The organism is Kitasatospora sp. NPDC048286 (assembly GCF_043201735.1).
Lineage (GTDB): Bacteria > Actinomycetota > Actinomycetes > Streptomycetales > Streptomycetaceae > Kitasatospora.
This window is the reverse complement of sequence record NZ_JBICZE010000026.1, coordinates 1-55640: the sequence shown is the minus strand read 5'-3', so window position 1 is coordinate 55640 and position 55640 is coordinate 1. Positions and strand designations below refer to the sequence as shown.

Here is a 55640-nt window from a genome sequence, read left to right as displayed (position 1 = left end):
GCGGCTGTCCATCAGGACGGCGCAGCCGGCGCGCAGCGGCACGGGGATGGTGGTCTCGGGGGTGAAGCCGTGGGCCTGGTCGGCCCGGCCGCGCTCGGCTCCGTTCGCCGGCTCCTTCTGCACCGGGAGGTAGCCGAGCCGGTGGGAGCCCGGCGCGACGCTGAGGCCTCCGTTGGCCGCGGTGGCGTCGGTGATGGCCAGCCATGCGGACACCGACCGATCGGGGTGCAGTTCCAGGCGGGCGTCGATGCCGTCCTGGTGCCAGGGGATTTCGAACTCCCGGCCCGGCCACTTCACGACGAGGAACGTGTTCTCGACTGCGATGTCCGGGCCGAGGACGGCCTGGACGGCGGCGAGCAGGTTCGGGGTGCGGACGGCGAAGGCGGCCCAGTCCTTGGTGAGGTGCGGGTTCCTGACGATCTCCCGGGTGCCGCCGCGGTGCTCGGCGATCAGGAGTGCGGCTCGGCCGCACGCCGCTGCGGGCGTCGACCACTGGATTGGCGAGCTCATGCCGCGCTGGCCGAGGATGCCGTCAATCTGAGTGAGCACGGTCTCCTCCGTGGACGGGGCATGGGCAGATCGGCCAGGTGGCTGACGGGTGGTGGGCGCCGGGGCTTACGTCGTTGGGGTCGAGGGTGACCTGGCCGGTGTCATGGGAGCGGGTGCCGTCAGGGCCGAGGTGGTAGGTGCGGATGGTCAGGCCCCGTCGGCGCTTGGCCGGAGGGACGAAGTCGGCGCTGTTCACCGCGCCGCCCGGCCGCGTAGCTCGCGGAGCAATCGGGCCCGGCGGTAGGCGACGCTGTGGTTGGGGACGTGGACCACCGTCTTGCCGTCGACCGCCACCACCAGGTCGCCGCCGGGGTGTCGGAGATGTGGTCTGCTCGCGGGCATGGCGGTACTCCAGCGCGTTGGGGGGCTTGATTGCCGCCCGGGCGTCCACGGTGCTGAGGGGGATCGGTCAGGTCCTCGCACCGGGCGGCATCAACGACGGTAGGGAGTAACGGAAGGCTCACTCAACGAAGTTGCACGGGATTACACGGATTCATCCGAGCGCGTCGATGGCCGCCGTGATCAGCGCCCGTGCCGGGGCGCCGCGTACCGCCAGGTCGGACAGCTCGGTGAACACCTTTTCGTACATGGCGATCTCGCTGGGCTGGGTGATCGTCAGGTACCCGGAGACCAGCTCCACGTTGACCTGGGCCTGGTCGTAGATCCAGAACCCTTCCACCGGCCAGGCGCTGTCCCGGTCTGGCCGCATGGGCACGACGCCCAGGCTGACGTTGGGCAGTCTCCCGGCGGTGAGCAGGTGGCGCAGCTGCTCCAGCATCACCGGTTGGCCGCCGAGGCCGTTACGCAGGACGCTCTCCTCAATCAGCAGGGCGAAGCGGTGCCGGCCTTCGTAGAGGATGTGCTGGCGGTCCATGCGCTCGTCGACGGCGGCCTCGACGTCGTCGGCCAGGCCACGGCGGTCGCGGATCGCGGTGAGGATCGCGGTGGTGTAGGCGCGGGTCTGCAGGAGGCCGGGCACTACCCATGGAGTGTAGGCGCGGAAGGAGCGGGTTCGCTCGTACAGGGGCCGAACGGACTGCTGGGCCTGACGCAGGCCGGAGCGCTCCATCCGGCGCCACTCCAGGAACATCGCGTCGGCCTGGCGGCTGCGCGCGATGAGGTCGCCGGCCTGGTCGTCGGCGCCGCACGCCGCGCACCGGGCCCGGATGTCCGCGTCGGAGGGCGGGGTCTTGGCGTTGATGATGCGGGAAGTCTTGGCACCGGTCCACCCGCACCGGGCCGCCAGTTGCTTGCCGTTCAGGCCGGCGTCCAGCATGAGCTCGCGCAGGCGCTGAGCGACGGCCTTGCGGGCGGCCTGGGCGCTGGACGACGGGGAGTCGGGCATGGGAACTGGCTGCCTGTGCGGGTGGGGGTGCTCGGGTCAGACCGTGTACCGGTCGTGCGGGACGGCGCGCTCCCACACCGCCTCGAACGCGGCAGAGCAGTGCTTCGCCAGGGCGGGGTCGTGCAGGATCTCCTCACCCTGCTCGGCGAGCTGACCGTCGCCGGTGAAGTGGTGGTAGTGCACCACCTGGTCGTCGAAGACCCAGAAGTCCAGGCCCGGCAGGCACAGGTCCTTCGTGTTCCGCCGCGGCAACCAGCGGACCAGTTCGCCGGCGGCGAGGTTGCCGTAGGTCAGGTCGTGCTCGTAGCGGATGTAGTCGTGCACCGGCTCGGAGACGATCCGCGCACGCCGCACCACCACCCCCCGGCCCACCGCGTCGGCCACCGCGTCGTGCCACCCGTGCCACCACGAACCGCGATCGGCCGCATCCAGGCGCTTGCCCTGCTGGAAGGCGATGAACTCCGGATCGTCCAGCATGTAGGAGTCGCGCATCTCCAGATGCACCGCCGAACGCTGGGAGCGGGCGAGCGCCTTACGAACCGGTGTTGCCACGTGGTGCCTCTCCGTCGGACCGCGGGATGAACTGCAGCATGTTGGCGGGCAGCCGGATGACCGTCTCGTGCTCCGGGATGTCCGTGGTGTGGCCGGGCACCGAGCCGACCTCCTGCGCCTGCCGGATCGTGGCCTCGTCCGCCTTCCAGGACTGAATGATCAGATCCCCGGTCTCCTCTTCCAGCCAGATCGTCGGGGACTGGTCGGATGGGGTGTTCGGCCAGATCCCCAGAAAACGTAGCGCCATGGTGACCTCCCGTACCAAGTCGGTTACACGGACTTGCACGACGCTGCACCCGTAGGTGGCGCACGTCAAGGGCGCACGCAAGCATGGCCGGGCAGCTGGGCGGCTGCCCGCACCGCGAGCCGACCGCACGGCGATGCAAGCCCAGGCAGATTGGTACACCGCTGGTGTACCAGCGGTGTACGATCACGGTATGGCTGATGCGACGATCAAGGTTTCTCCTGATACGCGTGACCGGCTGGCCGCTCTTGCGGCGGCCAGCGGAACAACGATCGGCGCCCAGGTGGCCCGGCTGGTGGAGCAACAGCCCACCGCTGAGCAGATCGCCGAGCGCGTGGCCGAGGGCCGTCGAATGCTGCGGGACCACTTCGGGATGACCCTCACCGACACGGAGCTGGACGAGGGCCCGGACCTGCTGCAGCGGGTCTACGGCATCGCCGCGGCGGACGCGCGCGCCAAGGTCGCCCCGAGGCGCAGCGCGTGATCATTCTGGATTCCAGCGCTCTGACCGCGTTGGCCGCCGGTCACCCGCGTCTGCACCGGATCGTGGATTCCGCGTTGCAGAGTCCGTTCCAGCATCTGCTGGTGCCGGTGCTGTGCCTGGTCGAGGCCGAGATCAAGGACGAGGGCACGGCGCACGCGGTCCTGGCGCTGCCATCCTTGGAGTTCGAGCCACTGGACGCGAGTACCGCCGTGGTGGTGGCGACGATGGTCCGCGACGGGTACGGCGGCCAGGACCTGGCCCATGCCATCGCCGCGAGTCTGCCCACCCCGGTGCGGCCGCAGCAGCACCTGATCCTGACGGCCAACCCGGAGCTGTATCCGCCGGGGATCGTCACCGTGGACATCGACGACCCCCGTCTGGAGCCGTAGGTGCCGCTGCCGGAGTTAGCCGACGAACTCCCCGCGGGCGAGAGTGCGCGCGTCCTCGCCGAGGAGGTCCTGCCCGCCGTCCTGCGCGGGGCGGTGGCGCAGGAGTGGCCGGTGGTGGTGTTCGTGGCCGGGCAGGCCGGCAGCGGCAAGACGCTGGTCGTGGACCTGGTACACGCCGCGCTCGCGCGGCGCGGTGGTGCGGTGCGGGTGGACCGCGACGCCTACAAGGCCGTCCACCCCCTCTACCGGCGGTTCCTCGCCGAGGACGTGCGCACGGCCGGGGTGCGGGTGCGCACGGACACCTACGGGTGGCAGGCCCAGCTGGAGGCCCGGCTGCGGCAGGAGCGGTACGACGCGGTGGTGGAAGCGGCGCTGGGCCGCCCCGAGGAGTTCCTCGCCGACATCGCGGCGTACCGGCGGGCGGGCTACCGCGTCGAGATCGTGGCCCTGGCCGTACCGGAGGCGCTCAGCCAGCTCGGCGCCCTGGACCGCTACCTGCACCTGGCCGCCGAGGGCCAGCCCCGCTACGTCGGCTGGGACAACCACGACGCCTGCGCCGCCGCGCTGCCCGCCGCGCTCGCCGCGGTGGAGGCCGGGCACCTGGCCGAGCGGGTCCTGGTGGTGCGGCGCGGCACCGAAACGGTGCTGGAGAGCGTGTACGCCAACGAGCTCGACACGAGCGGGCGCTGGGTCCGCCCGGCGCGCGCGGCCCAGGCCGTCCTCGCCGAGCGGACCCGCCCGTGGGGCGCGGCTGAGACGGGCCGGTTCCGCCGGCACCTGGCCGCCTGCGAGCGGCGCGTGCACGATCCCCGGATCCCCGCCGACTGGGCGCTGGCCGTCGGCCGCGACGCCGAGCGGGCCGCGGCGCTGGCCGAACCGGTGCGCCGCACCGCTCAGCCGCTGAAGCAGGCGCCCGGGGTGGACTACCACCGGCTCTCGGCGGACGAGCACGACTTCGTCTTCGACGCGGTGATCGTGCCGGCCATGCTGAGCGCGGTCGTCTCCCAGGACCAGCCCCTCGTGGTCTACATCGCCGGGCAGCCCGGCGCGGGCAAGACCCGGGCCGCTCAGCTGGTCCACAGAACCTTGCGCAGCCCGGTCCGCCTGTCCGGCGACGACTTCAAGGTCTTGCACCCGGACTACCTGCAGTTGCTGCGCACCGATCCGCGCCGGGCCTCGGAGAGGATCCGCGCCGACTACCGGGCCTGGCAGGCGAGGGCCGAGGCCTACGTGCGTGAGCGGCGCGGGAACCTCGTCATCGAGACCACCCCGGCCGGACCTCCGAAGTTCGCCGCCGAGGCACGGAAGTTCCGGCGGGCCGGGTACCGGGTGGAGCTGCTGGTGCTGGCCGTGCGCGCGGCCGACTCCCGCCAGGGCACCGCCCATCGCTACGCCCGGGTCAGCGGGCGAGGCCTGCCCGCCCGGTTCACCACCGCCGCCGGCCACGACGCCCACTTCCAGGTGCTGCCCGACGTCGTCGCGGCTGCTGAGGAGTTGGCGGCGGTCGACCAGGTCACCGTGATGAGGCGCGACGCCACGGCTCTGTACCGCAGCCAGCCGACCCGCACACGGCCTCGGCACCCGGCGGCCGCGCTGGCCCTCCTCGCGGAACAGGCGCGCCCCTACACCGACCAGGAGGCCGCCGCGTTCTGGGCCGTCCAGCGCGACCTGCACGCCACTATGCCGCAGTACCGCGACGACCTGGTCGCCATCGGCGCCCAAGCCCTCCCGCTCATGCCCCATGCCCTGCGGCCGCGCCGGCTGGAGGCGCCCTCGGCAGCGGCCGCTCTGCCCGTCCCCAACCGGCCGGAGCTCTCGTGCGGCCCGGTCAGCGGCTGCTGACCGGTGCCGGCCTACTCGTTCCCGGCGGCCTGGAGGAACTTCAGGCGCTCGGCATACAGCTCGGTGATGCGGCCGATCTCCCCAGGCCCGGCGTCGGCAAGCCGTTTCCGGTCCTCGCCGCACACCTGCAGTTGCGCGGCCAGGTCCTGCTGGCGCTGCCGGTCGCCCAAGCGCCTGGCGGCCATCAGCTCCCGGCTGCACCAGGCGATGACGGCACCGATCGCCTCCTTCGCGTCCTCGTAGGAGGTGCCGTCGCCGTCCGGGGACGGAGACGATGCGGGCGGGGGAGTGTGCACGGCGAACCACCTCAAGGGCCTCGAACGGTCTCGGCCGGGACGGCGCCGCCGGCCGCCCGGACGGGGCGGCCAGTGGCCCGTTCCCGGCCCCTTTTCCGCTTGATCCTGCCCCTTGACCTGGCCCATCACCTAAATTGGCCTCAGATCATCCTGTCCTGGGGGGACTCACGTGGCCGACCTTCGCGCGCTGTTCAGCTCCAACGACCCGGCCGACAGCGCCGAGGCGTTCACCAACCGGCAGCAGCAGTGGTCCCTGGTCGCCACCGCTCTCGAGGAACACCTGCGCACCATCGCCGCGCCCGGCTTCGACGTGGAGGACCTGGAGGCGCCCCGCACCAACGTCATCGCTTTCCACGGCGTCGGGGGCATCGGGAAGAGCACACTGCTGCGCAAGCTCGAAGCCTCCCTTGCCGCCGCGGACCAGCGGCCCCAGCAATGGGGCACCGGGATCGGCGCGGGTGAGCGGCTACTGCCGGTACGGATCGACCTGGCCCGCTCCGCGTCGACCGGCTCCGACTTCGAACGGGTCGTCCTGACGATCCGCCTGGCCCTGGCCGGCACGGTCGGCCGGTCGATGCCGAGCTTCGACTTGGCGCTGCGCCGCTACTGGGACGCCCAGCACCCCGGTGAGCCGCTGGAGGAGTACATCCGGCGCACCGGCTTGATGGGCAAGGTCGGACAGTTGCTGCCCGGCCAGCTCGGGGCCGCGGTCAGTCAGGTCGCCGGCTCGCTGGAACTGCCCGGGGTGATCGGGTCGGCGGCCGGGCAGGTCACCACCGCGCTCGTCACGGCGCTGCGCGAGCGCCGCGAGAAGGCCCGGGCGCTGGCCGGAGCCGCCCGCACCGCCGCCCTCCTGGAGGCCGAGCCGGACCTCGAAGCGCTCAGCTACTACCCGCACCTGCTGGCCTGGGAACTGGACCAGCTGCCCGCGAAGAAGGCGGTGGTGCCGGTGATCCTGCTGGACACCTTCGAGGACACCGCCGACCGGCACCGCGACCTTGAGCGGCTGCTGCAGCGCACGGTCTGGCTGCTGCCGAACTGCTTCTTCGTCATCGCCGGCCGCAACCGCCTCGCGTGGGGCGAGGACGCGCTGCAAGGCCAGCTCGACTACACCGGCCCCCAGGCATGGCCGCACCTGGCCCCGCAGGGGCAGCATCCGGCCCGCACAGCGGGCGGCCGGCGCCAGCACCTGCTCGGCGACTTCTCCCCCTCCGACTGCGACAGCTACCTCGCCCGCCGCCTCACCCACGACGGCCGCCCGCTCATCCCCGAGGACGTCCGCGCCGTCATCACCGCCCGCTCCCACGGCCTGCCCCTGCACCTCGACCTGGCCGTCGCCCGCTTCCTGGAGATCCGCCGCACCGGCCGCACCCCCGCCCCGGCCGACTTCGACCACACCTTCCCCGCCCTGATCGCCCGCACCCTGTCCGACCTCACCGAAGACGAACGCCACGTCCTGCGCAGCGCAAGCCTGCTGGACGCCTTCGACCTCGACCTGGCCACCCAGGCCGCCGGCCTCACCCACCAGGCCGCCGCCCGCCGCCTCGCCGAGCGCCCCATGATCAGCGAAGACCCCTACGCGATCTGGCCCTACCACCTGCACGGCGCCATCCGCACCGCGCTGCGAACCGACGACACCACCACGGCGGACCGCTGGACCCCCACCGACTGGCACCAGGCCGCGCAGCGGGCCCTGGCCGCGCTCGGCGGACAGTGGCACGCCCACACCCCCGAAGCCAGCCGGGCCTGGCTCATCGCGTGCCTGCGCCAAGGCCTGCGCCTCGCCCGCGACCACCACCTGGACGACCTCGCCTGGCTCACCGACGCCGCCTTCGCCTACACCGACGACTCCGTGTGGGAGCCCATCGCCCCGCCCGCCCCCGCCCAGGGCGGCGCCCAGGCCGCGGACACGCCCGCCGACGCCCTGGCCGAACTGCTCACCGCCATCAGCCGCCGCCAGCACGAACACCGCGCCCACACCGCCCGCCGCCTGAGCGCCGTCCTGGACAGCGGCCTGCTCTCCGACGAGCTGGCCCAGCTCGCCCGCTACTACCGCGCGAAAGCCGACAAGGACCTCGGCCGCACCGCCGCCTCGCTCGAAGGGATGCGCCGCGTCGCCGCCGCCGGCGGCCGCCTCGCCCCGCAGGCCCAGCGCGGCATCGCCAACCTCGCCCGCATCGCCGGTGACTTCCCCGCCGCGCTCGACGCCGCCTCCACCCTCACCTGGAAGAGCCGCCGCCACCGCGTCCGTGGCGACATCCTGTGGCCGCAGGGCGACTTCACCGCGGCCGCCCAGGCCCTGCGCGACGGGCGGGCCGAGGCCGAGCAGTACGACGCCCCCGGCGAGCGGGCCATCGCCCAGACCCGCCTGGCCCTGGTCACCGCGTTCACCGATCCCCGCCGCGCCGGTGAGGAGATCGACCTCGCCCGCCAGTACCTGGAGCCGCTCGACCAGCGCGCCACCGTCCTGCACCTCCAGGTCGCCGGCCTCGTTCGCGACGCCGGCACCGACGACCGCGGCATCGCGCAACGCGCCGCCGTCCTGCGCACCCAGATCGACGTCGCCGGCCTGCCCTGGCTCATCCCGCTCCTGGAGACCGCCCTCGCCTTCCACCACGCCCTGCGCGGCACCGAGGACGACCTGACCGCCGCCATCGCCCGCCTGCGCGACGCCACCGCGAACGGCGACTTCGCCTACTACGCGGACATCGCGCACTTCATGGCCGGCCGACCGCTGCCCGCGCCGTCCACCACCCAGTGGCTCGACGACGAGGACACCGTCCGCAACCGCTGGCGGACCCTGGTCACCACCCGCCAGTACTCCAGCCGCTGACCCGGTAGCCTGCCGCCGCGCGCCGAGGCCGGCGCCCACCGCCTCCGTCCGGCCCTTGCGTCGGACAACGTCCCAGGAGGGCCGATGACCACACCGGACAGCGACACCAGGCGCGCCAACGCACAGTTCCCGCCGCTGCTGACAGACCGTTCGACTGGGCGGGGCGTCAGCCTCGACCTCCGGCGGATCGGCCACCTCGTGGTCGTCGGAGAGCCGGGAAGCGGGCGGACGTCCGCGCTCTCCCTCGCCGCCGCGAACACCGTGGCCGGAGGCGCCACCGCAGTGGTGTGCTCGGCCGGAGGTGCAGGCCTGGAGCACCTCGCGGGCCTGCACCATCTCTCCCTGCACCAGGGCCTCGGACAGAGCATCGAGGGCATCACCGCTTCCTGGCACGAGATGGGAACCCGCTACGAGCGCGTCTTCGACGAGGACCACCGCCCGGTGCAGACGACCCTCGCAGACCTGCGCGTCGTGGTCGTGGACGACCTGGACCTGGTGCAGGACGCCGCCGACACCGGCGATCCGGCCGCCTCGGCGGCCGTCCGGCACGCCCAGGACATTCTGCGGATGGGCCGGGCCTTGAACATGCACCTCGTCGCATCGGTCCGCCCCACCAGCAACGTGGCGGTCCCACTGTTCTTCGACACCTTCACCCCGGTGGTCCTGGAGCCGATGGCCGTGAACACGCCGAGCATCTGGCTGCCCCGCCCCTCCCGGCGCCGCCCGCGCCTGCCGATCGTCTACACCGGCCCCGGCAACCGGGCCCGCACCTCGCACCAGCCCGGCTGGGCCAAGGTGGTGCTGGACGGCGAGGTCCGCGACGTCCAGGTCCGTTACCTTCCGCCCGACCTGGCCCGGGCCCTGGTCGAAGAGCCCCACCCGGCGACCTGACACAGGGCCCTATGGGATGTCGGGCTTGGGACCGGGGCCGTCAGGGTGGTCAGCCACGCCCCTGGCCTCGGTCACGGGTACCTGAACGCCGGCCTGTTCCAGGAGCAGCTGGGCCGTCTGCAGGAAGATGTCCCGCACCCGGGAGTCCGCTCCGGCAGTGACGCAGGCATCCGCGAAGTCCGTCACGGTTCGATAGTCGTCCGCAGGTGTCCGTTCCGGCGCCGCCCCCAGCAGCTGCTCGAGCTGGCCTTCCGGCCAGCCGAGGTGCGCCACCACGCGAACCAGACCGGCTGGAATCCCGGGGCCGGACACGCGGCCCATCTCGTAGTTGTTCACCGTGCGGCGAGAGATACCTGCCGCTTCGGCCAGCTCCGCCTGCGACATCCGCAGGCTGCGCCGCGAGGCGTGAACGGCGTTGCCGACGGTCCACCATGAAGGGCCGGTAGTCGAGACGGCGGCGGATCCGGATCCAGACAGTGACACGTGCTCCTCAATCGGCTTCGACGGATGCGGCGGCACCGACATCATCGCAGCGCCTCGGAGAAAGGCGCCGAACCGGGCACCGGATCCAGCAGCAGCCGTCCGCGGCGAAGGGGCTCCGGGACACGGCCGGGCGGCGTTGCCGACCGACTCACCGCAGATGAGTTCGCCGACGTCGACCGGGTCCTCGTCTCCACCAGCAGCCGGGCCGGCCCACCGTCGGAGCCCGGTACCGAACTTTCCCGCATCCTGCCCCGGAGCAAGCCATTGTCCGAACACTCCCCGTACCGGCATGATCACAGCATGGGGAGAAGCGCGTGGGACGTTGCCACCGAGCGCGTGGTATGGCTCGACGACGGTGTGGAAGGCCTGGAAGGCGGTCTGGCCGGCAACCGGTACGTGTGCCAGGCGTGCGGGGAACCTCTGATACTCAAGGCACTCGTACCAACCTCGGCGTCCTCTCCGTCGCCGCACTTCGCCCACCAGGGAAGCGCGCCTTGCTCCGCACCCGAGCGCGAGGCACAGATCGACGCCCTCACCGAGGTCGTCATCAAGTTCCGCGACACCATCTGCGCCGTCCCCGGCGTCACCGCGACTCTCGAACTCCCTGACACGAAGACCGGGGCGCCGACCGGTCTGGGACCGGTCATCATCGCCTGCTTCTCCGGCACCACCGTCGCCATTGAGCGTCCGCCCGGCCGGCTCCCGGGTCCGGACGTGCTGCGCCGACGGATCGAGGCCGTCCACGACCGCCACCCCAGCGCCGCGCACGTCTGGTTCCTCAAGAAAGACCGCGCCCAGTTCGGCAAGGTCGGCACCATCGAAGTGTGGCTCGACGGCAAAGCCGACTCCCACGACACCGTGGCCCCGACCGGGCAGCAGGAGACGATCGTGGCCGCCGGCGGCCACGTCTACTGGCTGGACGGCCAGCTGGCCCTCCTCCCCTACGGCGTCCACTACTTCCGCCACCCCGAGAGGCCCGGCCAGGACTGGACAGGCTGGCAGCGCTGGCACAGCGACCCCCGCGAGGACTGGCGGATCAGCCAGCCACAGCCCGCGCCCGACGCCGACTGCTGGGGACTGGTTCCCGTCGCGCTGTCCTCCCTCACCCGCACCCGGGCCGTCTTCCAACCCTCCACCGCCCACCGGATCATGTCCGACCTCTACGCCGCACAGGGCAAGCGGCACGGCTGGCGCAACCGCCAGGCGTACGCGGTCTACCGCACGCGCCACCAGCAACCACTGCCCCCACCTCCCGCGGTGCCCACCACCACCGCGCCTTCCGCCGACACACCCATGCCCCCTGCGGAACCAACTCCGACGGCGCCCACCCAGCCCCCGAACGAGAGGACGTCACCACCGCAACACGGCCGCCTGCCACGTCACCCGGGCGAACCCCGGCCCCTCCCCGGACCGGCCTCTGTGCCGGAAACGGTTCCCGAGCCCGCCCCGGGCCCGCCGGCCCGGCCGGAATCGCACACGGACCGACTTCCCGCCCCATCTCTGTCCCCAGAGCAGTCCGAGCAGACCGGCCCCCTCGGCCCTTCCACCATCGGCACCGGCCAGCCCGCGGCTGTGCCCCCGCAAGCCGCCGAGGGCCCCTACGACCAGCAGCCGGCAGGGGACTCCGTCTACCTCCTCGCCCCACCCGCCCCCGCCACTCCTCCGGTTCGGCCGCCACGGATCCCGCCCCGGCCTGCGTACCCACCCACCATCCACCTGACCGGCCACCAGATGCCCGAGGCGCCGCCGGTCTCCGGCCACCGCAGCTGACGGCCGGCACCCAGCAGTGCCCTGTGCAGCGCCTCTTCCCTGCCGGCACGTGGCCGATGGGCCCTCAGCGTTCGTCCGGCTCGCCCAGGCTCCAGCCGCTGACCGCCGCGAGCGGCCCCCTCCAGGCCGGCAGCCGCCGGACACCGCGGCCGGAGCGGACGGTGACGCCCTTCAGGTGCAGGAAGCGCGGGTCGGCCGCCCGCCGCCGGCGCCCGTCCTCGACGGCCTGGTCCAAGTGCCCGAACACCTCCCGCACGACCTTCCGCATCCCGTAGTGGTCGGCCTCCGCGACCTGCCGGACGTACAGGTCCTCCCACTCCGAAGCCGAGATCGCGGTCCCCGTGACGAGCGCCCCGTCGACCGCCAGCGTCACGACGACGTCCTCAGCGACCTCCCGGTGTTCCACCCCGACGCGCAACAGCTCCAGGTAGGGGTCCGGGTAGGCCTCCCCCTGCAGCATCACTCGCAACGCCGGCTGTACCGCATCTCGCCACGACACCGTGCTGGTCTCCTTCCCCTGGTGGGTTCGGGTTGGACTATGCCCTGGCGGAGAGCTCGGTATCCGGGTAGGTGGCGGACTGGTTGCGCGCTCCGGGGTGGTGCGGCAGCGCTGACGAGGTGACCTAGTAATGTTTGGTCTTATGAGCAGCCCTACGGCCAGTTTGAAACGGGAGAAGCTAATCACTTCTCTCCCTCCGCAGCTGAGACGCCAGCTGAAGATCCGTGCATTTGAGCATGGATTGGATATTCAGGACGCGGCCGAGTACGCGATCCGCGATTGGTACGAGGCTTCGGATCTCCCGACGGTGAACACCGACGGCGCGAAGACGTGGGGGACGTTCCTGCCTGTCGGCGAGGCCGACCGGTTCAAGGGCGCGTGCAATGACCGCGAGATCACCTATGTGCAGGGGCTGGCCCAGGCACTGACGCTGTGGCTGAAGAAGCATCCGTCGCCGTCCGCACCGTTGGTCGCCCAGCCCGTCGTTCGCGTCATAGTGGCGAACCAGAAGGGCGGGGTGGGCAAGACCTTCATCTCGTCCGGTATCGCCCAGGCGCTGGCAGAGGCCGGCCGTCGCGTCCTTCTGGTCGACTACGACCCGCAGGGCCACCTCACCGCCGAGCTGGGCTTCGAGGAGCTCATGTACGAGGACGGCGTCGAGACACTGATGATGCACATGGACGGGACCGCGCGGGGGGACATCCACGACCTGCTGGTGTCCCTCGACGGTGCCCGATTCGGCGAGCGGCTGCATCTGCTACCTGCGGCGGACGACGCGTTCCTGCGCGACATCGCACTGTCGAAGGTCAGCTTCAGCGAGGCCGCGCTGGAGCGCGCCCTGGAGCCGTTGGAAGCGGACTACGACGTCATCATCATCGACGGGCCGCCCAGCCTCGGACTCAACATGGACACCGCGCTCTACTACGTACGGCGCCGCGAAGGCGAGCTCGTCGACCGCTCCGGCGTCATCACGCCGGTCTGGGCAAACAAGGCCTCCCACCGCGCGTTCCGCCTGCTCAAGTCCCAGATGGACGACCTGTGCCGCAAGGGCCGTATCCAGGTCGACTACCTCGGGCTGATCATCAACGCGTACGACAGCCGTCGCGGCAAGCTCGTGAAGGAGAACAAGGACCAGTGGGAGAAGAGCAGCTCGCCCGCTGTTCTGGCCGTCATCGGTGACTTGAAGGAAGGCCGCGAGGCCGCGGACGGCGAGATCCCGCTGCTGGAGTATGCGCCGGACAGCGAACACGCGCAGGTGATGCGCGACTTGGCGAAGGAGCTTGCCGTATGACTGCCCAGCGGGTCACCCGTGGTTTCAGTATCGGCGACGGCGGCCAGGACGATGCTCCGGGGCCTCGTCGCGTCCGGACGCGCCAGCAGATCATGAACGGCGAAGGTCGGCGCCCTCCGGGGGCGGTCGAGCTGGGGCTGCTCGCCCACAATCCCTTCAACCCGCGCGACGAGCTCACCGAGCTTGAGGAGACCGCCGAGTCGCTGCGGCTGAAGGGGCAGCTCCAGCCCGTCGCCGTGGTCCGACGGGCTTCGTTCCTCGCCGCGCACCCGGGGCACGAAAGCAAGCTGGGCGAGGCCGAGTACGTCGTCATCGACGGCAACCGCCGCCTGGCCGCAGCACACCTTGCGGAGCTCGCAGAGCTGCGGATCGACGTCAACGACGACCTCGCGGCAAGCGCGGCAGACCTGCTGGAAAGCGCGCTGATCGCCAATGTGCACCGGGTGGACGTCCCCCCGCTCGACCAGGCGAAGGCCATCCAGGAGCTCGTGACGGTCCACGGCTCACAAGGGCAGGTGGCGAAGCGTCTGGGCAAGACGCCGGCCTGGGTCTCCCAGCGCCTCGCGCTCCTGGAGCTCACGCCTGACCTTCAGGAGAAGGTGGAGACCGGAGAACTGAGGGTGGAGCCGGCACGCCGCATTGGTCGGATGCCCAAGGAGCAGCAGGCGTCGGCCGCGGCGGAGGCTATTAACGCCGTTAAGACCCCTCGGCAGCGGGCTCCCCGCCGAGAACTTGCCAAGCGGGAGCCGGCTGCGACCGTTAACGCCGTTAATACCCCTTCGGCAGGCAACGAGGCGGAACGAACGGAGCCCTCCACCGTTAACGTCGTTAACGGTCCGGCCGAAGCTGTGCCGACGGCGCCGAGTGTCGCGTGGGACAACCCGGCATCGGTCTACAGGCTGCTCAGGGACCACATGCCGGCTGAACAGCGGACCACCCTCGCAGGCCTCCTGATCGATGACTTGGAGCCTGCCCAGGCATGAGCGCCCTCTAGTTCGTAAACGCCAAAAGGCCCGCACCCCAGCGCTGGGGTGCGGGCCTTCGTGCGTTATTGGCGGGTTCAGGCGGCGGTGACGAGAGCGGCCGCGGCGAGGGCGACCAGGGCGGCGATCGTGAAGTCCGACGCCCAGCGGAGCAAGAACATCTTGCGGTGACAGATGGCGGACAGGACGCGCAGCCGGTCCAGGCGGCGGTCGGGAACGAGCTCGGCGCGCAGTTCGGCGGGGTCGCAGGTGGCCCAGTGGGTGTAGGAGCTGTGGTCGCGGTTGGTGATGCGGGGGCGGACGACGAGGACGGCGAGGAGGGTGGCGGTGAGCAGGAGGGCGGCGGCGGGGGTGATGACGGGGAGGCTGGCGCCGTTCGCCTGGGCGAGGATGGCGACGGCGGCCGCGAGGACGCCGTCCAGACCGAGGAGGAGTCCGGCTTTGCTGTCGGTCCGGGCGACCTCCGTGATCACGTGGTCGAGTGCCTCGGTGGTGTTCTGCTCGGTGCGGGCGGCGTACTCGGTGGTCAGGGCGGGCTGGGTGGTGGTCACGGTGCTCTCCTCTGGCGGTGGTCCTGGCCGGGCTGGGCACGCAGCCGGGGTGGGGCGGGTCAGCGGCGGACGAGGTCGAACCGGGCGGCGGCCTGGTGGCGGTGGAGCAGGGCATGTTGGCCGGGGTTGAGACGACAGTGGCCGAGGCGGCCGGCGGCGGTGCCGTGGACGGTGCCGTCGTCGCCGGTGACTGGGGCGGCGTCGGTGGCCCTCTTGGTGTGGGCGCAGTGGTCGCTCTGGACGGCGCCGACGGGCGGCCGCGCCGCGTACCACCGCGCGCCAGCGTCGGGCCTGGTGGGCTCGGCGACGGGGCGCGGTGGTAAGCGGCGCCAGTGCCTGGACGTCAGCAGCGGAGGCGGCTCAGCGGTACGCGGAGGCGGGCTGGACGGCGGCCTGGTGGCGGTGGAGCAGCGCGTGCTGGCCGGGGTCGAGACGCCAGAGGCCGAGGCGGCCGGTGGCGGGGATGGGTTCGGCGAGGGCCTGGACGGCGTCCAGGGTCCAGTGCCACAGGCCGGGCAGGCCCCAGGGTCGGCAGCAGCCGGTGTCGCGGTGGCAGTCGGTGATGGTGGCGGTGGCGACGAGGGCGCCGGTGGTGAGGGCGGGGGTGCCGGGGCGGGCGAGGACGGCGCGGACGAGGGGGTCGGCCTGGCCTTCGCGCGCGACGGCTCGGGCAGCGTGCAGAACGACCTGGCCGCGGTGCTTCGTCGGCCAGGACCGGTTCTCCACCCTTTTGTCTCCGGCCAGGATCGCTGCCAGCCAGGGCTGGCGGATCGTCAACGCGGGAACGTCCGTGCCGGGCCCAGCCACCGGGTCATGGCTCTCTCCGATGCGGCGCAACGCCTCGGGGAGAGTCGCGTCCCAGTCGCCGGTGAAGCAGAGGCCGCGATCGTCGATGTACAGGGCCGCACCCAACTTCTTGTTGGTGACGAGCAGACGGTCGCCGGCCCAGTAGGCACGGTCGGGGTCCTCGTCGACGACGGCGGGGATGCCGTGGCGGACGAACCAGGCCGCCACGGCCGGGTGGTAGCGGCGGTGGCGGGCGGTGACGCAGAAGACGGAGCGGCGCCGCATCAGCTCGCGGAGGGCCTGGAGCGCACCGGGGATCGGAATCCCGTAGATGAGGCCGTCCTGCCAGCCGCGGTCGTGGAGCACGAGGGTCTGGTCGAAGTCGAGTCCGATCGCCTGGCTGGCGGGGGAGTCGGGGCTGAACGGGATGACGGTCAAGGGCTCTCCTTGTCGGGTGGTGGTTCGGGGCCGGGGTGAGCGGGTGCGGGTGTGGGCCGGGTCAACGGAGACTCCGGGGGCAGGCCGGGTTCAGTCCAGGCCGGCGCGCAGCTGGTCGGCGCGCTCCTGGGCGAGACGGGCGGGCCGCAGCACGCGCCGAACCGCCCGTCGGCCGTCGGGGCCGGGGGCGGGTCGGTGCGCACTGTGGCGGTCCGGGGCGGCGGCGAGGCCCTCGGCTGGTCAGACCCGCGCCGCGGGGGCGAGGCCGTCGCGGTGCTCCCGGGTGGGGTCGACGCAGGTCGCGTGCACGGCCGGGTCGACGGTGACGCGGTCGACGCGGATGAAGCCCTCGGCGAGCAGCTGCTCGCGGGTGGGCATCTGGAGTTCCTGGTCGACGAGGACGTGGTCCGGGACGACGCGCTCGCGGCCGGCGTTGAGTTCGCGGCGGCGCTCCAGGGGGACCTCGAAGAGCACTGCGACGCAGGGGCGCTGCCAGTAGCGGGCGCGGGCGAGCAGACCGGCCCTGACGTGAGGCAGGAGTGCGGTCGCGTCGACCACGGTCGTGAGCGAGCGGGAGAGGCGGGCGTCGAGCAGCAGCGTCTGGACCTGGTCGGCGACCGGGGTCGCGCTCTGGTCCGCCGCCGAGTCGGTCGCCATCGCCCGGTAGTCGTCCAGGCTCAGGCGCCAGGTCGCCGGCCAGCGGGTGGCGAACGTGGTCTTCCCGGCGCCGGATCCGCCGACCAGGACGATCAGCGAACCGGGGACGGGGACGAAGGTGGTGGGGTTCACGGGCGGGCCTTTCGGATCGGGGTGGTGGGCCCGGGTGCCGTTGCGGTCGGCGGGGCACCCGGGCGGGCGGGGTGTCAGCTGCGGGCGGGCGGGAGCGCCTTGGTGGTCGGCTCGGCGGCGGTCTGGCGGTGCTGGAGGGTGAGCCAGGCCCCGGCGGCGGTCATCAGCCGGCCGTCGCCGAGGGTGTCCAGCGGGGCGGTGTCGATGTCGTGCATCAGCTCGGCCGGGTCGATCGGGCGCATGTAGGCGACCGGGGCGTAGCGGATGACCTCGTCGGTGGCCAGGACTCGCAGGGGGGCCTTGTCCTGGGGGAGGTGGGGGTCGGGCAGGACCTTGCAGACCTGGGTGTGGTCGGGGTTGCCGGCGAGGTAGCGGTCGGCGTCGCGGTAGAGGACGTAGGTGCCGGGGCGCGGCTTGGCCGGGGCGGGGGTGGTGTGGGGCTGGACGGTGGGCTGCTGCATCGCGGGTCCTTCCGCAGGTGGTGGTGTCGGCCGGTCGGCCGGCCCCGTTCCCGGAGCGCGCGCCGCCCGCCGGGCTGGGTGCCGGGCGGGCGGTGCGGGCCGGGAGCGAGGCCGGTCGGGCGGTCAGCGGGCGAGCAGCAGGACCAGGAGGACGAGGGGGGCGACCATGCCGAGCAGGTAGACGAAGCGCATGAGGTTCCTTGGAGTTGGGGTCAGCTGATGAGGGCGAGCAGCAGGACGGCGATCAGGGCGGGCACGGTCAGGGCGACGGAGCGCGGGATGTTGAGGCAGTGCTGGAGGCGGGCGATCTCGTCGCTGATGGCGTCGCACTCGGCGGCGAGGCGGTGGTGGGCGCGGTTGCCGGGCGGGAGGTTGACGAGGGTCTCGCTGCGCTCGTGGAGCAGTCGGCGCTGGGCGGCGATCTGGGTGTCGCGCTCGATGGCGATCGAGGCCATGGCACTGCCTTTCGGGGCGGGTTTCGGTGGGTGGCGGGTGGTGCGGGAGGATGGGGGGCGGGTCGGCGGCGTGTCTGCGCCGGTGAGTTTTGGCCCCACCAGAACGGACTCGGCTGGCCCCACTTTTGGGCCGTTCGGGTGAGGGCTCCGGGCGGTGTCGAGAAGGAACGGGTTGAAGTGGCCCCACCCCCGATCGGGTGACGTTTCCCCGGTGTCCCGGGGCGGTGGGGCTCGGGTGGCGATGGCGGTCTGTGGCGGCCGGTAGCGTGGTTCTCACGGCGCCCGCCCGGCCGCGTCCCCTGACAGGAATGCGAACGGGCGGGCGCCGTGTTTGGCGCCCGCCCGTTGACGGGGTGGTGGTCCGACGGTCGGTCAGTGCCCGTTTCTGAACCTGCGATGCCTGGTGAGAGCGTTTCCCAAGCCCGAGACGCTTAGGGGCCGTTCCGATTTCCGTCGTGGTGACGGTGAGCCGAATGGGTCTTGCGTGCCGATTCCCTGCCGGCGGCCTGAACTCCGCGGCAGGGGGCGCGCGGGCCGGATGACCGTGTGGGTGTCGATCCTTCTCCCTCGGGGTAGGGCTGCCCAGGCACGTTCCAAGAGCCTGACCGTAGGAGCACCCGATGGCTGACACCCCCGTAGTCCCCCAGTGGGACAGCACGAAGACCTACAAGATCTACAACGAGGAGGTTGCTTGGAAGGGCATGATCTACACACAGAACTTCGAGAGCACCGACGCGGATCCCGAGCAGAACAGCGCTGCCTGGGGCCAGCCTTGGAAGCCTGCCCGACCTGTGTCTGGGACGGCCAAGTAGCAAGTACACCGGGCAGCCCACGGGCGGAGCTGCTGGCTGGTCGACCAGGCTCGCACCTGTGCTGCAAGAACAGCCCGAAAGCGTCCGGGACGCCGCGGACCGGCTCACCGAGGCGGTCCGCAGCTTCATCAACCTCAGCCGGAACTCAGCTCAGGCCGCGGCGGCCGCCTTGCGCTTGGCCGTGGTGCTGGCGAGGCGGAAGGACTGGGTCCCGGTCTCGATGATGTGGGCCTCGAAGGTGAGCCGGTCCACGATCGCCTGGCAGAGCCGCTTGTCGGTGAAGGTCTGGTCCCACTCGGTGAAGGGCCGGTTCGAGGCGATCGCGATCGCGTGCCGTTCCTCGCGCTCGGTGAAGATCTGGAACAGCAGCTCGGCGCCGTGCCGGTCGAGCTTGACGTAGCCCAGCTCGTCCAGGCAGAGCAGGTCGACCCGCCCGTACTTCTTGATGGTTCGCCCGAGCTGCTTGTCGCTGGCGGCCTCGGCGAGCTCGTTCACCAGGTTCGCCGCGGTGGTGTAGCGGACGCGGCCGCCGGCCTCGGCGATCGCGGTGCCCAGGCCGATCAGCAGGTGCGACTTGCCGGTGCCGGAGTCGCCGATCAGGCAGAGCGGGTTGCCGGCCTGGACCCAGGCGGGCTGGGCCAGGGTGTTGATGACCTCCTGCGGGACGTTCGGGTTCTTCGCGAAGTCGAAGTCCTCGATGCGCTTGTTGCGCGGGAAGCCGGCTTCCTTGACCCGCCGCTGCTTGCGCCGCTCGTCGCGGTCGTCGCACTCGATCCCCAGCAGGTCCGCGAGGAAGTCCGCGTAGGACGACTGCTCGCGCAGGGACTGGGCCGCGACCTCCTCCCAGCGGGAGCGGATCGTGGACAGGCCCAGGCTCCGGCAGGCCGCGTCGATCGTCGCCGCCGGGCTGGCGCCGCGCTGTGCGGGCAGCCCGAAGTAGCCCCACCGCCCCGGAGTTGAAGGGGCGTCGGGGGTGGTGCTCTGGGTCATGCCGAGCCTCTCGGTTGAATGGACAGCAACTGGCCGTAGGCGGCCAGGGAGGGCTCCGGCCGGGTGTCCGGCGGGAGGGCGGAACGGCGCGCGGGCAGGGAGATCACCCGCGCCGCGACGTCGTCCTGGTCTTCGGGCGGCCCGGCGGTGGGCGGCGGGGCGATCACCACCGGCGGCGGGCCGCCGGCCGCGGCGAGCGCCTTGCGGGCCTCGATCGCGACCAGGTCCGGGGAGACCGAGCCCGCCTGCAGGACCGCGCTCATGCCCGCGACCACCGCGTTGCCGGGCAGGTGCCGGTGCAGCAGCAGGACGTCGATCAGCGCCCGGGTGCCGTCGGACCGGCCCCGGGCCTCGCGGGCGGCGGCCCAGAACGCGTCGTGGACCGGGGTGAACAGGCCGCTCTCGCGGGCCGCGGCCAGGCCGGTGGAGTGCTCCAGCGCGCCGGGCTTGTTCCGCAGGATTTCCAGGTAGTGGTCGAGCAGGTCGCGGAAGCCGTAGCGGCCGGCCAGCCGCGGGTGCCGGACCACGACCTTGTGCTGCTCGAAGACCAGGACCTCGTCGGCCCGCAGCGAGACCCTCACCGTCCTGCCGATGAACCGGGCCGGGACGGAGTACTTGTTCTGCCGGACCGTGATCCGGGAGGTCTTGTCGACCCGTGGCGTCAGCGTCAGCCCGACGTCGAACTCCTCGTCCGGGACCGGTGCCAGCAGCGGGGCCTCGTAGGCGAAGTCGAAGCCGACCGAGGTGGGCCGGTTGTCGATGTGCCGGGCGTCCTCCTCCGCCTCGATCCGCTCGATCCGCTCGTTCAACTCCGCCAGCGTGTCGACCTCGGGGACCGGGACCAGGTGCGAGCGGCGGAAGCGCCCGCCCTCGTGCTCGACGCCGCCCTTCTCGTGCGCGCCTTCCTTACCGGGCCGGCAGTAGAACGCGTCGAAGCCGTAGTGCGAGCGGAACGCCACCCACCTCTGCGACTCGACCCGCGAGCGGCCGAAGCAGACCTGGGAGACCGCCGGCTTCAGGTTGTCGTAGCGGATGTGCCGGACCGGGACGCCGCCCAGGATCCGGAAGGCGTCGACGTGGCCCTGCATGAAGGCTTCCTGACCGGCCGTCGAGAACACCCGGTGGACCGCCTTGCCCGAATACGACAGCCGCAGCGTGAACATCTGGCACTGCAACGGCTTCCCGTCCACCCGCACCCAGACCTCGGCGAAGTCGACCTCCGCCTCCTCGCCGGGCCGGTGGAACTGCGGAACCATGCCCTCGTGCAGCATCCGGGCCCGGTCCGCCTCGTCCTTGATCTGCGGCCGGCGCACCCGCAGGTAGTCGTTGAGGGTGGTGTAGGCGGCCGCGGTGAACCCGTGCTCGTTCCGCAGCCGGGCCAGGATCCGCTTGTTGGTGTGCCGCTGCTTGGGCGGCGCCGTCAGGTCCGCCCGCAGCATCTCGTCGATCCAGCCCTTGGCCGGGTCCAGCACGGAGCGGCGGGTCACGGGCTCTTTCCGCTTCGGAGGCAACGCGCTGTCCAGGGCCTGACGGACCACCCGGCGGTGGACGGAGTAACGGCGGGCCAACTCCCGGACCGAGGCGTTCTCCAGCCTCTTGTCCCGGCGAATCCGCTCGAACAACTCGACGCGCTGCAAATCTTCGGCCTCCTGACACGGCCGTGACTACGAACTCACACAGCGTGATCCGGTTGCCGAAGCCCGGTCAATCCCGGACTACTCCGAACGAGTGCACCTCTCCGCGTCGAACACCAGGTGGGGCCAACTTTCACCGTTCCTCGGTGGGGCCACTTGCGGCCGTCACCCCGGGGCCAGAAAACACCGTCCTAGACAGCGGCGAGGCCGACCCGCCGGCACCCTCGGGTGCCTTGGCCTCCGGGGTGTCTTCTTCATCCCGGAGGCCGCTTCGTTGAGCGCTCGGTCACGCAGAGCGAACGACGGGCCGCAGCGTGGGCTCGGCTTCCTCGACCGCGTCGCGCACGCGCTGGCAGGTGCTGCGCGTCTGCTTCTCGTCACCGGTCAGCAGGCCCTTGGCGGTGAGCGCGGCGTGGATCTCCGCGACGCGCGGGCGGCGGCCGAGAGCGTCGTACAGCGGGCGGACGCACGCCTTGCGGGCGTACATGAGCGCGGCGCCGGTCGGCGCCGAAGACGGGTGAGCGTCGGTGCTCTGCGGGTGAGCGCTCGGGAGTGCACGGTGAGCGCGATTCGTCCCGCCACCTGCGGTGATCTCGCGCTCATGTGAGCGCTCGGTGGGTGCGCCCTGCGCGGGGAGCAGGATGCCGTGAGCGGTGGGCAGCGGCTGGCCGCCGTGTGGCGGGCGCGGGCCGGGTTCGTCGTGGGCGCCGCCCGGGTCCCCGGTGGGCGCGGTGTGCGCGTCCGGCTGGGCTGCCGGGGCGGTGTGAGCGGAGGGGCCGTGGCCCGTGAGCGCGTGGACCCTCCAGATGACCACCGGCACGACCATGGCGAGCGGGATGGCCAGGCCCCACTGCACCCGCCACTGTCCGTCACGGATCTCGACGCCGAAGAGGTGCATCTCGGCGAGCAGCGCGGCGACCTGGCAGGCCATCATCACCGCCAGCGCGGTGATCACCTCCCACCTGATCCGCTTGCGCTCGTCGCCGGTGGCCTTCGACTGGGCGCGGGTGGCGGCAACCACCCAGACGTCGACGGCGACCGGGAACAGCCAGGCCAGGGTGTCGTCGACACCTGCCATCACCGCGAGCTTGTGCTCACCGGCAGCCGTGAAGGCGACCCCCGCCCACAGTGCGAACTTCGGCAGCAGCTTCGGCATGCTGCTGTCCCACCGGCGCCAGGCCCGGCGCAGCTTTCCCATCCGCCGCTCCTGCTTCTGCTCCAGCCGCTCCTGCTCGGCGCGCAGCTCGGCGACGTGCTGCTCCACCTCGGCGAGCTCGGCCAGGGCGTCGGTGGTGACCTGCTCGGCCTCCGTGCGGGCGGTGTTGAGGAGTCGCTGGGCGTCGGCCTCGGCCTTGCCCCGCTTCGAGCTGGCCCGACGCAGCTCATCCCCGGTGGCCTGCTTGGCCTCGTCGATGGCGGCCTGGGCGTCCTCGCGCAGCCGCTGCACCGCCTCCTGGCCGCGCTCGCGCAGGTCGGCGGCCTGCTGGGCGCCCTCCTCGCGGAGTTCCCGTGCCTCGGATTCGGCGTCCTCCCGCAGTCGGCGGGCCTCGTCCTGGGCGTTCTCGCGGACCGTGTCGGCCTCGGCGCGGGCGGCCTCGGTGACGCGCCCGGCCGTCGCTTCGGCCTCCTGGCGCATCTCCTCGGCCTGCGCCTCGGCCACAGTGGTGATCTGACGGGCGGTCTCGGCGGCCCGGGTGCGGATCGCCTCGGCCTCGGTGGCGGCCTCGGTCAGGGTCCGGTCGGCCGCCGCGGCGGCGTCCCGCTGCACGGTGGCCGCCAGCTCCCGCGCACTGGTCAGGTCCTGCTCGGCCAGGGCGCGGTCGTCGGCGGCCCGGGCCCGGGTGCGTTCCAGCGCCTGGCGGGCATCGGCGACCTGGTCCTGGACGTCGGCGAGGTCGGCGGCGGCCCGGCGGCGGGTGGTCGAGGCCTCCCGCTCGGCCTCGCCGAGCAGCTTGGCGGCCCGCTCCTCGGCGGCGGCGGTGATACCGGCCGCCATGGCCTGGGCCTGCTCCTCGGCGTCGGCGACGATCCGCTCGGCGTCCTGCTCGGCCTGGGTGCGGACGGCGGCGGCGCGCTGCTGGGCGTCGGCCAGCAGTGTCCCGGCCCGCTCGGTGGCCTCCTTCAGCAGCCGGTCGGCCGCCGCGTGGGCGTCGGCGTCGGCTTCCTCGCACCGCTCCCGGGCGTCCTGGCGGATCAGGTCGGCCTGGTCGTTGGCCAGGTCGAGGATCTGCCGGACCGTCTGCTCGGCACGCTGCGTGACCATCTCGGCCTCGGCGGCGGCGTCCGCGCGCAGCTGCTCGGCCTCCGCCGCCCACTGCCCGGCGGTGGCCAGTTCGCGGCCGGCGGTGACGGCGGCGTGCGCCAGGACGGCGAGCGCCTGGTCCTCGGCGAGGGCCAGAACGTCGGCGGCGCGGTCGGCCGCGTCGGCCAGCACCGGGTCGGCGGCGGGCCGGGCCGTGAAGGTCGCGGGGACCTCCGCCGGGGCGTCCGGCAGGGTGTCCGGGCGGATCGCGGAGGCCTTCGTCGACGCCTTGGCGGGGGTCTTTTTGGCAGGGGTTCGGGTGCGGCGGCTAGTGGTGCGGGCCGGGGTCATGCGGGAGACTCCTGTCTCTCATGGTGACGTTGCGTGGTGGGGCTGGGTTGCCCGGGAAGGGGCACGACGGCCGGTGGCGGCGCGGTGCGGCACGGCGGGGCCCGTGGCTGCGAACGGCCGATGGGGTGGTTGTAGAGCAGCGCGGGCTGGCGGTGTCGACGGCCGTGGGAGCCGGTATTCGGGCCCGGATCGGTGGGGCGGCTCTACGGGCTCTACAGCGCTACAGGGCAGGTCAGAGAGCTTGAACGGTCTCTACAGGTGCTCTACGGGCCCGCTACGTGATCTTGTGTGTAGCGGGCCCGTAGAGGGGGTGTAGAGCACCCGGCTACAGGTCGTCGTCCTCGTCCGGGTCGTCCTCGTCACCTTCGTCGTCGGCTTCGAGTGCGCTCCGGAGGTCGTCGAGGTAGTAGCCCATGCGGTTCTTGACGCCCTCACTTTCCGTCACAGCCCGGGCCTGGCGGGCCTTGACGCCGTACGGGGTGAGCAGCTCCTCCAGGCCCTCCGGGGTGAAGTTGCCGTAGACATCGGGGCGTGCCTGGGCGAGCCGCTGGAGGAGCGGGCCGGTGTGGAGGGTCCGCTCCCCGTTCATCGCCTCGAGGACGTCGAGGATCGACGGCGCGGCGGCGGCGACCGGGCCGGTTCCGGGTGCGTTTGGGGCCGGGTTGGGTCGGCGCGCGCCGAGCGAGACCAGAAGCGTGGGCCAGTCGAGGCCGGCTGCCGCCGCGCTGGCGGTCAGGTCCGGCAGCCCCGCCTGCGCCCGCTGGTTGCCCCGGCGGGTGGCGTCACTGTCAGTGAGGTGGCGGAACTTCCACCGCATGGGCCGGTTGCGCTGGCCGGGCAGGCCTTGGATGTAGACGGTGCCTGCGTCGGCCGGGTCGGTGTGGGTGCCGGGCTGGAGCCGGTCTGCGCGGTAGCCCTCGCGCAGTGCGCCCTGGCCGAAGAGGCCGGTGACGTCGATCCCCCGGCAGCAGCCGGCCATCTTGAGCGACATCTTCGGAGCGATGGCCGAACCGAGGTCCTGCACGGTGCCGAACTGGCTGGCTCCGATGATCCACACCGCTTCCTTGCGGCCGATGCGCAGCAGCCGCAGCAGCTTCGCCTTCGCCTTGGCGGGAAGGTCGTGCCACTCGTCGACGAACACGATGACGGCGGGGTGCTCGGGGCTGGGCCGCCAGACCTTGCCGTAGCCGAGGGACTTGCGGAGCCGGGTGCGGCCTTCACAGAGGCGGTCGAGCCAGTCGAGGGTCTTGAGGACATGCTTGTCGTCGCTGACGGCGAGCTGGATGGCGTCGCCGAGGGCTTCGACGCCCTCGCCGCGGGGGTCGATGGAGATCACGACGGCGTCGCGGCAGGAGGTGGCCCAGTCGGCGAGGGCCAGCATGATGCTGCTCTTGCCGCCACCGGAGTCGGCAACGAGGAAGCCCATCACCCCGGCAAGCGAGAAGGCGAGCTCGGTGCCGTCCAGACCCTGCCCGAAGGTCCCGGCGTCCATGATCGAGTTGGTGAGCGCCAGGTTGTCGGGGATCGGTCCCATGTCGGTGAAGCCGGGCCGGGTCTGCACGCGGACGGTGGCGGTGTCGCTGGCGTCCGGCCAGCACTCGATGGCCAGGCCGCCCCGGGGCACCTTGAGCAGGGTCCGGATCGCGGCGGACTTCCGGTCGGTGTCGATGTCGGCCGGGTCGCCGGAGGCGACGGTAACCGTCATCGACCAGCCGACCGAGGTGCGCACCGTGTCGGTGATCTCGGCCAGGTCGATGTTCTGGGCGAGCAGCGCCCGGCCTACACAGGCTGCGGCGATGGCCGGGTCGGTGACACTGTGGATCGGGAACGGGGCGCCAGTGTCCCCGGGGAACAACAGGGTGTCCTGGTCGGCCGGACCGGCCGCCGGCCGCGCCTGCTCCTTGGCCGCGTCCTTCTCCTTCTCCGTGCCCTTCTTCTCCTTGTCCTTGGCGGGCCGGCCGCTCTCGATCTCGTACGCGAGCGCGGGGACGTCCGGGAGTGCGCGGCGCCAGCCGGTGATCCGGCCCTTCGCCCAGGCCGTGAGAGCGAGGCCGGCGGCCGTGAGCGTCGGGAGGACGAGGCTGCCGACGGCCAGCTCGAATCCGCCGACGGCCAGGCCGAGGGCGGCGAGCGCGGCCCAGCGCTTGTTCGCGGTGCGGCGGCGGTGGCGCTCCAGCTCGTCGTCGCTGGGGTCGATGTGGCCGGTGTAGGACTGCTGGTGGATCTCGCGGACCCGCTGGCGCCAGGCCGCGGCCTCCTCGCGCAGCGTGGCGGCGGCTGCGCCGGCCTGCTTGTGGTCGGCGGCGGTGGCGTCGTCGCCCTGCCCGCCGGCCGCGGCGCGGCGGGCCTGCTTCTCCAGCTCGCCGGCCTTCTCCTCCAGGGCCTCGATCTGCGAGCTCTTCTTGCCCTGCCACTGGCTGTAGCGGCGGTTGAGCAGGGCGGCGCGCAGGTGGGCGGGCGTCTCCTGCGACGCGCTCGCCCAGGCGCCGGTCTCGGTCTTGAGGACGGTCAGGCCCTCGCGCAGGGCGGTGTACTCGCGGCGGGCGAGGCTCAGGGTGCCGGTGGCGAGGCGGGCTCCGATGCCGGGCCCGCTGCTGTGCGGGCTGCTGGTGCCCGCGCTGGCCGGGCCACTCGGGTTCGGCTGGTCGTCGGTGAGGAACTCGCCCTCGGTGGCGAGGTCGATGATGATCGGCTCGGGCGGATGGGTCGTCACGGCGCTCCTCCGTGGGGCGGTAGCGGTTCGGTGGTGGGGTGGGTCCGGGCGGTTGCGGCCGCCCGCGCGCCGCGGCCGCGCCGAGGAGCGCGGGGCGGGGCGTGGGCGACCGGTGGCGTCCGGGCGAGGGTTAGGCGATGGTGCCGACGAGGGCCTCGCCGGCGGCGTTCACCGCGGGGATGACGGTGGCCATGACGACGCCGCCGAGCGTGGCGGACAGGCCGAGGAGGATCCCGGAGATGATGCCGAGGCGCATCCGGGGCTTGGCCTTCTTCGGAATCGCCTTCCACGCGCCGACCACCGCGACGGTGAGCAGCAGCAGGACGAGATTGCCCATGCCGGTCAGCTGCAGCTGGCTGGAGCGGGCGGCGAGGGTGGTCTCGCCGCCGGTCGCGTTCCACATCGCGAACGACCCGGCGAGGTTCCCGAACCAGGTGATCGCGCCGGTCGAGAATCCGATCAGACCGCTGGTGGTGGCGGTGGCGATGCCGCCGTAGAGCATGCCGACGCCGAGCGGCACGAGGTCCAGGGCGCCCTTCGTCGCGGTGGCGCCGTTCTTGATGCTGCCGACGGCGAACCGGGAGACGTGCCACAGCGGCAGCGCCATGCCGATGAACAGGCCGCCGATGGTGAGCGTGGTGGCGGGGACGAACACGGTGGTGACCTCCAGAAGGTCCGGAAGAGGTGAAAGGGAAGGAGCGGCCGCCGGCGGGCGGCCGGGCGGTCAGGGCTGGTCGGTCTGCTCGGGCTTGTCGCGCTCCCAGCGCCGGATCTGGACAGCCAGCCCGGCGACGGCCGCTGCGGCGACGACGCAGAAGACGGGGTCGATCCACCAGGGGTGGTCGATCGGGACGACCAGCACGGCGTGCCGCAGAACCGGCGTGCACCCCACGACGCCGGCCGCCGCGCCCAGACCCGCGCCCCACAGGACCGGGCGCAGCCAGCCGAAGCGGGTCTTGCGGGCGCGGTTCGTGGCGAGGTGGTAGAGGAAGGCGCCGTACCCGGCGCCGGCGGCGGCCGCCAGGGGCAGGCGGTAGAGGTGGTCCACTGGGTGGTCTCCTGACGGTCAGTGGAAGGCGGCGAGGAACTGGTCGCCGAGGGAGTTGACGGCGGGGATGAGGGTGACGGCGGCCAGACCGGACACCCCTCCGGCGAGGCCGAGTGCGGAGCCGGAGACGATCCCGGCGGTGAGCTGGCGGCGCAGCTGGTAGTCGCAGCAGCGCCAGGCGAGCAGCACGGCGGCCAGGAGCAGGGTGGTGGCGACGCCGCCGCCGGCGTTCATGCTGGCGGGGGCGGCTTGGGGAAGAAGCTGATCGGCGCCGGTGCCGGCGATGCGGTTGCCGAGTGGGTTGGTGGCCTTGCGGACGAGGTAGTGGGCGGCCCAGCCGAGCAGGCCTCCCGTGCACAGGGCGCTGAGCAGGCCCATCAGCAGGCCGCCGGTCAGTGCGGCGGCGCCGGGCATCTCGCAGCCGCGGCGCCACCAGCGGACGATGGTGAAGACCAGGATCGCGATGGCCAGGGCCAGGCCGCCGAGGGAGAGCTGAGCGGCGGTCATCCGGTGGCCCCGGTCATCAGGTAGCCGATGAGCTGCTGCCCGGCCGGGGTGATCACCAGCGAGGAGATCATCGAGAAGGTGAAGACCCGCACCGGCCATACCTGGTAGCGGCGCCAGCGCCACTCCAGGACGGCCGAGACCGCCAGGCCGAGCAGCGGCAGGCCCATCGGGTCGGTGAACCAGTGGTAGACCTCGTTCACCGGTCCCTTCGCGAGGAGGACCCCGGTCGCGGCGGCGAGGCCGTTGGCGACCGGGCGGATCCGGCGGATCTCGAACCGGGGCGCAGCCGGGGCGGCCGGTGCCGCGGCGGCGGGGTAGTAGTGGTGATGGTGGACCTCGGCCGGCGGCGCGAATACCGGGGCCGGGGCGGTCGCGGTCGCCGCCCCGCCGCCTCCGCCGCCGGGCCTGCGCCACCACTCGCCGGGCTCCGGCAGTCCCCCGGATCCGGGCGGCGGGCCGGACGGCGGGGGCGGCGGCTCGCTGCTGCGCCGGGGCGGCGGAAGGAATCCGTCCGGCCCGCCGGCGGTCGGCGGCTCCGACGGCGGCGGGGGCGGCGTGCTGCCGCCGTCGCGCTCGCCGGAGAGGACGACGCGGGTGGGCTCGATCGGCTGGTCAGCCATCGGAATCCTCCTGCTCGGTCTGCGGGGTGGAGAAGTTCTGGGCGGCCTCGGCGACCAGCAGGAGGAAGCTGGTGACGGCGGAGACGGCGAAGAAGCTGAAGAAGACCTGGTCCAGGTCCACGGACGACCTCCTAGGTGGGGTCTGGGCTGGTGGCGCCGACTGCGCCGGGCACCGTCGAACGCCGCCGCCCCCGGAATTCCGGGGGCGGCGGCGAACGGCGGGACCCGGTGGTCAGTAGCCGAGTTCGGTGGGGTCGGCGCCGTCGCGGATCGCGGCGGCCTGGGCGCGCAGGTCGGCGGCGCGCCCGCGGAGGATCCGGGCGGAGGCCGCGGCCCGCTTGCGGTCGGCGGGCTCAGCGGTGGGGTCGGCGGCGACGGCGCGGCCGCTGGCAGCGGCGGCCGCGTCGTTGACGGCGGCCAGGTCGAGCTCGGCGGCCAGGTCGGCCCGGGCCGAGCGGGACCAGACCTCGTCGTCGAGGTCCAGGTCGTCGCCGAGGTCCAGGGTGTTCAGCAGGATGCCGGCCTGGATGACCGCGCCACCGATGATCTGGGTGTCGCCGGCGGTGCTGGTGACGACGCCGCCCTGGGCGCCGAGGACGGTGGTACCGCCCGAGGTCTGGATGACGGTGCCGTGGATCACGGCACCGGAGATGTGGTTGGTGATGACCATGTGCTTCTCCTGACGAGTGCTGGGCTCCAGGGCCGGCGCGCCGCTGATGCGATGTGCGTCGGCCGCGTTGGTGACGGCGGGGGCGCTCGCGGCCTGGCTGGCCGTCGGAGCGCCGGGGTTGAGCAGCGGGTTCACGGTGGTGCGGGGTGCGTGACGGCCGGGCCCTCGTGCCGAAGGAGGGCGGGTCGGCCGCTTACCGCCCGGCCGGGTGCCGGGGCGGACGCGCCTGGATTGAGCGGGGCGGCGGTGTCCCCGTGCCGAAGGTGCTGCGGAAGCAGTCGGGTGGTGCACCCCGGGCCGGCGTCACGCTCGCGGGCCCGGGGCCGTTCTCTGAATGGTTCTCAGTTGGCTCGCTGTGGAGTTGTGAAGTAGGCGGGCACTTCCTTGGCCTGGCCCCCTCGGGCCGGACTTCCGGGTGCGTCGTGGTGGTGCGTTGGGTGGTGGGCCCTGGCGGGGCCCGCCGCACCACTCACGGCGCCGTTCCTGGCATAGGCATGCCAGGGACGGTTCCGAGAGGCAGGCGGCGGGATGCCGTGCTGCATAGAGAGAAGAGAGAGGAGAGGGGAGGGCTACTTGCCGGAGCCGGAGCCGGCCTTCGCGGCGTCCCGGCGGGCCTGGTCCTCGCGCGCCCGGCGCAAGGCCTCGTCGGCCTGGTTCGAGAGGACGGTGATCACCGGCCGCCCCCCTTCGAGTCGGCGGGCGGGGTGGGCGCCTTCTTGTCCTTGCCGTCGCCGTTGCTGAAGGCGCGGCAGAGGTGGCTGGTCGTCACCGCGCACCCCCGTCCTCGGCGTGCTCGGTGTACGGGCGGCCGAAGTTGCGGCGGGTGTCGCTGTCGGGCCGGCTGTACGGGTCCGCCGACATCACCCTGCGCCCGTGCCGGTCAGAGCCCGCCTCGACGGCCGAGACCTGGGCCTCACGGTGGTGACGGAGGGCGGTCTGCGCGTCGGTGCGGTGCCAGCCGGCGGACATCCCGCTCGTCCGGGTCGACGTCCCGGAGCCGGACTCGCCGGAGGAGCTACTGCTGGAGCCGAGGCCCAGGAGGGACCGGAGACCCATCACCGACCCCCCGTCTGCTGCGGCGCCTGCTGCGGGGCCTGCTGCGGGGCCTGCTGCTCGCGCAGCCGGTCCGCCTCCTGGCGGGCCCGCTCCGCGGCCGCGGCGGCCTCCTGGGCGGACCGCAGGCGCTCCGCGATCACCGCGTCCAGGGCGGCGGCCTGCGCCGCGTTGAACTGCTCCGGCATCGTCAGCACCCCGCCATCTGCGGCTCGGTGGCGCGGGTGGCGAGAGCGTGGTCGACGAACCAGGCGAGGTGGTCCCAGGTGGTCCAGGCCGCGGTGGCCGCGTGACGGGCGGCGAGCTCCCAGACCCGGGCGACCAGCTCGGCGACGGTACCGTCGCCAGCGGTCGGGTCGGCCGCCGCGAGGTCCCGGGTGACGAGGGCCAGCACCTGGCCCTCGAACTGCGCGTGAAGGCTGGCGACGGGGCCGGATTCGATCCGGGCCCCGAGGCCAGGCATGATGTAGCGCACGGCAATCACTCCTCAATGACAGTGAGGTTGGTCCGCCGAGCTGCGGGCCGGTGGTTGCGTCACCGAGCCCGCAGCGCCGTTTCTGGGCCCTGACCAGCGGTTGCGTCACTGATCTGGGCCTATTGAGGCCACAGCGGTAGTGCGAGGTTGCCGCTTCCTCCCGGGGTTGCGTCCCGGTCGGCGGCGACGTGATGACGATGACACACAGAGCGATATGAGGTCAACACTGTCGCGCGACAGTTGATAAGTGTCGCGCTTAACCGTAGGGTCGTCGCATGACCGAACCCACGGACTCGGCAGCAGCCGAATACCGACGGGTGGCTGACGACATTCGCTCCCACATCCGGGCCGGCGACGACGGCTTCACCCCCGGATCGCGGCTCCAGAGTCTGCAAAAGCTCGCCACGCATTACGGCGTCCCCCGCTCGATTGTCGATCGGGCCGTACGATCCCTGGTTGCCGAGGGCCTGGTAGTCAGCGAGCAGGGCCGAGGCTCCTTCGTCAGTCGCTTCGTCCGCAAGATCACCCGAGATGGCACGTCGCGCTACCGACGTGTCGCGCGGGAGCAGGACATCGGCGGCGGTCGGCAGAGTCGAGGGGCCTTCGAGACGGAGCTCCGCGGCATGGGGCTGGTCCCCGAATCGCGGGTAACTGTGGATCGAGTGCAGCCAACGGCCGTCGCCGCTCACGCCCTAGCCGTCGACGCCGACGCGATCAGCGCGGTCCTACGGTCCCGCGTCATGTATGCCGTCCCCCAGGACGACCCGTCGGCCCGGCCCATCCCGGTGCAGGTCGCCGACACGTTCCTCCCGTTGGACATCGCTGGCGACACGCAGCTGGAGGACATCGACACCGGCCCGGGAGGCTCCATCAGCCGGCTGGCCGACCTCGGCTTCGCGCAGACCCACATCGAGGAAACGATCAACGTCCGGCCGCCGACGGCGGCCGAGGCGCAGTCCCTCAACCTGTCCGACCAGCAGCCCGTCTACGAACTGCTGCACGTCGCACGGACCGAGGCGGGGCGAGCCGTGGAGGCGACGGTGCACATCATGCCCGTCCACCTCTGGACGCTCCGGTACGACTGGGCGCTGGACCCCACCACCTAACTCACCACTGATCCGAAGGAGCAAAGCATGGCCAACAACACCATCAACGAGGACGGCACCATCCTCCGAGACGCCACCACCCGCTACCGCAAGGCCACCCGCGAAGACGGCGGCGCGCACGGCGCGTTCGACGCCGAGACCCGCCGAAGCGGCGGCACCCCGAAGGCCGTCGTCAGCGTGGAGCGCGGAACCGCCCCGGAGCGCATCGCCAACATCCTCGGCACCGACACCAGCGTCTCCATCCGGAAGCGCTCGATGTTCGACGGCGAGCGCCTGGTCCAGCTCGCCGACTCCTACATCCCGACCGACGTAGCCGAGGCCGCCGGCATCGAACAGGTCGACACGGGCGTCGGCGGCATCATCAGCCGCATGGCCGAGGCAGGCTTCGCCCAGGCTGAGGCCGTGGAATACGTTCAGCTCCGTCCCGCAACCGGCCAGGTCGCCGAGCTGCTCGGTGTCGAGCCGGACACCGACCTGATCGAGATCACGCACATCGGCTACACCGTCGAGGGCCGCGCCGTCGAGGCCACCGTGCACACCCTCGCCCCGGGCTGGGTACTGCGCTACGACGTTCCGCTGGCCTAGGACTCCAGCTGCGCCCCGGCCGACCGGTTTCGGCCGGGGCATTCGCGATCTCTGTCCACAGGCTGCGCCCTTCACCCTGCTCCTGCCGGACACGCCCGGCGCTGCCTGGGCAGGGAGAACATCCGCGCTCGGGTCTAGGCTCGCGGCGGCTACCACAACTGAACAGGGCAAAGCAAAAGCGGCCCCCCTCCGGCAAGAGATAAGGCCGCTTCCACCGCATATAGCTGTTGTCGATCCGACCGTACCAGTCGTACCCGCTGTGGGGCGAGAGACACCTGTCTCCTCGCCCGGCCGGGGGATCACCTGGTGCCGTGGGACTGGCAACAGCGGGAGAGAGAGCACTTCTTGCGCCACCTCGCCCCTCGGCGCCGCCGTGTCGTACCGGCCGCGCCGTCCACCTGTGACGCGCGTCACCTCGCTTGGGGTCACACCGACCCCAAAATTCGGGCCTCTATGGGCATGCCGTACTACACCCATGCCCAGATCCGCCCCTTCCACCGCCCGGTCGTCCAGGCCGGGCCGGTCCTGGTGCCCGCCGTCGGATCGGCTGCCGAGGCGGTGACCCGATGACCCGGCGCGCCAGCCGAGGCCGGACAACCCCGATCGGCGATGGCGCCGACGAGGTGCTGTTCGAGGGCGACATCACGGACTACTGGTCGCCGGCTGTCGTGCGGCACTGGGTCCTGCACATTCCGGATCTGACGCCCACTGCCCGGCACCTGTACCTGATGCTGCGGGCCATGCTGACCTCCAGCCCTCGCGGGCTGCGCCGCATGACCATCGACCAGCTCTGCTACCTGCTGACCGAGCAGGGCGAGAAGCCCGTGGGCAACTCCACCGTCCGCAAGGCGCTCAAGCTGCTCGACGACAAGGGGCTCGTCACCAATCCGGACGGCGAGCGGCTGGTCACCTCGACCGGCAAGGGCGGCATCCAGAACACCGCGCGCCGCTACAAGGTCAACGATCTGCCGCCGGACGAGTTCACCGGTTGGTCCAACACCTGGCAGAAGCTCGACGCCTACCGCGAGGACTGGCGGGAGGTCCCCGTGGTGCCGCCGACGCACCGCAAGACCGAGGACGGCATCGTGCGCTCGAAATCGAGCGATCGAAGCGAACCGGCCTCGGAGGACAGGACCCCTGGTGGTTTCGTGCGCTCGATTTCGAGCAAGCCCGGCTCGATTTCGAGCGACGCCCGCTCGATGGCGAGCACGGACGAGACGCTGACCAGCGAAAACGGGCCCCTTATTCAGGGTCATGATCAGTTCTCTCTCTCCTCTGCCGAAGCGCTGGCCACACCGGAACCGTCCGTGCCACAGACCGCCGAGTCGGGAGAGAGAGAGAAGTCGGCTACGCCGAAGGACACCCCCGTTCCTGCCGCGCCCGCTGCCTCGGGTGCCCGGGAGATCGGCGATGCGTGGGCTGCGGCCCGGGCGAAGGCGGGCCGTTCGGTGCCGCCCCGGGGTGCCGCTGCGGTGGCCAGGTCGGCTGCCGGGCTGCTGGCGGAGGGCGAGCCGTTCGAGCTCCTGATCGCTGCTGCTGCCGACATGGGCCGCCAGGAGCGGGTGCTGACGAAGCTCGACCAGCATCTGGAGTACTTCGAGCCGCCCGTCTCCGCTGCGGTGCCCGCGCCCCGGGCCGCCGAGCCGTCGTTCTGCGGTGAGTGCGACCTCGGGTGGATCGACCAGCCGATCCCCGGCGACCCGCACGGCCGGCCCCGTACGGCGAAGTGCCCGTGCACCCGCGCCGGCCACCCGAGCGCAGCCTGACCCACCCCCGAACACAAGCGGCGTCCCGGGAGCCATTGGACCGGACCCGGGACGCCGTACGACCTCAACAGGAGATCACCGTGAGCGTACCTCCGCAGCACCCCGTCGACGACGCCCCCTTCCCCGACGAGCGTCCGGTGCCCGCCGGGCGCCGCCGCCGCGACCGCCGGAACGACGAGGGCCAGGGCGGCGCCGACGGCTTCGAGCGGGTCCCGCCTCAGGACCTGGACGCGGAGAAGTCCGTCCTGGGCGGCATGCTGCTGTCCAAGGACGCCATCGCCGACGTGGTCGAGGTGCTCAAGCCGGCCGACTACTACCGGCCCGCGCACGAGCTCATCCACCAGGCGGTCCTCGATCTGTACGGCCGTGGCGAGCCGGCCGACCCGATCACCGTGGCCGGCGAGCTGACCAAGCGCGGCGAGCTCCAGCGGGTCGGCGGCGCCTCCTACCTGCACACCCTGGTCAACTCCGTTCCGACCGCGGCGAACGCCGAGTACTACGCGCAGATCGTCCACGAGCGCGCCGTCCTGCGGCGCTTGGTCGAGGCCGGCACCCGGATCGCGGGCATGGGCTACGCGGCCGAGGGCGACATCGGCGAGATCGTGGACGCCGCACAGGCCGAGGTCATGGGCATCCGCTCCGGCGTCGAGGCAGAGGCGTCGACCACGAAGACGTGGTCCGAGATGGTGGAGGAGGAGCTCCTCGCGGAGGAGGCTGGCCCGGTCCCGTTCCTGCCCCTGCCCTACCTCGATCTGGAAGCCGGCCTCCAGATCGAGGGCGGCGACCTGGTCGTCATCGGCGGCCGCCCCGCCATGGGCAAGTCCGTCATGCTCGTCGACATCGCCCGCCACCTCGCCATCGACCACGGCATCAAAACCCTGCTCTACAGCCTGGAGATGACCCACCGCCAGGTCGTCCAGCGCATGATCGCCGCCGAAGGCCGCATCGCCCTTCACCACATCCGCAACCGGCAGATGACCGACGACGACAAGGAACGCCGCCTGCGCGCCATCGCCCGCATCGGAGAGCCCCCGCTCCTGGTTGACACTGCAGAGGAGGTCAATGTCGCCCGCCTACGCTCCCGGCTGCGCGCCCTCCAGTCCCGCGGTGAGCTCCCCGGCGCCCTCCTGGTCGACTATCTCCAGCTGATGGGCACCGAGGGCGGCAAGGGCACCAACCGCACGAACGAGGTCGACGAACTCGCCCGCGGTCTGAAGATGCTCGCCAAGCAGTTCGAGATCCCGGTCATCGTCGCCGCCCAGATCGGCCGCTCCTCCGAGCAGCGCCAGGACAAGGTGCCCACCATGGCCGACCTGCGCGAATCCGGCGGCATCGAAGCCAACGCCTCCGGCATCATCCTGCTTCACCGACCCGACTACTACGAGAAGGAATCCCCCCGCTCCGGCGAAGCCGACGCCATCGTCGCCAAGAACCGCATGGGCAGCACCTTCACCGCCACCCTCGCCTTCCAGGGCCACTACTCCCGCTTCGTCGACATGACCCGCGACATGGCCTGATCGTTGAACAGGCCCAAGCGCGGCCCTGAACGCCCCTCAGGGCGCTTGGCGGCCCCGCCCGCGCCCGCTGAGGCAGGCGGGGGCCGTGATGGCCCCGTAGAAGACGATCTACGGGTTTGGCAGACAGCACCGGGCAGCCGAGCCACTCTGACGGTGGATCCGCCAGTCACCGCCATGACAGGAGAGAATGTTGAGCAGCAGCCTGTACGACTGTGTTGTATGCCTGAAGCCGACCGAGGTGGCACCGGACGGCAAGATCCGTATTGAAGGGATCGTCAAGGGCGAAACGGAGTGGTTGTGGGGCCCGTACCCGGTTCACGAGCCCTGCCGCCTCGACATCCGCACCATCTACGACCGGCTGCTCGGCGACGGCGTTCACGTCGCCCGCGGCTTCCGGGCCCGCGCCGACGATCCCGAGACCGCTGAACTGCTGAGCGAGTGGGCACGGGCCGACCCCGGGACACCGGCCAAGCACTGGCCCGGACAGTGGTCCCGCCGCAAGCCTCCACTGGAGACCCCCTGGCCGGAGTTCACCTACCTGGCCGACCTGAGCCACGCCCACCTGCTCGGCCTCGTCGCCAAGCGCGGCAGCAGGGAGGCGCCCGCCGGCACCGCCATGGCCGTGCACCTGGCCGCAGCCGGCAAGCGGGTGCTGCTGTTCACCGGCTACCCACCGCCGCTCTCCCGCCCGACCCTGGTCGTCGACGAAACCCCGAACCCGACACCCGAGCTCGTGAACCAGGCACTCGCAAGCGTGCGCCCCGACCTCCTCGTCATCGAGCGCTGGGAGCGGATGCACCCGGACCAGGCAGACGGAGCCTCCCGCACCAACGAGCTGGAGAACATCGGCCAGGTGCTCAAGCGGACCGCGCTGCGCCACAAGCTTCCGTGCATCGTCACGACGTCGCTTCTCCAGGACATGGACCTCGGCCGGCCGCTGACGCGCTGGGTCGGCCGCGACTCCCCAGCGGCGATCATGACCGAGTTCTGCAGCCCGCTGCTCGTTCTCCGCCGGTCCAGCCCCGCTGAAGTGCTCGTCCGCCTGGAACTGCACACCACCATGACCGACAGCACCGTGCGCGCCGTGGCCTGGAGGGGATGACCCCTCTGGGTCCGCCGGGGCTTGCGCGTACGCGCGAGCAGCCACCCGTCACCTGGCCTACGGCCGTCCGGAAGGGCGCAGCGACCGGGTTCTGGACAGGGTTCTGGATATAGAGCAGCACCCACGCTGCCAGGGTGGCAGCACCGGTGCTGCCACCCCCTCCGTTCGGCGGGGGCATTCGAGATGGGCCGTGGGTCCCGGGTCGCCGGGCTCGGCGAAGGCCGGCCGGGCTCGCGCGTCGCGCGCGAAGCCACCTGTAGGTGGCCTTCGGCGTCCGGGAGGGCGCGTCTACTTCTCTCCAACTGCTCTTAAAAGGGGTCCGCGTGGTGCGGCTACCCCTCGTGTCGGAACGGGCCGGCGCTGGGCGCGGCGCGCTCGGCCCCGTACCGCCGACTGAGTGACTTTCCGGGTACTGGTGGCACCGTGCGTCGTCGGGGCTTCCGGGATCCGGCTGCGGCCTGGTGGCGGGCTGTCGTCAGGCGTGGGTGTGGGGGACGGGTTCGCCGGTGAGGGTGTCGGTCAGGGCCCGGGTGCCGAGGGGCTGATGCAGGACGACCGTGAGCTCGGCGATGCCGCCGTCCTCGCATCCGATGTCCGGACCCGAGGCGTCCCGGCGCCTGAGCAGCAGCGTGACCTGCTCGGCCGTCTCCCGTGCCACCAGGTCGGGCTTGTAGTCGCAGCCGCTCCAGGCGACCTCCACCGAGACCGTGCGGTCGTCCGCCGCCACGGTGGTGTTCTTCGTGGACGGGTCGGCGAGCGCGACGCGGCGCAGGACCGAGGCGTCCCGCCGCTTGTAGGGGAGCGGGTAGTCGGATTCATCGCCCCATACGACGTAGCATGCCGCCACTCCCGCCCCGATCAGCGTCACCGCGGCTATCCAGCGCTTGTCGCGAGCCGTCAGTTCCATCCCCCGACCCTCCCTGTGTCATCGATCAGGGTAGGCCTGCCCGGAAGAGTGCCTGGCGGGTCAGTGGGTGGCATCGACGGCGGTGCCGACGAACTGGAGGATGGCGTGGCCCCAGGCGGTGGCGGCGATCAGGACGCCGAAGACGACGGCGGTGAAGACGGTGAACGCCTCGTCTACGCGGCTGCGCGCGTGGGTGATGCGCCGCAGACGCACGACGATAACGATCGCGAGGAACACCGTCGCGCTGATCTGCACTGCCCGCCCCAGCTCTCTGTCTGACTCTGCGTGAGGCTCCGGATACTCGTCGCGCTCCGCCATTTGGGTGAGCATGCCAGAGCGCCCGCTATGAGGGGGCGGGTTTTCCAAAAACAGCCGGACGCGGACGAGTACGGAGCCGACGCACCGGGAGCCTGGCGCCCCAGGGCGTCAGGCGGGCAGTTGAGATCAATTGCCGGGCCCCCGAGCGTCAACCTGGCCGTTTTGCATGTCTCGATCCAGTGATGTGCGTTCAAAATGTGCGATCCAGAAGTTACTTTCACGCTAGGGTGTGTGTTGGAGGTGAGGTGTCGATGAGTGAGGACCTGTTCGCGTCGATCGACGCGCTGCTGGCGCGGCCGCGTCCGGTGGACGATCTGCCGGTGCCCGCGGAGCGGGAGCGACTGCGCAAGGCCGGCGAGTACACGCAGGAGGAACTGGCGGCCGCGCTGAAGACGCGGCGGGAGACGATCGTGCGGTGGGAGGCCGGTATGTCGGAGCCGCGCCCGCCGAAGCGCGAGGTCTACATCCGGTTCCTGGCGACGCTGGCGCTGCAGCACGGCACGGTCGAGCCCAGCGAGTGGCTGCGCCGCGCGCAGGCCGCCGGTCTCGTGCGGCCCGTCGACCAGCCACCCGCCGCCCCGGCCCCCGTCGTGCCCGCGCCCGCGGTGCTCCCGGCGCCGGTTGCACCCGCTGCTGCTGAGCCCGCCCCGGCGGCGTTCGGCGGCGGGGACCAGGCGGTGGCGGAACTGGACCGGACGGCGGACGGGGAACTGGTCGCCGGGCCGCCCGAGCCGTGTGTGCGGTGCGGGCGGCCGACGCCGTACCGCTCGCAGGGCCGCCCGCTCCACATGGGCGGCTGGTGTGCGCCCGCCCCGGCCGGGCAGCCAGTGCCCGCGGTTCCGGTCGCGGAGCAGCCCGCCCCGGCTGCGCCCGAGGAGTCGCCGGCCTCGGTCGCTTCGGTCGCTGCGCCCCGCCAGGCCGCCCCCGGCCCCGCCGCCGGGGCCCGGCGCAGGCCGTCGCCTCGGCCTGCCGCCGGTGCGCCGTCGCGGACCCGGAAGGCGGCCGCGAAGAAGCCGGCCACCGAGGGGCCGGCCGACTGGGAGCAGGCTGCGGCCGCGCGCTTCCCGTCCGGGCCGCTCGCGGTGGTGGACGTCGCCCCGTCCGGTAAGGGGTTGGTGGCCTATCTCGCCGACGGCACGGTGGCGCCGACCGCACCGGTCGGCCGGACCCTGGCCGACATCGTCGAGTGGGCGCTGGAGGTGAAGCTGGGCTCGCCGCGGCTGCACCGGCACGGCAAGGACGGCGACGCCCTGGTCGTCCTCACCGACGCCGCCCTCGCCGAGCTCGGCCTGCCCCCGCTCGGGCGCGACGAGAAGAAGGACTTCGTGCAGCGCCTGGGCCAGCTGCCGAAGACCCACAAGGCCGTGAAGCAGGTCGAGAAGGCCGGCTGGCTGCTGACCCAGCGCGGCCTCGGGCCGTGGGCCCGGGTCTACCGCACGCCCGAGGACGGCAAGCGCCAGTGCGTCCAGCTGTGCATCCCCGCCTGGGGCGCCCTCGCGAGCGGCGGCTGGCAGATCCCCGACGGCCTCGCCGCCGCCGGCCTGGCCCGCCTGCTCGGCACCTACGCGAAGCGCGTCCTCACCCCCCGCGGCTCCACCGCCGTCTCCGGCCTCGAGCTCGTCACCGCCCAGCGCCCGCCCACGAAGGCGGTGCGCACCGAGGCCGGCTGGACCTCCGGCCTGGTGGAGGGCTCCCGGCCGAAGCAGGCGTTCGACCCGGCGCCGCCGGAGGTCCCGGACGTGCACCCGCTCGCCCAGGACCGCGCCCCCGGGCAGGAGCTGGTGACCGAGGCGTGGGACTGGCACCGCGAGCTCACCGACACCGAGAAGCGCTCCGCCTGGGCGGTGGGTCTGGACGTCAACATGGCCTTCCTCGCCGCCGCCGGCCGCCTCACCCTGCCGCTGGGCCCGCCCGTGCACGTGGTCAACTCGGTCTTCGACCCGAAGATCCCGGGCTCGTGGCTGGTCGACCTGTCCGGCCTCGACACGAACCCGCTGCTCCCCAGCCCGTTCACCGCGGACGGCTCCCGCCCGACCGGGCCGGCCTGGTACTCCACGGTGAAGCTCGCCTACGCCGTCGAGCTCGGCGCCCGGGTGCAGCCCACCGAGGCGTACCTGCGCTACGAGCACGGCCCCTACCTCGACCCGTGGCACAAGCACCTGCGCGCCGCGTACCTGGAGACGATGGCCGCCCTCGGCGTCCCGCTCACCCTCGCCGACACCGACCCGCTCGCCTTCCTCGACGCCATGGCCGCCGTCAAGCAGGGCGACCCGGCCGAGCTGGCGGTGCTGCACGCGATCAAGCAGACCGCCAAGGGCACCATCGGCAAGATGCGCGAACGCCCCCGCGGGCACGGCTACAAGCCCGGTGAGCGCTGGCCGGCCCTGGACCGGCCGACCTGGGACCCGCTGATGCGCGCCCTGGTCATCGACACCGCCACCGTCAACCTCCACCGCAAACTCCGTCGCATGGCCGCCGACACCGGCCTGCACTGCTTCGCGGTGCTTTCCGACTGCGCTGTCTTCGCCGCCCCCGGCCCCGGCGTACTCGACATCCTCACCAAGCCGGACGGCACCCTCACCACCGCGCTGCGCCTGGGGGTGTCGCCGGGGATGGTGAAGTTCGAGGGCTCCCGGCCGATGGCCGAGATCGCCGAGTTGCTCGCCGACGACACGAACCCGGCCCGGCACATTAAGCCCGGTGGTGTCGTCTCCGCGGACGAGTAGTGCCCCTGCGGCCCGGCGCCCCCGGCTCGGGGTGGCGGGCCGTGCCGCAGTTGGGTAGAGCTGCACGCGTACACACAGGCGTTTGTGTATGCCTGCACATGTGTGAGCTTCGGGTCTGATAGCTTGTGCATGCGTTCATTGGTGCTGCTGCGAGGGAGACGACGTGAAGTACTTGGAAGGCACCCCGGAGGAGATCGCTCAGTTCCTCCAGCTGATGGGGGAGGAACCCCAGGGTGACGTCGGCGAAGCCGCAGCCGAGATGCCCGGGGAAGTCGCTGGCTTGGCGGGGATCGAGGCCCTGGTCCGGGGCCGCGCCCGCAGCCAGGAGATTGCCGACCGCGTGCTGGCCTACCTGAGCAGGGTGCGCGGACTGGGCGTCGAGATCGAGTCCGGTACGTCGGAGCGGACCAAGGACGGCCTGTCCAACTACGTGATGGTCCGCGACGCCGGCAAGCGCCGGTTCGGGGCCGTCGCGTACGTGAATGCGATCAACGCAGGCCTCACCGTCAGGCTCACCCCCGAAGACGTCGACGACCTCGACGACCCACGGATCGAACTCCGCGATGTCAAAAGTGGCCACAAGTACGTCGTGAACTGCCCGCTGAGGGACGACGAGACCATCGACCTCGCGCTGCAGCTCACCTCCCGCGCACTGGAGAAGGTGCGCTGACACGTTGACCGGGCGCCGTCCGGCCGCCCGCGCCAAATCAACGATCTGGAAGGACGTCAGCCCGTGGGGGAGATCGACGAAGGCCTGGAGCGCGCCGAGCGCACCCGCCCCATCCCCGTGCACCTCAACACCCGGGTCAAGTTCCTGTGGGAGAAGGTCGCCAAGAACGACACCAAGCGCCTGGCCCAGGCCGCCGGCGTATCGGTGCGCACCGCCCAGCGCTGGGCCCACGCCCTGACCGCCCTCGCCGAGGGGGAGTTGACCGGCGACATCCCCATGACGAAGGCCAACGCGGTGAAGGTCGAGCAGGCGGTGCGGGCGGCCTGGCAGCCGCGGGTGAAGAAGCGGGTGCGCCGCGATGCCGAGCAGCGTGGCTTCATGCTCCACATCCAGGCGACCTTCGGCTACTCGGCGGCCGGCGGCACCACCGACGACCCCCGCCCCCGCATGATCACCCAGAAGATGCCCGGCGACGTGGCGCGGCGCCTGTACGAGGCGCGCGACGCCGGAGCCACCCAGGCCCAGCAGGAGCAGATCCTCGCCGACGCGCTGCGCGACGAGTACTTCAAGGACGGCGGCCGCCGCGCCCGCGGCCTCGATGTCGAGCTCAACGACGTCGCCTGGATGGACGTCGAGCTGTAGAACCACCCCTGTAGCGGCCCCGTGTCGCCGAAAAACACAAGTCCCGGCCACCGAAAAGGCGGCCGGGACTTTTTTATGCCCCACCGCTGAATTCATCCGGAGGAAAGTCATGGAATCCCACTACGACGGAGAGCAGCAGTTCCGCCTGCCGGTGCGCCACGACCAGGACGGCACCCTGGTGGTCCCGGCCGACTACGTCACTGCCCTGCTGCGCGGCATCGCCGCCACCTGGCAGGAGCGGGCAGTAGGCGGCGTGCCCGGCATGGACCCGGCCACCATCACGGGCCTGGGCACCGTGCTGGAGTACCTGGCCGACCAGCTGGACGTCCAGTGCATCGCCAGGGCCGACAGCCAGAACTGACTCCAGGACAAACGAAAAGGCCGAGCCGCCCAGCAACTCCTACGGGCCCACCCCACGCCAGGGGTGGGCCCTTTCGCATGCCCTCGTCGAAGGAGACCGCGATGCCGACGTTGCACTACACCCCCGCCGCTGCCCGGGCCCTGGCCCGCCTGGAGAAGGGCCGGCGCGCCGACGCCCGCCGGCTGCGCCGGGTCCGCCGCGCCCTGGCCCGCCTGGCCGCCGACCCGCACCACCCCGGCCTGCGCTCCCACCGCTACCCCTGCCTGCCCGGCCACAAGCACACCGCCGCCTGGACCTCCTACGTGGACCAGGGCGCCGGCGCCTGGCGCCTCCACTGGACCTGGGGCCCTGCCACCGGCGCCGCCGGCCATGGTGAGCCGGGCGCCGTGGTGGTCACGGTGCTGCGCGTCGGCCCGCACCTGTAGGAGCGGCCGGCGTTCCTTCGTACCGGGCTTGCGCTGGCCGACCACGCCGATGGAGGGCGCCGCCTTGTGCATGATCGTGCTGAACAGGGCGGCCGCTGCGGCCAGCGTCGTGAAGCGGAGCGCAGTTCGGCGCAGGAGCCCGGCCAGGCCGTTCTCGGCGGCGGTCGGCGTCTTCTTGGCCATGTTCCCCAAGGGCATCAGCACGGAATCCGCCGTGCGCGCTTCCGCAGCCAAATTGAGCGGCCCCGCGACAACGAGCCGGGCCACCGACGGTCACGGCGGGGCGGCTAGCGCGGCCGCTGGCCGGTGGCCCCGGCCGACGTGACTGCGGGCCTCGAGGCCGGGCAGGGGCCCTCTGCCCGGGCGGACAGGCGCGGGGTGAGGAGGTCGGCAGTTGTTGCCCAGGGCAGCGGGTCCGCGCGCCGGACACCCGTGCTTCCGCCGCCGCACCGTCCGGGCTCCATCTATAAGTGACCTTGACATTGACATCGTCACTGTCATCGTCATCAGTCATCGTCACTCGGATCATCCAGATACCCGCTGCAGCGTCTGAATTGTGGAAGCTGAAGGGTTTGCCTGACGGCATGCCAGTTCGGCACGATCTGTGGTGTGAAGCAGCAGATATCCGAGAAGCCGGTCGCCACTCCCGCTGAGACGCGGGAGGCCCTCCTCAGCAGGTCCGCACGTGATTTCGCGCCCATCCGGCGGGCGTTCGTGCAGAAGAAGCGCGGGGAGACGGACCGCTCCGGCCCGCTGGCCGAGTTCGTTTCCAACGGAGACGTACGGGGCCTGCGTGCCTACCTGTTCATCATCGCGATCACCAGCGCCCCGTCCACCGCGTCGGGATGGAGCACCACCCTCCCCGGCGGAGTGTGGGCCCGGGCCTTCGGCACCACCGAGAACGCAACGCCGGCCTCCGCCCGCACGGCGGTGACCAAGGTCCTCAAGCGCCTCCAAGACCGTAACCTGATCACCTACCAGCGGCCCGAGGGGACCTGGGACGTCCAGGTCACCCTTCTGCGCGAGGACGGCAGCGGCCAGCCGTACACGCGGCCCGGCAACCAGAACAGCGACTCCTACCTGAAGGTCCCGTTCGAGCTGTGGCGCACCGGTCTGATCGACGAGCTCGGCCTGCCGGCCCTGGCCATGCTGCTGACGGCCAGCTGCGAGCCGCGCTCCTTCGAGCTGCCGACCGGGCGGATGAAGGACTGGTACGGGTGGTCGCCCGATACCGCCGAGCGCGGCTTCAGGGAGCTGGCGAACGAGGGCGTACTGCAGGTCTACAAGACCTACGTCACCGCTCCCCTCAGCCCGACCGGCAACGCCGAGGTCAACCGCTACCTGCTGCTCGACCCGTTCATCCCCCGGGCCGCCACCAGTGGGAGGAAGGCGGCCGCCCCGAAGAGCACCACCGCCGAAGGCCTGGATGGCATCCAAGCGACTGGGCTCTGACCAGAGGAGGGTCACGAGAGTGGGAGTTACCCACTTTCCCCGAATGGGTAGTCTGTAGGGAGCGCCACAAAGCGCCACGGGCGGAGAGCACCGTCCAACCCGAAAGGACACCCCGATGACCACCGTTCACGAACGCGAGGAGTTCGAGACAGTCGCCGAGACGGAAGTCGACAGCCGCGGCCGGGTGTCCCTCGGCCGGGCCGGTGCCAAGCCGGGCCGCCGCTACCGGGTGGAGTCCAATCCGGACGGCGTCCTGCTGCTGACCCCCGTCGTCTCCATCCCGGAGCGGGAGATGCAGGTGTGGACCGACCCGCTGCTCGCCGAGCGCATCCGCGCTGGCATCGAGCAGGCGCAGCGCGGCGAGACTGCCGACCTCGGTGACTTCTCGAAGTACCTCGACCAGGAAGATGGCGAGGACTAGAACACGGTGCACGTGCTGCGCTTCACCGAAGACGCCGCCGAGACGCTCCGGCGCCTGGCGGCCGGCCCCAAGGCCGACCCGGTCAAGCTGAGGAAGGTCCGCAAGGCCCTCGCCCTGCTCCAGACCGACCCGCGCTACCCCGGCCTGCACTCCCACCAGTACGAGGCTTTCCCCGGGCACACCGCCGAGAAGGTCTGGGACTCCTACGTGGAGAACCACAACCCGTCCGCCTGGCGGATTTACTGGATGTACGGGCCAGACGAGAAGAATGACCAGGGCGAGCCGGTCTCGGTCATCACGGTGCTGGTGATCGGCCCGCACCTGTAGGCCTCGCGTTCGGCGGGGCCGGGTCCCAACCAACGGACCTGGCCCCGCCGACGGCATGATCGCGTCCGAAAGATTGCAGGTCAAAGCCCTGGCCACCATCGGCGGAGCGGGTCTAGCATTCCCGCCACGGCGGCCCCACCACAGCACCACCGGGCCGCCGAGCAGAGCAGCCGCGCCGTGACCCCGGCGCTGCTGGCCTCCCACCGGCCGGGCCTCGCGGACCACCCCCTGTCTCCCCGGGACCCGGCCGGGCTGCGCTCCCGCCTCGGACGCCCACCCATTCGTGGCGCCCGTTCTGCAGGGACGGCTGCGGTCGCGCAATCCCCTTGCGCTGGGACCTGCATGTAGTGGTTATATGTCACGCGTGCCACTACATGTTGTGTGCTGCGGTTCCGTGCTTTGCCCTCGGGGGCCGCGACCGCGCCTGCGCTCCGTTGGAAGGACACCTGCTCGGTGGGATTGAAAGACCAGATAAACCAGGCCCTCTCGGATCTCGTCGGCTACGACTGGCAGGTCACCCAGGGCACCGTCGTGCCGAAGACCGAGAACATTGTGCTGAAGAACGGCGCGCGGGAGCTGGACGCCGTCTACCTCTACGCCGACATGATGGGCTCCACCAAGCTGGTCACCGAGTTCCCTCCGGGGACGGCGGCGAAGGTGATGCGCGCCTTCCTCGCGACCGCCTGCCGCATCATCCGCAGCCATGACGGCCACATCCGTAGCTTCGACGGCGACCGCGTCATGGGGATCTTCGTCGGCGAGAACAAGAACTCCCGCGCGGTCCAGGCCGCCATGGAGATCAAGTACGCCACCGACAACTTCGTCCGCCCGGCCCTGGAACGCAAGCTGCCCTCCCTGGTCACCAAGGGCTTTGCCCTTAGCCACGTCTGCGGCGTCGCCTCCGGCAAGGTCTTCATCGCGCGCGCCGGTATCCGCAACCACAACGACCTGATCTCGGTCGGCCAGGCCGCCAACATCGCGGCCAAGCTCAGCGACATCCGGGAGACGCCCCAGAAACGTACTTACATCACCAAGGCCGTCTTCGACACCATGGCGGACAACCGGAAGGTTTCCTCCGATGGCAGGCCGATGTGGGAGGAGAGCGTCCAGACCGTCAACGGGACGCGCGCCACGGTCTACCGCTCCGGCTGGGGCTGGGTGATCTCGTGACCACCGACGCCGACGCGGTGGAGACCGCGTGGAAGATCCACGCGGCCGTGGCCGACTGGACCGGCAAGGTCGACGCGAAGGCGTCCTTCGCGCTCACCCTGGAGACCGCCGTGCTTGTGGCGATCGGCGCGCTCCTCAACGCCGGCGACCGGCTGCGGCACCTCTCCGGCTTCTGGGCGAACCTGTTCTTCTGGCCGGGCGCGGCCTGCATCGGGATCGCCGCGCTGTACGCCATCGCCGTCGTCTCGCCGAACATCCGCAAGCGCGCCATGCCGACCGAGGCGGCCGAGAACTTCGTCTTCTTCGGGCACCTCAAGCAGTGGAACACGGACGACCTGGCCGAGGCGCTGAGGACCAAGGACCCGCTGCCCGTCCTGACCCGCCAGCTCGTCGTCATGAGCCAGATCGCCTGGACGAAGCACGTCCGTGTCCGCTTGTCCTTCAACTGGGCGGTCGCCGGATCGGCGCTGCTCGCCCTCGCTTTCGTGGCCGCCTGAGCAGACCGGCCGAGCCGGGTACGGGATTGTGGCCCTACAGACCACTGCGAGGCCGCTACCGTCGACACCACAGGGCCCGGCCCGGCGCCGGGAATGCCGACAGGGAGAGGGGTAGGTGGGGATGAGCGCCCAGCCCGCCGAACGAGGGGGCGGCCGTCTTGGGCTGCCGCCGATGGACACGGTCCAGGAACTGCGCGCCGCGCTGCGCGCCGGCCACGGCTTCCCCGGCGACGCCGAGCGCCTGGACGCCGAACTCGCCGAGCAGCTGCTGCGCCGCGTGCCGGTCGACCGGCTCGACCAGGTCGACCAGGTCGGCACCGTCGTAGACCTGGTCGCGGTCGCCGAGATCGTCGCCGCCTACCGCGGCCGCGTGCTGCTCGCCGCCGACCCGGAGACGTCCGACGCCGTCGACCAGGCCGTCGCCGACCTCCTGGCGCGGCAGGGCGCCGAGTGACCGACCAGCACCAGCAGCCGGACCCGGCGGTCGCCGTGGTCACCGACCGCGCCGCCCAGCGCGCCAAGGAACTCGGCGCCACCGAGGCCCTCGAGGCGCTACGCGCCGAACTCGAACACCGGCCGCGGCTCGGCCGCCCGATCCGCACCGTCACCGAGGGCGGCCAGCAGGTCGAGCTGTACTCCACCCGGATCGAGGGCGACCCCGCCGAAGGCCGGCCCGCGCTCAACGTCGTGCACGCCTACGCCCCCGCCCCGCCCTGGCCGCCGACCGTGCGGATCGCCGCCGTCGTCCCCGAAGACCCACCGCACCCCGCCCCGTAGAAGCCGGGCCGGCGGGCCGTCCCCGTTACGCTGCTGCCGGTGCCCGCCGGACCCGAGACGCACAATCCGGGCCATCACCGGCGGGCACCGCGCCGCCGTCGGCCTGGGACAAGGTTGAGACACCCCTGTCCCAGCGCGCCCGGTATGCCCGATTCGTTAGGACAGTCCCACCCTAAAACCCCAGGTCGCGACACTCTGCGTCCGGACCTGGGACAAGGGTGGGACAGCCGGCCGCAAGTGGCCGCCGGCCTTCGTCAGGGCTCCCGGAACCGGACCAGCGGCGGGTGTTCCACGGCGTCCGGGTCGGTCCGCGGGTCGTAGACGGCGAGCCCGGCCGCCCGCACCCGCTCGGCGATCCGCAGCCACTCCTGGTGGTCCGCCTCGGAGGTGAGCACCGAATGGTCGACGTTCGGGTCCTCCAGCGCAAGGCCCCGGACGCGCTGGAGCTGCTCCAGTGCCTTCTCCGCCGCCCGGTCGATTTCCGGCGGCGTCATCCCGTCCGCGTCCCGGCACACCAGCGCGCGGTGGAAGTGCTCGGTGTCCGGGTGGAGCTCCAGTTGCTCGTCGGCCGGGCGCAGCCAGCGGGCCGGGATGGTGTGGGCGACCGTGCCGGGGAACGTCAGGGCCTGGCCGTCGGCGTCGGTCACGATGCCGGTGATCTCGTACTCCTGGCCTTCGGCGAGATTGAGGGCTGCGGCCTGCTCGGCGGTCAGCCGCAGCGCGACGCGCCCGGCTGGGACGTCCCGGCTGACCACCACCATGTTGGGTTCCTCGCCGAAGCCGGTCACGGTCACCGTGATGCGCCGGCCGCGGACCAGGTGCAGCTGCATGTTCGCCCGCCACTGCTTGGGCGTGTCTCCCGGACGGCGCAGCTGCTCCGGGAGCCGCTGGGGGATGCTCGCGATGTAGGTCTCGCCGACCACGACGTCCCCGGTGCGCATTCCTGTCTCCTCGCCCGTGCTCTGTCTCCATCGTGCCCGGATCGGGGCCGTGCACCGCATCCGCAAAGCCGGTGAGTTTCGCCCCGGCCCTGGTGAGTTCCGCCCCGCAGAAACTCCCCACCGCAGGTCACAGCAGTGGCCCGCCGCGCCGGAAGCGGAGCGACGGGCCACCGGGCCGCACGGCTACGCCTGGAACTCGGCGCTCTTCACGCCGTAGAACGTGGCGTTCGCCGGCCGGTTCTTCTCCAGCTCGTCGGCCAGCTGCGTCCACCCGTCGCCGCGCCGCACCACCCCGAGGAACTTCCCCAGCGCCTCCTTGTCGTCCCACAGCTCCTGCGCCGCGCTGATGATCAGCGATTTGAGCCGCTCGTTCTCGCTCACTGCGTTCCCTCCCGGTCGTTGGACAGGCACAGCCCTACCCGCTGGTGATCGCCGGTGAACACGGAGTCAGCGCGGGCTGCGGCCGGCCGACTCCAGGCCGAGCACGCGGGCGGCCTCCATCACGGCGGCCAGCACCGGCAGCTCGCTCTCGAAGTCGCCCAGCACCGAGGAGGGCATCGCCGCAGCCACCGAGCACACGGTGACCAGCGCGATCTGTTCGCCCATCACCAAGACGGGCAGACCGTTGGCGACCACGCTGCCGGCGACGACGTCGGCGCCGAGGTCGTACGCCAGTTCCTCGTCGAGCTGCCCTTCGCCACCCGGGACGACTTCCCGTCCGGAGGCCCGCTCCACAGCGTCGGCCGCGCGCTCCAGCACCGTGCGGTGTCCGGCCTCCGGCTGTCGGGCCGCGAGCTCCCGTACCCACTCGGCCGCCCGGCGCCCCACCTCCGACGTTTCGGCGAGCAGCTCGTTCACCGCCTGCTGCTCCCGCTGCTCCTGGTCCTCGGCGGTGGGCCCGGCGGCCTCCGGCAGGACGGTCATGTTCGTCATGACCGGTGAACTCACCAGCACCGTCAAGGTCACGCAAGGCCGGTGAGTTCCGCCCCGCAAGGCTGGTGAGTTTCGCCCCGCCAAACTCCCCACCGCAGGTCAGCCCCTACGCGGCTGTACACCGCACCCCGTGCATCCCGCACCTGCGCGTGGCGCTGGCCGCCGTCTGCGTACGACCGCGCACCGCACTCCGCAAGGCCGGTGAGTTCTTCTCCGCACCCGGTGAGTTTCGTCCCGCCAGACCGGTGAGTTTCGCCCCGCAAAGACTTTCCACCACAGGTCAGAGCATGTGCGGGGCCGCCCGCATCCCGGCTCCGGTCCTTCGCACCACCTAGCCGGAGGACCGGACCCAGGACCCGGCCCGAGCACCCGGTCCGCACCGCATGCGCATCCGCCCCGCACCCCCCTGCGCGTGCGCAACGCGGTCCGTCGCGCACGCAAGCGGTCCTTGCGGGCCCGCGCAGAGCGAGCCGGACCGGCCTTGCGGAGCGGCCCGCGGCGAAGTACAGCGCCCCGGCCGGGACCGCCGGCGGTGCAGCACCAGGCCGTGCTGCACCCTGCTGCACCCTCCGCCCGGAGTGCAGCACCGCCCCGGGACAACCTGGCCGAGTGCGCTGCAGAACCTCCTTGTCCCCGCCTTCAAGGCTCGGAGTTTCGCCCCGCGAGGCGAAACTCCCGCCAGGTCGCTGACCTTGATGGCTACGATCCCGGGATGGACAGCGCCCCGCCGACCGCCGCCACCGACCAGCCGGCCGACGCGGGCCACGTCCCGCAGTGCGCCCGCCCCGGCTGCTCCAACCCGGCCCCGAAGGGCCCGACCGGGCGCCCGAAGCAGTACTGCTCCCGCTCCTGCCGCAGCAAGGTCGACCGCGCCAAGGCCAAGGCCCGCGAAGCAGCAGCCGGTCCCGCTACACCGCCAGCTGCTCCGGACGCTGCACTCGGCCCTGCTGCTGCACCGCTCGACGCTGCACCTGCTGCACCCGGCCCCGCTGCTACACCGGACAGCGCTGCACCTGTTGCACCTGCTGCACCCGCGGCCGCCGTCCCGGCGGACGACGATCTTGCCCGATGGGGAGAAGACGGCCGCCACCTCCTCGGCCTGGCCGACGCGATGCGCCGCAAGCTCATTTCCTTCCTCCTGGAGATCGAAACCGGCGACGACCCGGTCACCGCCTTCGAGGAACTGGCCGCGCGGCTGCCCTCCTACAGCACCCGCGCCTACATGGCCGCGCAGGACATCCGGGACAGGGCCCGCTGGCCCGACCTCACCGAATCCGAGCGGCTCACCCGCCGCATGCTTGAGCGCGCCGAACGGTGGGGCGACGACGACGGTTCCGCCTCGCGGGGCGAAACTGCGGCCGCCGACAACGACGACCAGGAGCAGCCCGGCCCGGCCGCCCCGGCCGACGTCAAACCGGTCCACCCGACACCGCGGGCGGTGCCGCGCCAGCAGGACGCCGGCCCGCTGCGCCCGCCACCTGAGCCGTACCTGCGCGGCCTGGGCCGGTTCGACCTCATCCAGAACATCGGCTCGCTGATGGGCGAGTCGGGCTGGGACCTGGCCGGGTGGACCAGGGCCCCGGGCCTGTTCTACGTCCGCAAGAACGGCCGGGCGCTCGCCTGGATTGAGCACGGCGTGGGCGGCGCGGACGGCTGGGTCGTGGTGATCGAGGGCGCCTTCGTCGCCGGCCCCGCCGACCGAAGCCGCCCGCTGGTCACCCGCACCGCCGACCTGGCCGCCCTGCTAGTGCGCCAGGCCCTGGTCGAGGGGCTGATCGACGGCGACGCCGCTCCGGTGCTCGGCTGCGCCTTGTGAGGCGTCTTGTCAGACGCCTTGTCGAGCGCCTTGTCGGGCGTCTACCCGGTTGTCTCGTGGGCACCTGATGATCCACCCCGACGCGGTATCACCACAGGTCAGAGCCCATGCGGAGCGGTCTGGAAATGCCGACAACCCCTTCTTCTCCTTGGTCTTGGTGGGCGTGGTCGGTTGGTCGGTTCGGGGTTCGCGCCTGCGGCGGGCTGTTGGTCTTTTCGCGTCCGGCAGAGCCGTCCGCGGCCTTCGGGCCCGGCCGACGGCCGTCGACCAGCCGCGCCGGACCCACGTAGCTACCACCGCAGGCACCGCCGAGGGTGCCACCGCAGGTACGGGCGCAGCTACCACCGTAGGTACCCCGGCACTCCTTGCACCGATCCGGCGTTTCCCCAGTTCAGAGCCGGTTTTCTGAGCACCGGAAATTCAGATAACCCCCCTCTGTCTGTCCCTCTGCCCTGGTAGCTGGTGGTGTGGTGGGTGCGGTTGGGGTGACGGTCCGGACGGCAGGGGCTCTCACCCTGCCGGGGGCTGTTGTCCGTGGTGCGTCCGGCGGTGCCGGCCGCGCCGCCCACGGCGGCCGCCACCAGGTGCACCCCGGCTCGTTGAACGCTCGTGAGCAACCCGTCGCCCGCCCGGCGCGCCCTCGGCCCCGGCGCGGCCCGTGCCCTCGGCCCCCAACGCCCCCACGGCCGCCAGCAGCCGCCCTGGGCGGCCCCGGCCGCCGTCCCAGACCCACCGGCCCGGCCGGACCCGCCACAGCCCGCCCAACGGCCCGCCGAGCAGGCCGCCGACGCCATCGCCGCGCTGCGCCACGTCCGCGTCCCGGCCGCCGTCCTGGAGTCCGCGCTGCACCTCGCCCAAGCCCTCCTCGACCGGCCCGGCGAAGACCCGCTCCTCCTGGAGGCCGCCGAGGGCCTGGCCGCCGTCATCCCGCAGTACCTCTCCGCCGCCCGCACCCCCACGCCCGCCCAGCCGCCCGCCCGGCTGCGCACCGTCCCGTCCCCGACCATCACAGGGACCGGCACCCTGGCGGGCTGAAAGCCGGCGTCCCGAAGGCCGGCTGCGGGTACTGTCCAACCAGCACTCGCCCGGCCGCCCGGACGGCCGCCCGGGGCCGGTGAGAATCGCCCCACGACCCGTTGTCCCGGACCCCGATCGGTCCGGCAGCACGCTTCCGGTACCGCTTCCGATACCGCTTCCGGTCACTCCCCACCTTGATGGGGTATCAACGCAGGTCAGACCCCTTGTCCAGGCCGCCCAAAAACGCCGACAACCCTTCTGTCGCCTGGCGCGGCTCCCTCAGGGTCTCGCTCCGGGCCACTCCGGCCCTTCGCCCAACCCCCGGGCTGTCCCCCGGCCCCCAGGGGCGCAGCCCGGTGCTCGCGCCGCGGCTAGGCAGCTCGGCGTTCCGGTGGGTGCGGGCGGCCGGCCCGGGCGGGTGCGGCGGGTGCGGCGGCTGGCGTGCGGGCGGGCGGGGCCGGTCGGTGGCAGCCGGTGCGGGCGTGATCGACTTGTCGGCGGCGTGCGGTATGCAAAGCAGCCAGCCACCGCACCGCAGACCAGCGAGGGGGAGCGCCGTGAGCGACCGTCAGCCCGCCCCGGGCACACCCGACCAGCCCGACGCCCAGGGCGCCGCCGCCGCGCCGCGCAAGCGCACCCGCAAGGCGTCCAAGGCCAACCCCGGCGGCTCCTCCAACGACCTACGCGCCGACGTCCTGCGCGCCATCGCCGTCCTCAAGATCGCCACCCCCCACCAACTCTGGCGACTCCTGCGCCCCGACGCGCTGGAGAACAAGTTCGCCCGCGCCGCGCTGAACGACCTGGACAAGAAGCGGATCACCGTCAAGCACGGCACCGGCCAGGACGGCCGGGACATCTGGGGCATGACCACCGCCGGGCGCGACGCCGCCCGCGCGCTGTTCCCCGACGGCCGCAACACGGGCGGCATCGCCCGCAAGGCCGGGACGAGCTCCGCCGCCGGCCACGCCCTGGCCGTCACCGAGACCATCATCAGCTTCGTCGTCGGCGGCACCGGCCCGGACGTCGACCCCAAGGGGATCCACGGCGACCGCACCGCTCCCGGCGTCGGCCCTGGTTTCGGCCGCATCGACCAGTGGGCCACCGAGGTCGAACACCTCACCCCGCACAAGCCCACCGTCCGCGCCGACGCCGTCCTCCAGGCCCCCGACCACGGCATCCCGGTGCTCCTGGTCGAAGTCGACCTCGACAACGAGTCCAACCCGATCGTCGCCAAGAAGCTCGACGACTACCGCGGCTTCTTCGACCACCGCCACCCGCTGCCCAACCCGCACTCGCGCGGCACCATCGGCTACCTGGAGTGGAAGAAGACCGAGCCGCACTGGCGCCGCACCTACCCCGACACCGGCCGCCCCGGCTACCCGCCCGTGGCCATCGTCCTCGGCCACCTCGGCGAGCGCGCCATGCCCCAACGCGTAAAGGCCCTCACCGAGATGACCCGCCGCCACTGGCAAGGCCGGCACCTCGGCGACGGCTACTACGACCGCAGCGAAGCGATCCCGATCCTGTTCACCAGCCTGGAGCTGCTGATCGAACGCGGCCCGCTCTCCCCGATCTGGCGCCGCGCCGGCCGCCCAGGCCCCCTCCAGCCCCTCCACGACGCCCTCGACGACCACGACGGACCCGAGGCGTACGCCAAGCACCAAGAAGCCCAGCGCGCCCAGCAGCAGGCCGACCAGGCCGCCGCCGAACGCCGCCGCCAACAACGCGAACTCCTCGCCACCGCCTGCCCCGGATGCCACCGCACCGCCGACAAGTACAAGAACCCCCGCTACGCCTCGGACGGCGGCCGCCTCTGCCACTTCTGCCAGCAGAAGGCCGACCAGGCCGCGCAGACCGAAGCGGCCCGGCAGATCGCCGCAGCCGCCGAGGCCCACGCGGAGCGCGTCCAGATCGCCGAGAACGCCTCCTTCCTCCGCACGGTATTCGGCCCACGCAAGCCGAAAGAATCCAAGGAAAGGAAGTTGTGAGAACGCCCGAAAATGCGGCGACTGCGAGCACGTTGATTCCCCAAGCCCGCAGCCGCCGCGCTTTCGTATCTGGTGGCGTATCTGGTTTCGTCTCTGGTGGCGCACCAGGTTTCGTTTCTGGTTTCGACTAGAGAACCACCTCCAAGGCCGACCGGGAGCAAATCCGCAGCTCAAGCTCGGTTAGTTCATCCGCCCCGATGCCGACTTACCTCTGTGCGCCCCCTGCCCTGCCGATGGAGTGGTGGTGGGGTGGGGGAGCGGGTGCGCACGTCGGCTCCGACGACGCTGCGCTGTGCCTGTTTCTCTGGGCCTGGCGGCCGGGCGGGGGCGGCCGGTGAGTGTCTGGGAAGGCGGGCGCCGCCCACCCCGCACCGGCCCGACTTGCCTGGCTCCTGCGCCCTGCCTGGGGGCGGGTAGGTGGGCGTCGGCTGGTCGGGTGAGGCGCTGCGCCGTGCCTCTCCTCTCGCGTCCGGCTGGTGCCGGCTGCGCGTTGCGGCGGGACGGGGCCGGGCGGCCGGTGTGGGCCGCCCCGGGTCAGCGGCCCGGCCGACGGTGCCGACCCCGGCCCCGCCACCGCACAGCACCTGCGGCAGGAATTCCTGACGCCCGAATTCTGAAACACCATCCCATCCCGCCAGAAGTGCGAATCCGTCCACGCCGGACGAGTTCAACTGATAGAATCAGAACGCAGATTCCGGCCCACCTGGGGAGCCGTTGAAATCTCCGATCACCAGGGGTCCACACCCGCTCTTCGGCAGGATCGTCTGACAGGCTAGTTCTGATACACACTCGACGGACCATCACCCCGCCACCCTACCCCGATCATCCGGTCTAGACCGGGGACTAGACCAATCTGAGAGGAGTGAAGCCGACCCGCACGCGCCCCCTCAGGGCCACCCCTCCCCCTAGTCAGCCTGCCGTGAGATCAGCCAAAAACCCCAGCTCAACGAGTTGAACGTGCATCAGCCCACCGGCACCATGGAGCGAAGCGGAGTGGTGCCGGCCCGAGCGCGGAGCGCCGGGCTCACCCGGGCGAAGCCCGGGTGCGGACACGCGGAGCGGGTCCGCCGCCTGACCGAAGGTCAGGCGCGAACGGAGGGCCGAAGGCCCGTAGGGACCCGCTCCGCGGG

General features: G+C 72.0%; 60 protein-coding genes (1 of these 60 running past the window's edge). 29 read left to right on the top strand and 31 right to left on the bottom strand.

Annotation, left to right across the window (positions count from 1 at the left end; translation table 11 throughout):
* The 5 genes from ACGF13_RS38515 to ACGF13_RS38495 all read right to left on the bottom strand — a co-directional run.
* Positions 1-549: the 5' portion of a phytanoyl-CoA dioxygenase family protein gene (locus ACGF13_RS38515; RefSeq protein ID WP_392884153.1), read on the bottom strand. Its footprint begins 174 nt before the window's first position; 549 of the gene's 723 nt are visible here — the first part of the coding sequence; the start codon lies at positions 547-549; its stop codon lies beyond the left edge, outside the window.
* 192 nt (positions 550-741) lie between these two features.
* Positions 742-891 carry a hypothetical protein gene (locus tag ACGF13_RS38510; protein ID WP_392884151.1) on the bottom strand — a complete coding sequence of 50 codons (150 nt, stop codon included), beginning with the start codon at positions 889-891 and terminating at the stop codon, positions 742-744.
* A 151-nt stretch (positions 892-1042) separates the two neighbouring features.
* On the bottom strand, positions 1043-1894 hold the full coding sequence (locus tag ACGF13_RS38505) for a helix-turn-helix domain-containing protein (protein ID WP_392884149.1): 852 nt from the start codon (positions 1892-1894) through the stop codon (positions 1043-1045).
* A 36-nt stretch (positions 1895-1930) separates the two neighbouring features.
* Complete coding sequence (locus ACGF13_RS38500; protein WP_392884147.1) at positions 1931-2446, bottom strand: DUF6879 family protein; 516 nt, start codon at positions 2444-2446, stop codon at positions 1931-1933.
* On the bottom strand, positions 2427-2693 hold the full coding sequence (locus ACGF13_RS38495; protein ID WP_392884145.1) for a hypothetical protein: 267 nt from the start codon (positions 2691-2693) through the stop codon (positions 2427-2429). The genes ACGF13_RS38500 and ACGF13_RS38495 overlap by 20 nt, the downstream gene beginning before the upstream one ends.
* 190 nt (positions 2694-2883) lie before the next feature.
* Between ACGF13_RS38495 and ACGF13_RS38490 the strand changes: the two genes are divergently transcribed.
* From ACGF13_RS38490 to ACGF13_RS38480, 3 genes are read left to right on the top strand one after another with little or no spacing between them, the layout of a single operon-like run.
* On the top strand, positions 2884-3174 hold the full coding sequence (locus ACGF13_RS38490; RefSeq protein ID WP_392884143.1) for a hypothetical protein: 291 nt from the start codon (positions 2884-2886) through the stop codon (positions 3172-3174).
* Positions 3171-3563, top strand: coding sequence for a hypothetical protein (locus ACGF13_RS38485; protein WP_392884141.1), 393 nt, complete (start codon positions 3171-3173; stop codon positions 3561-3563). Before ACGF13_RS38490 ends, ACGF13_RS38485 begins: the two co-directional genes overlap by 4 nt.
* Entirely contained in the window at positions 3564-5405 is a 1842-nt protein-coding gene (locus ACGF13_RS38480) for a zeta toxin family protein (protein ID WP_392884140.1), read from the top strand. It abuts the gene before it with no gap.
* An 11-nt stretch (positions 5406-5416) separates the two neighbouring features.
* Here ACGF13_RS38480 and ACGF13_RS38475 read toward each other — a convergent pair whose 3' ends face one another.
* A complete protein-coding gene (locus ACGF13_RS38475) occupies positions 5417-5701 on the bottom strand; it encodes a hypothetical protein (protein WP_392884138.1) in 285 nt (94 codons plus the stop codon).
* 169 nt (positions 5702-5870) lie between these two features.
* On the opposite strand from ACGF13_RS38475, the gene ACGF13_RS38470 reads away from it, so the two are divergent.
* Complete coding sequence (locus ACGF13_RS38470; protein WP_392884136.1) at positions 5871-8534, top strand: ATP/GTP-binding protein; 2664 nt, start codon at positions 5871-5873, stop codon at positions 8532-8534.
* 84 nt (positions 8535-8618) lie between these two features.
* Positions 8619-9425 (top strand): hypothetical protein, encoded by an 807-nt coding sequence (locus ACGF13_RS38465; protein WP_392884135.1) that lies wholly within the window; start codon positions 8619-8621, stop codon positions 9423-9425.
* 9 nt (positions 9426-9434) lie between these two features.
* Here the strand turns inward: ACGF13_RS38465 and ACGF13_RS38460 are convergent, their stop codons facing one another.
* Positions 9435-9953: a helix-turn-helix domain-containing protein gene (locus ACGF13_RS38460; protein ID WP_392884133.1), complete on the bottom strand. Its 519-nt coding sequence runs from the start codon at positions 9951-9953 to the stop codon at positions 9435-9437.
* A 255-nt stretch (positions 9954-10208) separates the two neighbouring features.
* Between ACGF13_RS38460 and ACGF13_RS38455 the strand changes: the two genes are divergently transcribed.
* Complete coding sequence (locus tag ACGF13_RS38455) at positions 10209-11678, top strand: hypothetical protein (RefSeq protein ID WP_392884131.1); 1470 nt, start codon at positions 10209-10211, stop codon at positions 11676-11678.
* 64 nt (positions 11679-11742) lie between these two features.
* Here the strand turns inward: ACGF13_RS38455 and ACGF13_RS38450 are convergent, their stop codons facing one another.
* Complete coding sequence (locus ACGF13_RS38450) at positions 11743-12177, bottom strand: hypothetical protein (protein ID WP_392884130.1); 435 nt, start codon at positions 12175-12177, stop codon at positions 11743-11745.
* 142 nt (positions 12178-12319) lie between these two features.
* On the opposite strand from ACGF13_RS38450, the gene ACGF13_RS38445 reads away from it, so the two are divergent.
* Both ACGF13_RS38445 and ACGF13_RS38440 read left to right on the top strand, forming a co-directional pair.
* Positions 12320-13468, top strand: coding sequence for a ParA family protein (locus ACGF13_RS38445; RefSeq protein WP_392884129.1), 1149 nt, complete (start codon positions 12320-12322; stop codon positions 13466-13468).
* On the top strand, positions 13465-14451 hold the full coding sequence (locus tag ACGF13_RS38440) for a ParB/RepB/Spo0J family partition protein (RefSeq protein WP_392884128.1): 987 nt from the start codon (positions 13465-13467) through the stop codon (positions 14449-14451). Before ACGF13_RS38445 ends, ACGF13_RS38440 begins: the two co-directional genes overlap by 4 nt.
* 77 nt (positions 14452-14528) lie before the next feature.
* Here the strand turns inward: ACGF13_RS38440 and ACGF13_RS38435 are convergent, their stop codons facing one another.
* The 5 genes from ACGF13_RS38435 to ACGF13_RS38415 all read right to left on the bottom strand — a co-directional run bounded on the left by ACGF13_RS38435 (position 14529) and on the right by ACGF13_RS38415 (position 17931).
* Entirely contained in the window at positions 14529-15002 is a 474-nt protein-coding gene (locus tag ACGF13_RS38435) for a Pycsar system effector family protein (protein ID WP_392884127.1), read from the bottom strand.
* Between the two features lie 360 nt (positions 15003-15362).
* On the bottom strand, positions 15363-16226 hold the full coding sequence (locus ACGF13_RS38430; RefSeq protein WP_392884125.1) for an ASCH domain-containing protein: 864 nt from the start codon (positions 16224-16226) through the stop codon (positions 15363-15365).
* A 240-nt stretch (positions 16227-16466) separates the two neighbouring features.
* Positions 16467-17015, bottom strand: a complete 549-nt coding sequence (locus tag ACGF13_RS38425; RefSeq protein ID WP_392884124.1) for an AAA family ATPase — start codon at positions 17013-17015, stop codon at positions 16467-16469.
* Positions 17016-17089: 74 nt separating this feature from the next.
* The gene (locus tag ACGF13_RS38420; protein ID WP_392884123.1) at positions 17090-17476 is read right to left on the bottom strand and encodes a hypothetical protein; all 387 of its coding nucleotides are present in this window, start codon (positions 17474-17476) and stop codon (positions 17090-17092) included.
* A gap of 212 nt (positions 17477-17688) precedes the next feature.
* Positions 17689-17931 (bottom strand): hypothetical protein, encoded by a 243-nt coding sequence (locus tag ACGF13_RS38415; RefSeq protein WP_392884121.1) that lies wholly within the window; start codon positions 17929-17931, stop codon positions 17689-17691.
* Between the two features lie 620 nt (positions 17932-18551).
* Between ACGF13_RS38415 and ACGF13_RS38410 the strand changes: the two genes are divergently transcribed.
* Positions 18552-18743 carry a hypothetical protein gene (locus tag ACGF13_RS38410; RefSeq protein ID WP_392884120.1) on the top strand — a complete coding sequence of 64 codons (192 nt, stop codon included), beginning with the start codon at positions 18552-18554 and terminating at the stop codon, positions 18741-18743.
* Between the two features lie 150 nt (positions 18744-18893).
* On the opposite strand, the gene istB is transcribed toward ACGF13_RS38410, so the two are convergent.
* The 13 genes from istB to ACGF13_RS38345 form a co-directional block, all read right to left on the bottom strand.
* Positions 18894-19733, bottom strand: coding sequence for an IS21-like element helper ATPase IstB (gene istB / locus ACGF13_RS38405; protein ID WP_392884118.1), 840 nt, complete (start codon positions 19731-19733; stop codon positions 18894-18896).
* On the bottom strand, positions 19730-21370 hold the full coding sequence (gene istA, locus ACGF13_RS38400; protein ID WP_392884117.1) for an IS21 family transposase: 1641 nt from the start codon (positions 21368-21370) through the stop codon (positions 19730-19732). The genes istB and istA overlap by 4 nt, the downstream gene beginning before the upstream one ends.
* Positions 21371-21653: 283 nt before the next feature.
* Positions 21654-23960 (bottom strand): hypothetical protein, encoded by a 2307-nt coding sequence (locus ACGF13_RS38395; RefSeq protein WP_392884116.1) that lies wholly within the window; start codon positions 23958-23960, stop codon positions 21654-21656.
* A gap of 325 nt (positions 23961-24285) precedes the next feature.
* Positions 24286-26673 carry a hypothetical protein gene (locus ACGF13_RS38390; RefSeq protein WP_392884115.1) on the bottom strand — a complete coding sequence of 796 codons (2388 nt, stop codon included), beginning with the start codon at positions 26671-26673 and terminating at the stop codon, positions 24286-24288.
* Positions 26674-26803: 130 nt separating this feature from the next.
* Positions 26804-27328 (bottom strand): hypothetical protein, encoded by a 525-nt coding sequence (locus ACGF13_RS38385; RefSeq protein ID WP_392884113.1) that lies wholly within the window; start codon positions 27326-27328, stop codon positions 26804-26806.
* A gap of 69 nt (positions 27329-27397) precedes the next feature.
* Complete coding sequence (locus ACGF13_RS38380; protein ID WP_392884111.1) at positions 27398-27721, bottom strand: hypothetical protein; 324 nt, start codon at positions 27719-27721, stop codon at positions 27398-27400.
* Positions 27722-27739: 18 nt separating this feature from the next.
* A complete protein-coding gene (locus tag ACGF13_RS38375) occupies positions 27740-28228 on the bottom strand; it encodes a hypothetical protein (RefSeq protein WP_392884110.1) in 489 nt (162 codons plus the stop codon).
* On the bottom strand, positions 28225-28848 hold the full coding sequence (locus tag ACGF13_RS38370; RefSeq protein WP_392884108.1) for a hypothetical protein: 624 nt from the start codon (positions 28846-28848) through the stop codon (positions 28225-28227). Before ACGF13_RS38370 ends, ACGF13_RS38375 begins: the two co-directional genes overlap by 4 nt.
* Positions 28841-28969: a hypothetical protein gene (locus ACGF13_RS38365; RefSeq protein WP_392884107.1), complete on the bottom strand. Its 129-nt coding sequence runs from the start codon at positions 28967-28969 to the stop codon at positions 28841-28843. Before ACGF13_RS38365 ends, ACGF13_RS38370 begins: the two co-directional genes overlap by 8 nt.
* A gap of 111 nt (positions 28970-29080) precedes the next feature.
* Positions 29081-29653 (bottom strand): hypothetical protein, encoded by a 573-nt coding sequence (locus ACGF13_RS38360; RefSeq protein ID WP_392884106.1) that lies wholly within the window; start codon positions 29651-29653, stop codon positions 29081-29083.
* 630 nt (positions 29654-30283) lie between these two features.
* Positions 30284-30574 carry a hypothetical protein gene (locus ACGF13_RS38355; protein ID WP_392884104.1) on the bottom strand — a complete coding sequence of 97 codons (291 nt, stop codon included), beginning with the start codon at positions 30572-30574 and terminating at the stop codon, positions 30284-30286.
* Positions 30574-30759, bottom strand: coding sequence for a hypothetical protein (locus ACGF13_RS38350; protein ID WP_392884102.1), 186 nt, complete (start codon positions 30757-30759; stop codon positions 30574-30576). The genes ACGF13_RS38355 and ACGF13_RS38350 overlap by 1 nt, the downstream gene beginning before the upstream one ends.
* A 2-nt stretch (positions 30760-30761) precedes the next feature.
* Entirely contained in the window at positions 30762-31046 is a 285-nt protein-coding gene (locus ACGF13_RS38345) for a hypothetical protein (RefSeq protein WP_392884100.1), read from the bottom strand.
* Positions 31047-31321: 275 nt separating this feature from the next.
* Here ACGF13_RS38345 and ACGF13_RS38340 point away from each other — a divergent pair, with 275 nt between their 5' ends.
* From ACGF13_RS38340 to ACGF13_RS38320, 5 genes are all read left to right on the top strand, one after another.
* On the top strand, positions 31322-32152 hold the full coding sequence (locus ACGF13_RS38340; protein WP_392884099.1) for a GntR family transcriptional regulator: 831 nt from the start codon (positions 31322-31324) through the stop codon (positions 32150-32152).
* Positions 32153-32179: 27 nt separating this feature from the next.
* Positions 32180-32737, top strand: a complete 558-nt coding sequence (locus ACGF13_RS38335) for a UTRA domain-containing protein (RefSeq protein ID WP_392884098.1) — start codon at positions 32180-32182, stop codon at positions 32735-32737.
* 566 nt (positions 32738-33303) lie between these two features.
* Positions 33304-34503 (top strand): hypothetical protein, encoded by a 1200-nt coding sequence (locus ACGF13_RS38330; RefSeq protein WP_392884097.1) that lies wholly within the window; start codon positions 33304-33306, stop codon positions 34501-34503.
* Positions 34504-34583: 80 nt separating this feature from the next.
* A complete protein-coding gene (locus tag ACGF13_RS38325) occupies positions 34584-36020 on the top strand; it encodes a replicative DNA helicase (RefSeq protein WP_392884095.1) in 1437 nt (478 codons plus the stop codon).
* A 190-nt stretch (positions 36021-36210) separates the two neighbouring features.
* Complete coding sequence (locus ACGF13_RS38320) at positions 36211-37122, top strand: hypothetical protein (protein ID WP_392884094.1); 912 nt, start codon at positions 36211-36213, stop codon at positions 37120-37122.
* Positions 37123-37597: 475 nt separating this feature from the next.
* Here the strand turns inward: ACGF13_RS38320 and ACGF13_RS38315 are convergent, their stop codons facing one another.
* Both ACGF13_RS38315 and ACGF13_RS38310 read right to left on the bottom strand, forming a co-directional pair.
* Positions 37598-38029: a hypothetical protein gene (locus ACGF13_RS38315; protein ID WP_392884093.1), complete on the bottom strand. Its 432-nt coding sequence runs from the start codon at positions 38027-38029 to the stop codon at positions 37598-37600.
* Positions 38030-38089: 60 nt separating this feature from the next.
* Complete coding sequence (locus ACGF13_RS38310; RefSeq protein ID WP_392884092.1) at positions 38090-38347, bottom strand: hypothetical protein; 258 nt, start codon at positions 38345-38347, stop codon at positions 38090-38092.
* 251 nt (positions 38348-38598) lie between these two features.
* Between ACGF13_RS38310 and tap the strand changes: the two genes are divergently transcribed.
* The 12 genes from tap to ACGF13_RS38250 all read left to right on the top strand — a co-directional run bounded on the left by tap (position 38599) and on the right by ACGF13_RS38250 (position 47815).
* Positions 38599-41073 (top strand): telomere-associated protein Tap, encoded by a 2475-nt coding sequence (gene tap / locus ACGF13_RS38305; RefSeq protein WP_392884090.1) that lies wholly within the window; start codon positions 38599-38601, stop codon positions 41071-41073.
* A 163-nt stretch (positions 41074-41236) separates the two neighbouring features.
* Positions 41237-41743 carry a hypothetical protein gene (locus ACGF13_RS38300; protein WP_392884089.1) on the top strand — a complete coding sequence of 169 codons (507 nt, stop codon included), beginning with the start codon at positions 41237-41239 and terminating at the stop codon, positions 41741-41743.
* 63 nt (positions 41744-41806) lie between these two features.
* Positions 41807-42385 carry a telomere-protecting terminal protein Tpg gene (gene tpg / locus ACGF13_RS38295; RefSeq protein WP_392884088.1) on the top strand — a complete coding sequence of 193 codons (579 nt, stop codon included), beginning with the start codon at positions 41807-41809 and terminating at the stop codon, positions 42383-42385.
* A 109-nt stretch (positions 42386-42494) separates the two neighbouring features.
* Positions 42495-42746 (top strand): DUF6213 family protein, encoded by a 252-nt coding sequence (locus tag ACGF13_RS38290; protein WP_392884087.1) that lies wholly within the window; start codon positions 42495-42497, stop codon positions 42744-42746.
* Between the two features lie 101 nt (positions 42747-42847).
* Complete coding sequence (locus ACGF13_RS38285) at positions 42848-43171, top strand: hypothetical protein (protein WP_392884086.1); 324 nt, start codon at positions 42848-42850, stop codon at positions 43169-43171.
* A gap of 609 nt (positions 43172-43780) precedes the next feature.
* Complete coding sequence (locus tag ACGF13_RS38280; RefSeq protein ID WP_392884085.1) at positions 43781-44623, top strand: hypothetical protein; 843 nt, start codon at positions 43781-43783, stop codon at positions 44621-44623.
* A gap of 115 nt (positions 44624-44738) precedes the next feature.
* The gene (locus ACGF13_RS38275; RefSeq protein WP_392884083.1) at positions 44739-45044 is read left to right on the top strand and encodes a hypothetical protein; all 306 of its coding nucleotides are present in this window, start codon (positions 44739-44741) and stop codon (positions 45042-45044) included.
* Positions 45045-45050: 6 nt separating this feature from the next.
* Positions 45051-45371 carry a hypothetical protein gene (locus ACGF13_RS38270; protein WP_392884081.1) on the top strand — a complete coding sequence of 107 codons (321 nt, stop codon included), beginning with the start codon at positions 45051-45053 and terminating at the stop codon, positions 45369-45371.
* A 459-nt stretch (positions 45372-45830) separates the two neighbouring features.
* Entirely contained in the window at positions 45831-46541 is a 711-nt protein-coding gene (locus ACGF13_RS38265; RefSeq protein WP_392884079.1) for an adenylate/guanylate cyclase domain-containing protein, read from the top strand.
* A complete protein-coding gene (locus ACGF13_RS38260; protein ID WP_387695836.1) occupies positions 46538-47038 on the top strand; it encodes a Pycsar system effector family protein in 501 nt (166 codons plus the stop codon). Before ACGF13_RS38265 ends, ACGF13_RS38260 begins: the two co-directional genes overlap by 4 nt.
* Positions 47039-47210: 172 nt before the next feature.
* Complete coding sequence (locus ACGF13_RS38255) at positions 47211-47492, top strand: hypothetical protein (protein ID WP_392884078.1); 282 nt, start codon at positions 47211-47213, stop codon at positions 47490-47492.
* Positions 47489-47815, top strand: coding sequence for a hypothetical protein (locus ACGF13_RS38250; RefSeq protein WP_392884077.1), 327 nt, complete (start codon positions 47489-47491; stop codon positions 47813-47815). Before ACGF13_RS38255 ends, ACGF13_RS38250 begins: the two co-directional genes overlap by 4 nt.
* Positions 47816-48069: 254 nt before the next feature.
* Here ACGF13_RS38250 and ACGF13_RS38245 read toward each other — a convergent pair whose 3' ends face one another.
* From ACGF13_RS38245 to ACGF13_RS38235, 3 genes are all read right to left on the bottom strand, one after another.
* Positions 48070-48756: a hypothetical protein gene (locus tag ACGF13_RS38245; protein WP_392884076.1), complete on the bottom strand. Its 687-nt coding sequence runs from the start codon at positions 48754-48756 to the stop codon at positions 48070-48072.
* 183 nt (positions 48757-48939) lie between these two features.
* A complete protein-coding gene (locus ACGF13_RS38240) occupies positions 48940-49137 on the bottom strand; it encodes a hypothetical protein (RefSeq protein ID WP_043478193.1) in 198 nt (65 codons plus the stop codon).
* Positions 49138-49203: 66 nt separating this feature from the next.
* Positions 49204-49689 carry a hypothetical protein gene (locus tag ACGF13_RS38235; protein ID WP_392884074.1) on the bottom strand — a complete coding sequence of 162 codons (486 nt, stop codon included), beginning with the start codon at positions 49687-49689 and terminating at the stop codon, positions 49204-49206.
* 712 nt (positions 49690-50401) lie between these two features.
* Here ACGF13_RS38235 and ACGF13_RS38230 point away from each other — a divergent pair.
* From ACGF13_RS38230 to ACGF13_RS38220, 3 genes are all read left to right on the top strand, one after another.
* Positions 50402-51505 (top strand): hypothetical protein, encoded by a 1104-nt coding sequence (locus ACGF13_RS38230; RefSeq protein ID WP_392884072.1) that lies wholly within the window; start codon positions 50402-50404, stop codon positions 51503-51505.
* A 609-nt stretch (positions 51506-52114) separates the two neighbouring features.
* A complete protein-coding gene (locus ACGF13_RS38225) occupies positions 52115-52540 on the top strand; it encodes a hypothetical protein (RefSeq protein WP_392884071.1) in 426 nt (141 codons plus the stop codon).
* A gap of 539 nt (positions 52541-53079) precedes the next feature.
* The gene (locus ACGF13_RS38220) at positions 53080-54510 is read left to right on the top strand and encodes a replication-relaxation family protein (protein ID WP_392884069.1); all 1431 of its coding nucleotides are present in this window, start codon (positions 53080-53082) and stop codon (positions 54508-54510) included.
* The last annotated feature ends 1130 nt before the right edge of the window (positions 54511-55640 follow it).

What these genes read in the sequence shown, in the direction of transcription:
- ACGF13_RS38285 (WP_392884086.1), top strand. Translation starts at nt 42,848, where the DNA reads ATGCCGACGTTGCACTACACCCCCGCCGCTGCCCGGGCCCTGGCCCGC.
- ACGF13_RS38230 (WP_392884072.1), top strand. Translation starts at nt 50,402, where the DNA reads ATGGACAGCGCCCCGCCGACCGCCGCCACCGACCAGCCGGCCGACGCG.
- ACGF13_RS38330 (WP_392884097.1), top strand. Translation starts at nt 33,304, where the DNA reads ATGACCCGGCGCGCCAGCCGAGGCCGGACAACCCCGATCGGCGATGGC.
- ACGF13_RS38505 (WP_392884149.1), bottom strand. Translation starts at nt 1,894, where the DNA reads ATGCCCGACTCCCCGTCGTCCAGCGCCCAGGCCGCCCGCAAGGCCGTC.
- ACGF13_RS38415 (WP_392884121.1), bottom strand. Translation starts at nt 17,931, where the DNA reads ATGGCCTCGATCGCCATCGAGCGCGACACCCAGATCGCCGCCCAGCGC.
- ACGF13_RS38255 (WP_392884078.1), top strand. Translation starts at nt 47,211, where the DNA reads ATGGACACGGTCCAGGAACTGCGCGCCGCGCTGCGCGCCGGCCACGGC.
- ACGF13_RS38410 (WP_392884120.1), top strand. Translation starts at nt 18,552, where the DNA reads ATGGCTGACACCCCCGTAGTCCCCCAGTGGGACAGCACGAAGACCTAC.
- ACGF13_RS38355 (WP_392884104.1), bottom strand. Translation starts at nt 30,574, where the DNA reads ATGGGTCTCCGGTCCCTCCTGGGCCTCGGCTCCAGCAGTAGCTCCTCC.
- ACGF13_RS38460 (WP_392884133.1), bottom strand. Translation starts at nt 9,953, where the DNA reads ATGATGTCGGTGCCGCCGCATCCGTCGAAGCCGATTGAGGAGCACGTG.
- ACGF13_RS38440 (WP_392884128.1), top strand. Translation starts at nt 13,465, where the DNA reads ATGACTGCCCAGCGGGTCACCCGTGGTTTCAGTATCGGCGACGGCGGC.
- ACGF13_RS38375 (WP_392884110.1), bottom strand. Translation starts at nt 28,228, where the DNA reads ATGACCGCCGCTCAGCTCTCCCTCGGCGGCCTGGCCCTGGCCATCGCG.
- ACGF13_RS38315 (WP_392884093.1), bottom strand. Translation starts at nt 38,029, where the DNA reads ATGGAACTGACGGCTCGCGACAAGCGCTGGATAGCCGCGGTGACGCTG.
- ACGF13_RS38340 (WP_392884099.1), top strand. Translation starts at nt 31,322, where the DNA reads ATGACCGAACCCACGGACTCGGCAGCAGCCGAATACCGACGGGTGGCT.
- ACGF13_RS38275 (WP_392884083.1), top strand. Translation starts at nt 44,739, where the DNA reads ATGACCACCGTTCACGAACGCGAGGAGTTCGAGACAGTCGCCGAGACG.
- ACGF13_RS38350 (WP_392884102.1), bottom strand. Translation starts at nt 30,759, where the DNA reads ATGCCGGAGCAGTTCAACGCGGCGCAGGCCGCCGCCCTGGACGCGGTG.
- ACGF13_RS38290 (WP_392884087.1), top strand. Translation starts at nt 42,495, where the DNA reads ATGGAATCCCACTACGACGGAGAGCAGCAGTTCCGCCTGCCGGTGCGC.
- ACGF13_RS38335 (WP_392884098.1), top strand. Translation starts at nt 32,180, where the DNA reads ATGGCCAACAACACCATCAACGAGGACGGCACCATCCTCCGAGACGCC.
- ACGF13_RS38465 (WP_392884135.1), top strand. Translation starts at nt 8,619, where the DNA reads ATGACCACACCGGACAGCGACACCAGGCGCGCCAACGCACAGTTCCCG.
- ACGF13_RS38235 (WP_392884074.1), bottom strand. Translation starts at nt 49,689, where the DNA reads ATGACGAACATGACCGTCCTGCCGGAGGCCGCCGGGCCCACCGCCGAG.
- tap (WP_392884090.1), top strand. Translation starts at nt 38,599, where the DNA reads ATGAGTGAGGACCTGTTCGCGTCGATCGACGCGCTGCTGGCGCGGCCG.
- ACGF13_RS38370 (WP_392884108.1), bottom strand. Translation starts at nt 28,848, where the DNA reads ATGGCTGACCAGCCGATCGAGCCCACCCGCGTCGTCCTCTCCGGCGAG.
- istB (WP_392884118.1), bottom strand. Translation starts at nt 19,733, where the DNA reads ATGACCCAGAGCACCACCCCCGACGCCCCTTCAACTCCGGGGCGGTGG.
- ACGF13_RS38510 (WP_392884151.1), bottom strand. Translation starts at nt 891, where the DNA reads ATGCCCGCGAGCAGACCACATCTCCGACACCCCGGCGGCGACCTGGTG.
- ACGF13_RS38490 (WP_392884143.1), top strand. Translation starts at nt 2,884, where the DNA reads ATGGCTGATGCGACGATCAAGGTTTCTCCTGATACGCGTGACCGGCTG.
- ACGF13_RS38445 (WP_392884129.1), top strand. Translation starts at nt 12,320, where the DNA reads ATGAGCAGCCCTACGGCCAGTTTGAAACGGGAGAAGCTAATCACTTCT.
- ACGF13_RS38245 (WP_392884076.1), bottom strand. Translation starts at nt 48,756, where the DNA reads ATGCGCACCGGGGACGTCGTGGTCGGCGAGACCTACATCGCGAGCATC.
- ACGF13_RS38420 (WP_392884123.1), bottom strand. Translation starts at nt 17,476, where the DNA reads ATGCAGCAGCCCACCGTCCAGCCCCACACCACCCCCGCCCCGGCCAAG.
- ACGF13_RS38455 (WP_392884131.1), top strand. Translation starts at nt 10,209, where the DNA reads ATGGGGAGAAGCGCGTGGGACGTTGCCACCGAGCGCGTGGTATGGCTC.
- ACGF13_RS38395 (WP_392884116.1), bottom strand. Translation starts at nt 23,960, where the DNA reads ATGACCCCGGCCCGCACCACTAGCCGCCGCACCCGAACCCCTGCCAAA.
- ACGF13_RS38310 (WP_392884092.1), bottom strand. Translation starts at nt 38,347, where the DNA reads ATGGCGGAGCGCGACGAGTATCCGGAGCCTCACGCAGAGTCAGACAGA.
- ACGF13_RS38495 (WP_392884145.1), bottom strand. Translation starts at nt 2,693, where the DNA reads ATGGCGCTACGTTTTCTGGGGATCTGGCCGAACACCCCATCCGACCAG.